Origin of the sequence: Candidatus Marithrix sp. Canyon 246 (genome assembly GCF_001723685.1) — a bacterium.
Classification (GTDB): domain Bacteria; phylum Pseudomonadota; class Gammaproteobacteria; order Beggiatoales; family Beggiatoaceae; genus Marithrix.
In genome coordinates, this window is sequence record NZ_MCBX01000039.1 from 1 (window position 1) to 54,994 (window position 54,994).

Annotated in this window: 50 protein-coding genes; 15 read left to right on the top strand and 35 right to left on the bottom strand. The window is 33.3% G+C overall.

Annotated features, from left to right (window positions below):
* From BHU68_RS16785 to BHU68_RS14320, 14 genes are all read right to left on the bottom strand, one after another.
* Positions 1–470: WD40 repeat domain-containing protein (locus tag BHU68_RS16785; RefSeq protein WP_253182189.1), on the bottom strand; the 470-nt coding region annotated here is incomplete at its 3' end.
* Between the two features lie 845 nt (positions 471–1,315).
* Positions 1,316–1,771, bottom strand: coding sequence for a type II toxin-antitoxin system VapC family toxin (locus BHU68_RS14265; protein WP_069471428.1), 456 nt, complete (start codon positions 1,769–1,771; stop codon positions 1,316–1,318).
* Positions 1,772–1,777: 6 nt separating this feature from the next.
* Complete coding sequence (locus tag BHU68_RS14270; RefSeq protein WP_069471429.1) at positions 1,778–2,017, bottom strand: hypothetical protein; 240 nt, start codon at positions 2,015–2,017, stop codon at positions 1,778–1,780.
* Positions 2,018–2,149: 132 nt separating this feature from the next.
* Entirely contained in the window at positions 2,150–2,827 is a 678-nt protein-coding gene (gene ccmB / locus BHU68_RS14275) for a heme exporter protein CcmB (protein WP_069471430.1), read from the bottom strand.
* Positions 2,821–4,182 (bottom strand): UbiA family prenyltransferase, encoded by a 1,362-nt coding sequence (locus tag BHU68_RS14280; RefSeq protein WP_069471431.1) that lies wholly within the window; start codon positions 4,180–4,182, stop codon positions 2,821–2,823. Before BHU68_RS14280 ends, ccmB begins: the two co-directional genes overlap by 7 nt.
* A gap of 4 nt (positions 4,183–4,186) precedes the next feature.
* Positions 4,187–5,014: a TraB/GumN family protein gene (locus BHU68_RS14285; protein WP_069471432.1), complete on the bottom strand. Its 828-nt coding sequence runs from the start codon at positions 5,012–5,014 to the stop codon at positions 4,187–4,189.
* A complete protein-coding gene (locus BHU68_RS14290) occupies positions 5,011–5,739 on the bottom strand; it encodes a hypothetical protein (RefSeq protein WP_069471433.1) in 729 nt (242 codons plus the stop codon). The genes BHU68_RS14285 and BHU68_RS14290 overlap by 4 nt, the downstream gene beginning before the upstream one ends.
* Positions 5,739–7,088 carry an AAA family ATPase gene (locus BHU68_RS14295; protein ID WP_069471434.1) on the bottom strand — a complete coding sequence of 450 codons (1,350 nt, stop codon included), beginning with the start codon at positions 7,086–7,088 and terminating at the stop codon, positions 5,739–5,741. Before BHU68_RS14295 ends, BHU68_RS14290 begins: the two co-directional genes overlap by 1 nt.
* Before the next feature lie 4 nt (positions 7,089–7,092).
* On the bottom strand, positions 7,093–9,111 hold the full coding sequence (locus tag BHU68_RS14300) for a vWA domain-containing protein (protein WP_069471435.1): 2,019 nt from the start codon (positions 9,109–9,111) through the stop codon (positions 7,093–7,095).
* A gap of 203 nt (positions 9,112–9,314) precedes the next feature.
* Positions 9,315–9,437 carry a hypothetical protein gene (locus BHU68_RS18120; RefSeq protein ID WP_256359164.1) on the bottom strand — a complete coding sequence of 41 codons (123 nt, stop codon included), beginning with the start codon at positions 9,435–9,437 and terminating at the stop codon, positions 9,315–9,317.
* 34 nt (positions 9,438–9,471) lie between these two features.
* Positions 9,472–10,221 carry a hypothetical protein gene (locus BHU68_RS14305; protein WP_141698844.1) on the bottom strand — a complete coding sequence of 250 codons (750 nt, stop codon included), beginning with the start codon at positions 10,219–10,221 and terminating at the stop codon, positions 9,472–9,474.
* 341 nt (positions 10,222–10,562) lie between these two features.
* A complete protein-coding gene (locus BHU68_RS14310; RefSeq protein ID WP_069471437.1) occupies positions 10,563–11,759 on the bottom strand; it encodes a hypothetical protein in 1,197 nt (398 codons plus the stop codon).
* 15 nt (positions 11,760–11,774) lie between these two features.
* Positions 11,775–12,251 carry a hypothetical protein gene (locus tag BHU68_RS14315; protein WP_141698916.1) on the bottom strand — a complete coding sequence of 159 codons (477 nt, stop codon included), beginning with the start codon at positions 12,249–12,251 and terminating at the stop codon, positions 11,775–11,777.
* Between the two features lie 4 nt (positions 12,252–12,255).
* Complete coding sequence (locus tag BHU68_RS14320) at positions 12,256–12,630, bottom strand: hypothetical protein (protein ID WP_069471439.1); 375 nt, start codon at positions 12,628–12,630, stop codon at positions 12,256–12,258.
* A 38-nt stretch (positions 12,631–12,668) separates the two neighbouring features.
* Here BHU68_RS14320 and BHU68_RS14325 point away from each other — a divergent pair, with 38 nt between their 5' ends.
* Together BHU68_RS14325 and BHU68_RS14330 are read left to right on the top strand one after the other, a co-directional pair.
* On the top strand, positions 12,669–13,625 hold the full coding sequence (locus BHU68_RS14325; protein WP_069471440.1) for an MDR/zinc-dependent alcohol dehydrogenase-like family protein: 957 nt from the start codon (positions 12,669–12,671) through the stop codon (positions 13,623–13,625).
* A 9-nt stretch (positions 13,626–13,634) separates the two neighbouring features.
* On the top strand, positions 13,635–14,069 hold the full coding sequence (locus BHU68_RS14330) for a tellurite resistance TerB family protein (RefSeq protein WP_069471441.1): 435 nt from the start codon (positions 13,635–13,637) through the stop codon (positions 14,067–14,069).
* A 188-nt stretch (positions 14,070–14,257) separates the two neighbouring features.
* On the opposite strand, the gene BHU68_RS14335 is transcribed toward BHU68_RS14330, so the two are convergent.
* Positions 14,258–16,501: an ATP-binding protein gene (locus tag BHU68_RS14335; RefSeq protein ID WP_069471442.1), complete on the bottom strand. Its 2,244-nt coding sequence runs from the start codon at positions 16,499–16,501 to the stop codon at positions 14,258–14,260.
* A gap of 28 nt (positions 16,502–16,529) precedes the next feature.
* Here BHU68_RS14335 and ampD point away from each other — a divergent pair, with 28 nt between their 5' ends.
* The 3 genes from ampD to BHU68_RS14350 are packed head-to-tail and all read left to right on the top strand — an operon-like array spanning position 16,530 to position 18,936.
* Complete coding sequence (ampD, locus tag BHU68_RS14340; RefSeq protein WP_069471443.1) at positions 16,530–17,075, top strand: 1,6-anhydro-N-acetylmuramyl-L-alanine amidase AmpD; 546 nt, start codon at positions 16,530–16,532, stop codon at positions 17,073–17,075.
* Positions 17,065–17,889: an NAD-dependent epimerase/dehydratase family protein gene (locus BHU68_RS14345; RefSeq protein WP_069471444.1), complete on the top strand. Its 825-nt coding sequence runs from the start codon at positions 17,065–17,067 to the stop codon at positions 17,887–17,889. The genes ampD and BHU68_RS14345 overlap by 11 nt, the downstream gene beginning before the upstream one ends.
* Positions 17,890–17,901: 12 nt before the next feature.
* Positions 17,902–18,936 carry an MraY family glycosyltransferase gene (locus tag BHU68_RS14350; protein ID WP_069471445.1) on the top strand — a complete coding sequence of 345 codons (1,035 nt, stop codon included), beginning with the start codon at positions 17,902–17,904 and terminating at the stop codon, positions 18,934–18,936.
* Between the two features lie 53 nt (positions 18,937–18,989).
* On the opposite strand, the gene rpoH is transcribed toward BHU68_RS14350, so the two are convergent.
* Positions 18,990–19,847: an RNA polymerase sigma factor RpoH gene (rpoH, locus tag BHU68_RS14355; RefSeq protein ID WP_069471446.1), complete on the bottom strand. Its 858-nt coding sequence runs from the start codon at positions 19,845–19,847 to the stop codon at positions 18,990–18,992.
* A gap of 154 nt (positions 19,848–20,001) precedes the next feature.
* On the bottom strand, positions 20,002–20,346 hold the full coding sequence (locus BHU68_RS14360) for a hypothetical protein (RefSeq protein ID WP_141698839.1): 345 nt from the start codon (positions 20,344–20,346) through the stop codon (positions 20,002–20,004).
* A gap of 88 nt (positions 20,347–20,434) precedes the next feature.
* Here BHU68_RS14360 and BHU68_RS14365 point away from each other — a divergent pair, with 88 nt between their 5' ends.
* Together BHU68_RS14365 and BHU68_RS17420 are read left to right on the top strand one after the other, a co-directional pair.
* The gene (locus BHU68_RS14365; protein WP_069471448.1) at positions 20,435–22,591 is read left to right on the top strand and encodes an HAD-IIB family hydrolase; all 2,157 of its coding nucleotides are present in this window, start codon (positions 20,435–20,437) and stop codon (positions 22,589–22,591) included.
* A gap of 90 nt (positions 22,592–22,681) precedes the next feature.
* Positions 22,682–23,227, top strand: coding sequence for a hypothetical protein (locus BHU68_RS17420; protein WP_069471449.1), 546 nt, complete (start codon positions 22,682–22,684; stop codon positions 23,225–23,227).
* 240 nt (positions 23,228–23,467) lie between these two features.
* Here the strand turns inward: BHU68_RS17420 and BHU68_RS14375 are convergent, their stop codons facing one another.
* A complete protein-coding gene (locus BHU68_RS14375; RefSeq protein WP_069471450.1) occupies positions 23,468–24,577 on the bottom strand; it encodes a pyridoxal-phosphate-dependent aminotransferase family protein in 1,110 nt (369 codons plus the stop codon).
* A gap of 46 nt (positions 24,578–24,623) precedes the next feature.
* Here BHU68_RS14375 and BHU68_RS14380 point away from each other — a divergent pair, with 46 nt between their 5' ends.
* Together BHU68_RS14380 and BHU68_RS14385 are read left to right on the top strand one after the other, a co-directional pair.
* A complete protein-coding gene (locus BHU68_RS14380; protein WP_069471451.1) occupies positions 24,624–26,063 on the top strand; it encodes an FAD-linked oxidase C-terminal domain-containing protein in 1,440 nt (479 codons plus the stop codon).
* Positions 26,063–26,998: an FAD-binding protein gene (locus tag BHU68_RS14385; protein ID WP_069471452.1), complete on the top strand. Its 936-nt coding sequence runs from the start codon at positions 26,063–26,065 to the stop codon at positions 26,996–26,998. Before BHU68_RS14380 ends, BHU68_RS14385 begins: the two co-directional genes overlap by 1 nt.
* Here BHU68_RS14385 and BHU68_RS14390 read toward each other — a convergent pair.
* Positions 26,983–27,825, bottom strand: a complete 843-nt coding sequence (locus BHU68_RS14390) for an Rpn family recombination-promoting nuclease/putative transposase (RefSeq protein WP_083234253.1) — start codon at positions 27,823–27,825, stop codon at positions 26,983–26,985. The two genes, BHU68_RS14385 and BHU68_RS14390, sit on opposite strands and share 16 nt — an antisense overlap.
* 186 nt (positions 27,826–28,011) lie before the next feature.
* Between BHU68_RS14390 and BHU68_RS14395 the strand changes: the two genes are divergently transcribed.
* Positions 28,012–32,409, top strand: coding sequence for a choice-of-anchor D domain-containing protein (locus tag BHU68_RS14395; protein WP_171899641.1), 4,398 nt, complete (start codon positions 28,012–28,014; stop codon positions 32,407–32,409).
* A 146-nt stretch (positions 32,410–32,555) separates the two neighbouring features.
* Here BHU68_RS14395 and BHU68_RS14400 read toward each other — a convergent pair whose 3' ends face one another.
* The 14 genes from BHU68_RS14400 to BHU68_RS14465 form a co-directional block, all read right to left on the bottom strand.
* On the bottom strand, positions 32,556–33,815 hold the full coding sequence (locus BHU68_RS14400) for an HlyC/CorC family transporter (protein ID WP_069471454.1): 1,260 nt from the start codon (positions 33,813–33,815) through the stop codon (positions 32,556–32,558).
* Positions 33,816–33,889: 74 nt separating this feature from the next.
* Positions 33,890–35,257: a bifunctional UDP-N-acetylglucosamine diphosphorylase/glucosamine-1-phosphate N-acetyltransferase GlmU gene (gene glmU, locus BHU68_RS14405; RefSeq protein ID WP_069471455.1), complete on the bottom strand. Its 1,368-nt coding sequence runs from the start codon at positions 35,255–35,257 to the stop codon at positions 33,890–33,892.
* A 10-nt stretch (positions 35,258–35,267) separates the two neighbouring features.
* Positions 35,268–35,687 carry a F0F1 ATP synthase subunit epsilon gene (locus BHU68_RS14410; protein WP_069471456.1) on the bottom strand — a complete coding sequence of 140 codons (420 nt, stop codon included), beginning with the start codon at positions 35,685–35,687 and terminating at the stop codon, positions 35,268–35,270.
* Between the two features lie 12 nt (positions 35,688–35,699).
* A complete protein-coding gene (gene atpD, locus BHU68_RS14415) occupies positions 35,700–37,085 on the bottom strand; it encodes a F0F1 ATP synthase subunit beta (protein WP_069471457.1) in 1,386 nt (461 codons plus the stop codon).
* Positions 37,086–37,123: 38 nt separating this feature from the next.
* Positions 37,124–37,987 carry a F0F1 ATP synthase subunit gamma gene (gene atpG / locus BHU68_RS14420; RefSeq protein ID WP_069471458.1) on the bottom strand — a complete coding sequence of 288 codons (864 nt, stop codon included), beginning with the start codon at positions 37,985–37,987 and terminating at the stop codon, positions 37,124–37,126.
* Between the two features lie 16 nt (positions 37,988–38,003).
* Positions 38,004–38,795: a hypothetical protein gene (locus BHU68_RS14425; protein WP_069471459.1), complete on the bottom strand. Its 792-nt coding sequence runs from the start codon at positions 38,793–38,795 to the stop codon at positions 38,004–38,006.
* Positions 38,796–38,847: 52 nt separating this feature from the next.
* Positions 38,848–40,389 (bottom strand): F0F1 ATP synthase subunit alpha, encoded by a 1,542-nt coding sequence (gene atpA / locus BHU68_RS14430; protein ID WP_069471460.1) that lies wholly within the window; start codon positions 40,387–40,389, stop codon positions 38,848–38,850.
* Between the two features lie 16 nt (positions 40,390–40,405).
* The gene (locus BHU68_RS14435) at positions 40,406–40,942 is read right to left on the bottom strand and encodes a F0F1 ATP synthase subunit delta (protein ID WP_069471461.1); all 537 of its coding nucleotides are present in this window, start codon (positions 40,940–40,942) and stop codon (positions 40,406–40,408) included.
* Between the two features lie 8 nt (positions 40,943–40,950).
* A complete protein-coding gene (locus tag BHU68_RS14440; protein ID WP_069471462.1) occupies positions 40,951–41,421 on the bottom strand; it encodes a F0F1 ATP synthase subunit B in 471 nt (156 codons plus the stop codon).
* A gap of 12 nt (positions 41,422–41,433) precedes the next feature.
* Positions 41,434–41,727, bottom strand: coding sequence for a F0F1 ATP synthase subunit C (gene atpE / locus BHU68_RS14445; protein WP_069471463.1), 294 nt, complete (start codon positions 41,725–41,727; stop codon positions 41,434–41,436).
* Between the two features lie 25 nt (positions 41,728–41,752).
* Positions 41,753–42,547 carry a F0F1 ATP synthase subunit A gene (atpB, locus tag BHU68_RS14450; RefSeq protein ID WP_069471464.1) on the bottom strand — a complete coding sequence of 265 codons (795 nt, stop codon included), beginning with the start codon at positions 42,545–42,547 and terminating at the stop codon, positions 41,753–41,755.
* Between the two features lie 4 nt (positions 42,548–42,551).
* A complete protein-coding gene (locus BHU68_RS14455; protein WP_069471465.1) occupies positions 42,552–42,890 on the bottom strand; it encodes an ATP synthase subunit I in 339 nt (112 codons plus the stop codon).
* Between the two features lie 3 nt (positions 42,891–42,893).
* Positions 42,894–44,792 (bottom strand): hypothetical protein, encoded by a 1,899-nt coding sequence (locus BHU68_RS14460; RefSeq protein ID WP_141698824.1) that lies wholly within the window; start codon positions 44,790–44,792, stop codon positions 42,894–42,896.
* A gap of 1 nt (position 44,793) precedes the next feature.
* Entirely contained in the window at positions 44,794–46,773 is a 1,980-nt protein-coding gene (locus tag BHU68_RS14465) for a CHAT domain-containing protein (protein WP_069471467.1), read from the bottom strand.
* A gap of 92 nt (positions 46,774–46,865) precedes the next feature.
* Between BHU68_RS14465 and acs the strand changes: the two genes are divergently transcribed.
* Together acs and BHU68_RS14475 are read left to right on the top strand one after the other, a co-directional pair.
* On the top strand, positions 46,866–48,728 hold the full coding sequence (gene acs, locus BHU68_RS14470; RefSeq protein ID WP_069471468.1) for an acetate--CoA ligase: 1,863 nt from the start codon (positions 46,866–46,868) through the stop codon (positions 48,726–48,728).
* A gap of 67 nt (positions 48,729–48,795) precedes the next feature.
* Positions 48,796–50,709 carry a RelA/SpoT family protein gene (locus tag BHU68_RS14475; RefSeq protein ID WP_069471469.1) on the top strand — a complete coding sequence of 638 codons (1,914 nt, stop codon included), beginning with the start codon at positions 48,796–48,798 and terminating at the stop codon, positions 50,707–50,709.
* 45 nt (positions 50,710–50,754) lie between these two features.
* Here BHU68_RS14475 and BHU68_RS14480 read toward each other — a convergent pair whose 3' ends face one another.
* Together BHU68_RS14480 and BHU68_RS14485 are read right to left on the bottom strand one after the other, a co-directional pair.
* On the bottom strand, positions 50,755–51,213 hold the full coding sequence (locus tag BHU68_RS14480; RefSeq protein WP_069471470.1) for a hypothetical protein: 459 nt from the start codon (positions 51,211–51,213) through the stop codon (positions 50,755–50,757).
* A 12-nt stretch (positions 51,214–51,225) separates the two neighbouring features.
* Entirely contained in the window at positions 51,226–51,744 is a 519-nt protein-coding gene (locus BHU68_RS14485) for a hypothetical protein (RefSeq protein ID WP_069471471.1), read from the bottom strand.
* 56 nt (positions 51,745–51,800) lie between these two features.
* Between BHU68_RS14485 and BHU68_RS14490 the strand changes: the two genes are divergently transcribed.
* The 3 genes from BHU68_RS14490 (at position 51,801) to BHU68_RS14500 (ending at position 54,865) form a co-directional block, all read left to right on the top strand.
* The gene (locus BHU68_RS14490; protein ID WP_069471472.1) at positions 51,801–52,493 is read left to right on the top strand and encodes an OmpA/MotB family protein; all 693 of its coding nucleotides are present in this window, start codon (positions 51,801–51,803) and stop codon (positions 52,491–52,493) included.
* The gene (locus BHU68_RS14495) at positions 52,484–53,296 is read left to right on the top strand and encodes an Lcl C-terminal domain-containing protein (RefSeq protein ID WP_069471473.1); all 813 of its coding nucleotides are present in this window, start codon (positions 52,484–52,486) and stop codon (positions 53,294–53,296) included. The genes BHU68_RS14490 and BHU68_RS14495 overlap by 10 nt, the downstream gene beginning before the upstream one ends.
* A 228-nt stretch (positions 53,297–53,524) precedes the next feature.
* Positions 53,525–54,865, top strand: a complete 1,341-nt coding sequence (locus BHU68_RS14500) for a hypothetical protein (protein ID WP_069473104.1) — start codon at positions 53,525–53,527, stop codon at positions 54,863–54,865.
* The last annotated feature ends 129 nt before the right edge of the window (positions 54,866–54,994 follow it).

Genomic DNA, 54,994 nt, shown 5'->3' on the forward strand with positions numbered 1-54,994 from the left:
TCTCCATCAATGTCTTGAAAGAAGTCTGGGTTCAAATAAATTATGTTTTTGTCGGTAAAACCGCGTTGTTTTAATGTGTGATACATTTTTTTTGCCAATTCGTCTGTATATGGAAATAATGTATTGGAACGGTGTGCGCCAGATGCTGCGATGACAATGGCTTTGCCGATGCTATTATCAATATTTGATGGCCAAACTTTGATGGTGCGATCATAACTAGCTGAGTAGATAAGATGACCCGAAGGAGAAAAGGCTACGCCTGATACACCTTCAGTATGCGCTTCTAAACTGGACAATAGTTTACCTGAATTAGCATCCCATATTTTTAGCGTCTCATCTGAACTGCCAGACACAATGCGACTGCCGTCTGGGGAGTAGGCTACCGCATTAACAGACCAAGTATGCCCCACCAATCGCTCAGCCGGTGGAAATGACAACAACGGCGTGGTAACTACTTCAACCTCTGCCATCGCCACAGAGGATAATCCGCACAACAACAAACTAACAAAATATTTGAACATTTGTTACACCTTTTTAATTCAAAATTGTCTGAATCATGATTTACAAGATTTTAGGATTGTCAGGATGTTTAATTCTGTAAATCCTGATTCAGACAAATGAGTTAAATATTAATACATAAACATATCATATTATACTATAATATAGCGATAAATTCAATTATAGTATTACAAGCAAATAAGCTCAATTTTCTTTGCTTGTTCTTCTATCCATTCTCGTTTTCCCACTGCATCCCAATTTTCAATTCCATTACGATTAAAAATTATCAACCAACCACTATCTTAAATTACATTTCACATCAGAATATTGCTACAGAAAGTAAAACATCCTTTGAAAGATACAAAACTGCAAATAATGAATTAAAAAAACCACAAAACACAATTAGTGACATTCAAGATATATTAAAAAAAGTCTCTCAAAATAATACACTATAGTGGACGTATTTTATTATCAGCAAGCAAGACAAGAAAATATGAATTAGAAATAACTCAATTTGATACTGATGATAATGAATTTACATCAATAGGAATTGTTTTAGAACAAAGACTGTTTAATTGGTTTAATATGTCAATTGGCACAATTAGATATTTTGATTATGGTGTAGAATCAGAAAATATAATCGGGCTAAGCTCAAATATAGGATGGGAACCAGATAATAACATACCATTTATAACATATTCAATAAGTATTGGATTTAATTTTTAAAATTAACTCAAACTAATCCGCAAAGCTGCCGCTGTTGCTAACGGTGCCAATGTTAAAGATAAACATAACAATGCCCCTAAAAAATATTCTCTTAATTTTTATCAAAAAAATTTTCCAAAAGCAAAGTAAAGCCAATAATATCCTTCGTTTTTTCATAATGTTTTTTATCAGCTGTCAAAAAAATACCTTTTTGAAGTATTGCCAACGCATGAAATGTAGCGTCATATGACGAAATATGCCCCTTTCCTTTAGTATCCATTGTGGCTATTTCTAAAGTTTTTAAAGCCAAGGTTTCAGAATAATCAACTAAATTCATAACTTTAGCTTCTGTATAATCTTTTAACATTTGAAGATGTTCTTGTATTTCATCATTTGGAATATTTTCTTTTACCAAGGTATTAAGCACCTCATACAAAGTGAGTGTTGGTGCAAATAGTAAAATATCTCCGTCTTTTGCCTGTTCAAAAATTTTATCAGCTAAATCAGAATCTTCTTCTTCCAAAAATAACTTAACTGTTACTGAAGTATCAACTATAATTTTTTTCATATATAGTTATTCCTCTTCACGGATTTGTCGTAAAGTTTGAACTGAATTACCAGTTCCTTTGCTTTTTTTATGTCCTCTATATTTTTCATAAACAACGATTTTTCCTAAAACTGTTCTTAGTTGATCTTCAGAAAATTGCGTTAATAATTGTGCAATTTCCAACGAAACTGATATAGTCACACGCTTAGATAAATTGTTTGCCGGAATAACATATTGATGAACGCTTGTTTCTACTTTTGGTATCATAGGTATTACCTCATCCTATCAAAAAACTTAACTAAATATTCTACTTTAACATTTTTTTATGAGCATTGGTTTTATATAGCCAAAAACCTGACAGGTCTGATCCCCAATGTTTTCCACACCCTTTCATAATTATTAACTCAAACTAATCCGCAAAGCTGCCGCTGTTGCTAAAGGTGCCAATGTTAAAGATAAGCATAACAATGCCCCTAAAAAATATAATTGCCCCGCTACAGGAAAACCCCTTGCAGCCTCATTCACAGCATTAGCGGCAAAAATTAACACCGGAATATATAACGGTAATACTAATAAAGATAATAATACCCCACCACGGCGTAAACCTACAGTTAATGCAACACCAATTGCACCGATTAAACTTAAAATTGGCGTTGCTAAAGCCAAAGTGGCTATTAAAGTAAACATAGCATTCTCAGGTAAAAATAGCAACACAGCTAATAAAGGTGCTAATATAATTAAAGGTAAACCAGTCATAATCCAATGCGCTAACACTTTAGCTAATACTAATATGGATAAAGAATGAGAAGATAAAGCCAATTGTTCTAAACTACCATCCTCAAAATCAGAACGGAATAAACTATCTAAAGATAGCATTGCTGCTAATAAAGCAGCAACCCAAATAACACCCGGAGCAATAACTTGTAAGTGTTTTGATTCAGGAGAAATAGCTAAAGGAAAAAGACTTACAACGATGACAAAAAATAACAAAGGATTAGCTATTTCAGCGCGATGACGAGCCGCTAAAGTTAAATCGCGCTTTAATAAAATATAAAAAGTAGATTGTTTGATTAACATAATTTAGCCAACATAACAAGAATCATAATACTAAAGATAACAAGCCAACTGATTTTATCGGTTAAAACAAATTTAACCGGATCATCTAATACCCTGTTTCGATTTGCTAAAAACCAAATACGAGTTATCCAATATAATAAAATTGGACAAATAAACCATAATATTTCTGGTGATGTATAAAGGCTAGTTATTTTATCATTATTAATATATAAAGCAAAAACTAATACCGCCAAATAACCACTGTTTGCCCCCATGTTACTCATCATTTCTATATCGCAAACATCATAGTCACGATGTTTGATTTTATTTCTATCACTCAAATTATATAATTCTATATAGCGTTTTAAAAATGCTAAACTCAAAAATATAAACATAGAAAATCCCAATAACCATGATGAAATTGGAACCATAATTACAATTCCACCAGCTAAAATTCTATGGGTATAGAAACTTGCTAAGATGAAAATATCTATAACTCGTTTGCGTTTTAGGTAAACTGAATAACTAATTGTTAGTAATAGATATATTACTACCATCATGGTAAAAGTTAAAGATAGCCACCATAATGAAATAAATAAACTACTGACAATTAAAATTCCAAATAACACTAAAGCAGATGGTATTGGTATCAAACCAGCGGCAAATGGACGATATTTTTTAGTTTTATGAATACGATCAGCGGCTAAATCTAATAAATCATTTAACACATAACCCGCTGAAGCGGCTAAACTAAAAGCAGCAAATGCTAACAACACATCAACTAGCTTACTAAAGTCTGTGAATTGATGAGAAAAAAGCAATGGTAAAAAAATTAGTACATTTTTACTCCATTGATGTGGGCGTAAAGCTTTTAACCAAATTGTCCAAGACTTTTTAGGAATCTCAAAATCTTTTCCAACTAAATATGACTTATTAGCGGCTTCAAAAATCGGTATATCCGCGCTAGAATCGCCAATATAATCATAAACACCAAAACGTTTTGTTAAAGCATCGCGCTTATTCACACCCTTCAAATTGGTATCAAGATCACTAGCAATTACTATATCAAATAAATTTAAATGTTTAGCCACAGCTTGTGCAATTGATTCATGAGCCGCTGTTGCTAATACTAAAACACGCCCCTTCTGCTTCTCATCTTGTAAAAATTTTAATACATTTTCATAATAAGGTAAAGTAGCAACATTTAAGCTAACATGTTGAGCAACCTTATATTTTAAATAAGCCCTGCCGCGGATGAGCCAGAATGGTAATAAAAAAATTTGCCAAGTTCTGAATAGCAATAAAATACTTTCCCACAGACTATCAGTGGCAATTAAAGTACCGTCTAAATCGACGCATAATGGTTTGTTATTCATTTTTTTAATGTATTGCTTTTACTATATAAGCTCGTTGCTTTAACAATTGCAATACTCCTTTTTTTCCGGGTAAATGCAAGGCACCAATTGCAATAAAAGCATTACCCTTTTGCAATAATTTTTCCATCCGTTTTAGCATTTTTAGATTACGATCATCTATCAGACGCTTATATAAGTCTTTCATTATAGCATCATCAGTATGACTTAATTTCAGCAGCGCGTTTAAGTCACCTTGTAAATATAATTTTAGCATTTGTTCTAAAATATCTGGTGATGTTTTTAAACTCTCTTTTAATAAAAATACTTGATCCTTAATAGACATTACTTCAAACACTGCCAATTGTTCATCTACTGTTTCTAAACCATGAGTTGGCAATTTCAAATCTTGTGCTTGTTTATATAACTGTAAATCTAAAAACTTACCAGTTTTAGATGGAGGCATATTTAGTATTAGCATAACAGCCCAAGGTTTGAAATATTTTACCATATGAGATGGTATCTTATATGGCTGTAAGGCTTTAACTATCTGAGCAAATAGTTCGGTATCAACTATTTTATCTAAAGTTTTATTTCCTAGGATAAACATTGCATTAGCGGATTTTGTCATAGTTGGCATATCCATAAGTACCTCAAATGCAACATTATCAGCCGTTTTAAAACGCTCAGAAATGCTAGGAATTAAATTAAGAACCCGTTGATCTTCAGAGTGCATAGTGCCAAAGATATAACTAGGTTTCAAAGAATCCTTATTAATTTGCCATAACAGACTTTCAGCAGATAAGGGTGTAGCTAAGAAAAATAGAATTAGCCAAATATAGCGATTAGGTTTCATAATTTATTAAACTTATCTAGCATTGCATCAAAGCTTTTGTCACCTAAACCTTTAACGCCTTTAATTAGTTCATTACTTGAAGTAAAAGGCTTAAAGGATGGATTCTGTCTGGCTTTGAGAATATTTGTTCTCACATTTTTCCCAGTTATATTTTCCAATTTTAAATTCAGCTCCATTATAGGTAATGTATTTATATCTTCTAATAATGTTTTTTCTTCTTCACTAGAGGCTATTTTAATTGGCGTGGTTTCTGGTACCGGTTTTTCTATTGTTGTAGATGTTACTGTTTTTAATGTTTTTATTTGTTCGCTCATATTAGCCACTTGATCACTCAAACGCTTTATGGCATCAATCATAACATGTAATTGTTCACTCATAGTATTTTCTTTAATTACAGGTTTGGATAGAGATTGTTGTCGAAATACTTCTACTTGTTTTTTATAAATGGCAACATCAGCTTCATCTTCAACCAAATAAGCATTGATAGTTTCACCTTGTAAGGGATCTATTTCCCCTGCTTTTAGAGCAGCATAATATTCAAAATCACCGTCAATAACCTTGTAGGAATCTACTCCAGTTTCCAATAAAATTAGCGGTGTTATCACACCTTTTATTTTTAATAATAACTGAGCTGCCTCATCTAAGTCTGCTTCTGAAAATTGACTACGAGGCAAAGATGAACGAATGTCTTCAACCAACACAATAGCATGTGAGATTTTTTTCATTAGGATAATCCAATTTTTTGCATAACTTCTTCAACTAATTGTTGAAATTCATTCGCCGATTTAGAATTTGATTTAAAATCAACTATTGATCTAGGAGCTGCTACTTCCACATCAGCGATTTCTAAGGTTTGTTCTGTACACTTGGCGATATCTTCTCTTTCATAAATGATACTGTCCATTATCTCAAATTTATAGCGTTGCTTAACTAAGGCTATACGTTTTTGCAAAGTGCCTTTGATAAATTTGGCATTTGTTGATATTTTGGTAGGCAAAACGCCCAAAACTTGAATCGGAGGACGATTTGTCATATCTCTAAATTCATTGCTTTCTTCAATGAATTCACGGACATTATCTAAACCTTCATTAGAAAAAGCTTTCAGATCAGAAGGAATCAGCAAATAATCTGCTGTTATCAGTGCCAGCCCTGCGTATAAATTTAACGAAGGAGGTGTATCTATCAGAACAATATCATATTTATCCTTAACTTCTTGCAATTTTTTAACCAAAATACCCTGAACATATTTATATTCATTGAGTTCTTTCTCATGTTTCATCAATAGAATATGAGAAGGTATCACATCAACTGGATGGCTACAAAAACTAGAAGTTCTTGCGACATCTGAGATAGAAAAAGCTTTTCGTGACTTCAACAGATGATAAATATAATTATCTTTTAAGTTATCTTTGTCTTCATCTCCGAAATTGACTAATCCAGTTGCAAAAGTGGTATTAGCTTGACTATCCAAATCAATAATCAAGACTTTTTTTCCAAGTTTGCTAAAAGTGGCTGCTAGGTTGACTACAGTTGTAGTTTTACCTACCCCGCCTTTGTTGTGATAAATAGCAATAATTTTCATATTTACGTTTGAACTATTTTTTCTAAAAGATTGAATTACATTAGTAATTTTCATCTTTATATTTGTGCTTGAACTATTGGCAAGTGTTTCTCTACCTATCAATCCCCTAATCTCATCAATTTTATTTTCAATGCCATAAGCAAATTCACTAAAAACCAAATCTATAGTATTTCGGGTTTGTTTATAAATCCTAATTTCTTTGCCATTGGTTAATAGCCCATAAGTCAAATCTAAATCTATCATATAGTTTTTTAATTGCTCCAGATGATCATTTAAATTTTGATCTGGATGCTTGGCTTCTATAACTACACCTTTTTTAGTTTGACTAGGCTCTGCAAAAAAGTCTAAGCGAAATCTGTTAAATTTTATCTCTTGCCGCCATGCGTCGATAGAATAACCTAATTCGGGCAAAAGATAACTTATAATCAGTTTGCTTTCAACTTCTCTTTCATTATGACAAAAGTCTGGATCAAAATGATATTTTTTGATCATGTGTTCAAGGCAACAAATCCAGACTTAAAGGATAAACATGTTCATCACTGCGATGTCTATCATCTAAGCTGATCCATAAGTCTGATTCATTGATTTCTCTATATAATTGTAATTTGGCATCTATGCTATCTTCTAATGCTCCGCGTTCATCTGGTGACAGTGCTTCAAAACTGTAATTATCCATTTCTAAAATCTCACTTTTATAAGGTAAGCTGGCTATCCAAGATGGTAATAATCCTGCATCTTTTAGCTGTTTAGCCTTTTTGACACTGATTTTTTCACCTTTACCTGCGCTTGTTACGACTCCTTGTAGTGCATCAAAAAATTGCATTGCTGTTAGTTCTGAACGTTTTATCGCCATTAAAATTTGTTCTAAGGCAGTAATTAAGTCATTTAGTTGGGATTTTTTAATCAAAAGTCGTACATCAAGAGAACGCTTAGTTGGATCAATCATATCTCTATCTAATACCCATACAGTTACATCTCTAGGTGGTTTAGCGGCACTACCAAGATATTCAACTAAGGCATTAGCGGCGATAATCTTAGCAAAACCAGCGGCTACTTTTTCAGCCTTCTCTACTGTATGAATGGTACCATTTACAACTGTTATTTCAACAGCAGTTTCAATTGCATCAATTTTATCACCGGCTTTAGCTGATCTAACATCTGCAACTATTTTAGATAATTCTTTTGATAAACTTTTTATTGCCCCTTCAAAAGCGTCAATATTAGTTGCATCCAAAGGTATGTAATTATCTGATTGATTACTTTGAGCTAGTGCAATAAATTGTTGTTTAGCAATAGGATGATCTTTTTTAGCTTTTTTAGCCTTTAAGTGAAGTGCCATAACAGCAATTTTATTCGCGCTTGCTAGTTGGTTTAATTCTTCGGCATTCATATTTGTAAGATTTTTAGGATGCCCTTTTTTATGTGAACTAGCGTCACCGATAATAACCATTACTTTAATGGTATTTTCATTCCAATGAGATTCAATTGCTTGTTTAACACCTGCAAAAACTTCTTCTTGATAATCACCACCACCTGATGCTTCAATAGTTGAAATAACTTTCACAAAGTAATCAGCATCTGCTAGTTTAGGTGTAAAATTTGTTGTATTATCAGTGTAACCTATTAAACCAAAATTAACGCGAGTATCAATTTTAGCAACTACTTGAGTTGCGAGTTTTTTAATAGCTTCTTTAGTTGCCTTTAGATAAGGAGACATACTGCCAGTAATATCCATTACAAACTTAATATCTACACCAAGATTCTGTGCTTGTGTTCCAGAAATAGTTTCAGTTTCTGTAGCTTGTTGCGCGTATTGTTGATTTTGCAGAGTATCAGTAGTTTCTGCTCTTTCACGAGGAATAGCAGCGGCTATTTGTAAATAACGAGTTGCATCATCAAAAATATCTAATTGTTGATATTTGAGAACAGGAAGTATATAAAAACTTTTTTTAGTTTCAATATCGACAAAACGCTTTGTTTCCATGCTAATCACACCTTTAGGCACTTCAATCGGTGTTTTATCTAAACCTTGATAAGCTTTTGTTGCTTGAGCGGCTAAATTAGATGACTGCATTAAGTTCTTCAGATCATCAAGATTTTCATACATCAATACTGGATTACGACGATTTTCACCTATACCGGGATGAGTATAAGATACAACCAAAGCCTGTTTCCATTCCATTACATCCTTAGCCTGCATCCAAGCTAATGGATCATTAACACTAGCACCAACTTTATACCATCCAGTTGGATTTGCAGGATTTGAATAATCAACATTTAGTCTATCAAACACATAGAGTGGATAAAATGATTTTATATTTGAGATAAATATATCTGTATTTTTGGGGCTATGGTAAAGATTTGAGAATGGTCTAGGTAATGCGCGTAAAGGTAAAAAAGTACCTTTTTGACGACAAACTTTATCAGGCTTACCACAAAGAATATCATCTTCGACGGCAATTGCTGATGAGGAAATGATGCTAATAGTTAAAAAGGGAAGATAAACCCACCTCATATTTTTACTCCAGATTTAATTTAAATGAATTTTCATTATAAAGTATATTACGTATTATTCTTGAATATTTAAAAAAATTGAACTGTGATTAATCACAGTTCAAAACGCAATTTTATCGTCTAGACAAAGAAACATAAGCAACTTTATTATCGCGCAAAACCATTTGCCCAACAAAATTTTCCATTTCAATAGTCACTAATTGATTATTGTTCTGTTGTTCTTCCATCTAAATCTTTGAGCTTATCTATTTCTAAAGTTTCAGCTTGCAAAGGCTCTATACCTTGGATACGATTAATTAATCTTAGCGGCGCATAACAATACATCACTAACGGAGTATGTAATTCTTGCCAAAATTCTGCATCAGGGGCTATTTCGATACCAATGATAAACTGTTTGTAACAATTCTGGCTGATAGGCGCGTTTTAATTCATCTAAATGCCCACGTTCCTTTAATCCAACTTGTTTATTAAAGTTAGTAATGTCACCCCATAACTTAGAATAATTTTCTTCGCCTCGTAAAGCTAAAGCTTTTGCTCGTAATGGTTGTGGCAAAATAATAAAACGCTCATCTTTTAATAAACCAATCGCTATAGCTAGATTATTATATTCTCTATGACCAAAACCTTGCATTGAAGCCGAAGTATCGACTATAAAATATATATTAGCGTTCCACTTAGGAAGTCGCGCTGCTTCTTGATCAATAGCTTGATTTACAATATTTAAATCAATACCAGACTTATAATAACTACGAATTTTGCCAATTAAGGAATCATCATTTGATGTGATGTCACGTTTAATTTTTTCTTTAGCGGCTAAACGGCGTAGGCGATGTTGAGCAACTTGAGGGTGAAATGTACCCCGCAAACCTTGTAAAACTTTAAGTGGCAAACCTTTACCAGCTTCAATATCTTTACGTGCGCTCAGATAAGCATTTAATAATGGAAACTGGCTAGTCGTTAATTTACCAAATAAAAATAAAAATACATCACGTACTAAAGCTTTATCCTCAGCATAACGTAATACATAACGCCTCAAATAAGCCGTATCATCTTGCAAAAATTTATGTAAACAAGTTAGCGTCACCTGTTGCCCGAGAGCATGACGAACCAATTTTCTTAAATCACGTCGATAATTAACAGCCCAGTTCTCTAATTGTGGAGAACCAATTAACAGGTAAATATGGCAAACATTGAAGAATTAAATTATCTTGTTGGAACATCAGAGAGTGGCAGATCATTATTGATTAGCCTATTAAGAATCGCATTTGTATCAATAGTCATATAGACACACGCATAGAAGGGAAAAAAAGACCAAGAAAGGCGGACAGGCTTAATCTCGTTATTTTACTTGAATTGTTTCAAGTTATCTTTTTGTAGGCAGACAAAATACGAGACCCATCCAGTTCTTAGTTGATGGGTATTATAATGATATGTTTATTGTTTGTCAATAATTTATTTAAATACTACTACTCGATCATATTCATCACCTGCTGCAATGGCATGAGTTTGTTTTACTTGATAACTATTAGCAATATTATTAAATTGATTTACATAAAAGTCTTCAGTTAATTCTGGTTTTTCACGTATATCCACCTTCCAAAGCAAATGAACTAAACCTAACATGCCTCCCATCACTAAAAATGACATATTTTTTTCATCTGTTTGTGAATACATACGTCTATATCCTACTCCTTCATAAGAATTATACACCCGCACTATAGTTTCACCTTTTGGATCAATCTTTTCAACGCGATACACACCCCAACCTAAAGCATTTACAACCGCAATCATTCCATGAAACCAATCCTCTTTAGAATCACATTGTGGAGCCACCAAACCATACCATTCAGGGCTTTTCATAATTCCACCAAAGGTATTAAAAGCGCAAATATGCCCAGCTTGAGTGAATATTTCTTCAGCGTCTTCTTTAGGTATGCCAGCATCCATAAGAGCAAAATAGGTTTCATAACTGATTTTATTATAATAATCAGCAAAATGATTAGTTAGCACCACACCAAACGCGCTAATCAAAGCCGTTTCATTAGCAACATAATGACCCTTTAAAGGCAAGGTTGCTACTGTAGCTGTAATAACATCTTCATCAACGCGAGTATCAAAATCAAAACGTTCTGGAATATTTGAAGTTAATTGAAACTCATTACACAGATAATTTTTTATCTGTAAAGTTTTATCAGATACGCTAAATTCATCATGTTCCTTAGTTTCTATTTGGCAAGCCGTTTCAGTGACAACTTTATTAAGCATTCCTTGAAGATAACCACTAGTAAAATAACAACTTTTTTGTGGACGACCATGCAGACAAAGACGTTGACCATAATGAGAAATCGGTGTTTCCCAAGTTTTTTCATCACGCTGTTCTAAATAGCCAAAACCACAAAAAGCAAATTCTTCTAATAAATCTTGTTCTGTATAACCACAATTTATTAAATTATTTACTAATGGTGTAACTGAATTTGTTAATAATTGCTTAGGATTATGATCACCCGAAGCTTGCGTTAAAAGAACCGCCATTTGTAAATATGAATTATAAAAATTACAATGAAACACACGACTTAAACCACCAATAATAGTCTGCCCACCGGCTGTCATAATTTGTGGTGAATAACCACTTTCTTCTGATGTACTCATACAATAATTGATTCCTTAACGAAATAACTTGATCAATTTTTTAAAAAAATTGCTATTAGATGATGGAACTTTGATCTTTTGATCCGATATTGTTTGTTTATTTTCTGGTTCATCTTTAGCATTAAGTTCTATATTAGTATAGAATTTCAGAATTTCTTCCAAGCTTATTAACTCACCTTGTTCTATTTTGACAAGTGTATTTTCTTGCTTTTCTAATTTAATAGTGAAACATTTCATAGTTGCAGCTTTCATTTCAACATTAAAATAGTAATCAATGATTTCTTCTAAGATGATTAGTTCATCTAACATCAAATTGACGTAATCATTTTTAAAATTTAAGTAAATATTTGTTTTAAATGTATATAAAATACCTAATTTACGAGCTATTAAAGCATCTTCTAGTTTTCCTAAACCCTTATTTTCTCGATTTAAATTTAATATTTTAATTAATAATTTAGTAGAAATATGATAAACTTCTTTGTTATTTTCCACATTATTATCCACGCGATTTAAACAGCTGATTGAATTTATCATAAATAATTTTTATATATGAGGGATTAGTTTTTACATCTATTATCTCTGGCTGATCTTTTGGTTTAATCGTGAGATTGCTAATACTATTAGCAGTCATTTTTATATTAAAATAATAATCAATAATTTCTTCTAAAATTAGTAATTGTTCTTTATTTAACTTGATCATTTCTTGTTTAAAAGAAATATAATGATTAGTTTTAAAAGTAAATAAAATGCTTAATTTTCTAGCAATTAAAATATCTTCAAGTTTAATAAGGTTATTATTAACCCTATTAATATTCAAAGTCTCAATTAATAATTGTGTAGAAATGCTATAAATAGCTTTATCAATTTCCACATTTAGCTCCAATACTGCTATTGAGAATTAATACTAATATGCAAGCAATTTGCCTACAGGATAAATCTCTAAAATTTATAGATAATTTTCCACAAATTCAACCGCAATATGATGAAGCACTGGTGCGTGTTCATTTGGCGGGGATTTGCGGAACCGATTTAGAACTAGTAAAAGGATATTATCCTTACAATGGTATCTTAGGTCATGAATTTGTTGGAGAAATTATAAAAGCCCCTACTGCTCCAGAACGAATTGGAGAACGAGTCGTTGGAGAAATCAACATAAGTTGTGGTATTTGTGACAGTTGCGTAACAGGTTTAACAACACATTGTCAGCGGCGTTCAGTATTAGGTATTTTAAATCGACATGGTGCTTTTGCTGAATACTTATGTTTACCATTAAAAAACCTTATTCCAGTTGCAGATACCATTTCTGATGAAGCCGCTGTTTTCACAGAACCATTAGCTGCCGCTTTAGCGATTCAACAACAAGTTCACATTTTAGCAACAGATAAAGTTTTAGTAATTGGAGCAGGGCGATTGGGGCAATTAATTGCTCAAACCTTAGCTTTAACTGGTTGTGATTTACAAGTCGTTGCACGTTATGATAAGCAACGGCGATTACTTGCAACACGAAACATTATATCAATTAAAGAAACCCAAATACAAACAGATTATGATATTGTCATTGAAGCAACAGGTTCAACAGAGGGTTTGACGCTAGCATCTCAAATAGTGCGCCCACGTGGCACTATTGTATTAAAAAGTACTTATAAAGGAAAAACGCTATTAGATTTTTCTAAAATAGTCGTTAATGAAATTAAATTAGTAGGATCACGCTGTGGTAGCTTCAAACCTGCATTACAACTACTTGAAAAAAAATTAGTTGACCCTACTATCTTGATAGAATTTTCTTATCATTTGAATCAGGCTTTAGAAGCATTTGATTTTGCTAGACAAAGTGGAAAATTTAAGGTTTTATTTAAAATAATTTAGGAGCAACACATGGGTTTTTTTTCATTCGGTTCAAAACCAACAGAAACTTTTACTGAACAAGAAGCATTTTTAGCAATTGGATTAGCAAGTGCTGCTGCCAATGGTGATATTGATGAGTCAGACAAGAAAGCTATACTTGCTAACGTAATGCAAACAAGCATATTTGATGATTCATCAGAAGATGATTTAAATGAAATTTTTGAAAAATTAATGGGTAAATTAGAAAGTGATGGTGTTGGTGGTTTAGTCGCTATTGCTAAAAGCAGTATGCCTGAAGATTTACGTGAAAGTGCATTTGTATGTGCTGTTGATATCACTCTTGCTGATGGTGAAATTGATGAAGATGAACAATCTTTATTAGAAGAATTACAACAAGTGTTAGATATATCAGATGAGCTTGGTGGTAAAATCTTAGAAGTTATGATGATAAAAAATCGCGCTTAAAAAAAAAGCCGCTCAACCCCGAAGGGTGGAGTGGCTTTAAGACATTAAGGAGGATCGCTAACTAATATAGCAATACCAATGCCATATAACACAAAACATATAAAATCAAACAGTTAAGTTTAATTCAATTGATTTATTAATTGCTAAAAACGGCTTAATTGTGACATGTGATGATAAAATGACAGGCATTATGATCCACCATTATATTCAAAAGGCAATACGCGCTGATTACGAAATGGATCACGTCTAATAAAAGCACCTTTAATAGATTCTAATTTCAGTAATTTTTTCCTTAATCTTCTCGCCGCTTTATAAGAATAAAATCCACTTATCAAAACTTCCCAAGATCTACCTCGTTTATAAATATTATTTTCAGCTGACGTAGGTAATAAATCAGTTTGAGAATAAAATAGTTCTGGATATTGATCTTGTATTGTCAGTATATATTCATCTGCATCCTTTCGATCACGAAAAGTTCCAATAATTACTACTTGATGACCCTTTTGTCTTTGTAATAAAAATTGACCTAAATCTGTATTTTTAAATAACTTTAAAATAGAGGCTTTTAATACAATTATATTTGCTTGTGCTTTTTTTATTTTTTGTTCCAGAGCATCAGCTTTGGCGTGAGCAGTTGCTAATTCTTGTTCAAGCAATCCATTATTATGAGCAGCTTGTTCTAATTCTGTTTCAAGTAAATTATTTTCAATTGATACATCTTTATTAATAGTTTTTATAATTGTTTTTTGTTGTGGTACTAAATAATAACTAGCTATACTAATTACAACTAATACAAGCCCAAACGCAAAAATTTGATAACGTTTTTGTTGCTGAAATTTCTCAAAATCTTTTTTTAATTCAAAATAACGGCTTCTTATTTTTAGTTCAATTTCTGTCAGTTTTCTCTTAAAGCCTAACTTTTGATAAACTCTAATTGCGGTATTAAAATCTTCTGTTTCTAAAGCGCTATTACCATGTTGTTCTAGTATAGCTTTACGTTTATTGGCAGCCTCTGTTTGTGTGGGTTCCAAACTTAATACTTGTTCATACAATTGAACTTGTTCATCTTCATCATTAGTTGATTCAGCTAATTTTAATAAAACTTGTATTAATCTTGAACGAGCTGCAAGTGGTTTATAGTAATATAAGCTTTCTAAATGTTGTCTAGCTTGTTTAAATTGCCCTTGAGCTAATAAAATATCAGCTAGTAATTGTTGTGCTTTTAAATGATTAGGATTTGAATTCAGAGCTTCATTTAATCTATTAATAGATGTACTGAATTTTTCATCTTTATATGAATTGACAGCGCGTTTATATAAACTGTCTGCAATAGGATCAATAAGATCTAAATCGTCTTGTATTCGACGTAGAGCTTTATTTTCTTTTACCCATCTACGTATTAATTCAACCTTAAAATGATAGCCATCCTCACGATATTCTAATAAATCCCAATCTTGTAACACACGAGGAGCATTTTGTAACTGGCTAATAAATACTCGTATGCCATTATCATATAAGTATTTTTCTAAGTTTGAATCTGTAATGGTTTGTTTATCGGCTTCAGCTATAGCTGCTGCTATTACCCGTTCTGCTGGTGGCAAAGCATCCCATAAATATTCTAAATATTTATGACTAACATCTAAGACATCAAAAATGACATTTTCTACATCAGCAATTTTGGCTATTGGCACATCTTTAGACTGATTTTTATGTAATTGTTGCCAAACTTGAGAACAAATTTGTTGAGTCAATAAAGGATGCCCTTGTGAATATCGCCAAACACAATCGACAACTTGTGTTGACCATATCAAAGTTTTATTTGTTTCTGAAATACTTACTAGTTTAACTGTATTTTTTTTATCTAATAATGGAACTAGTTTTGTAGGTGGAACACCTTTAAATAAAGCAACTCCTAAATTATCTAAATCATCCAGATTATAACCACTAGCAACAATAAAATTTAAATTTGGTAATTCTAAATTTAATACCTTACGTAAATAATCAAAAAAAGTCTTATTAGTATTCTTAAATTCATCAAACAATAGTATTACTGTACTATTTTTTGGTAATATACTTGGTAGCCAAGTATTAATAAAACAGGTTTCAGGATGCTCACCTAAATTTGGTGCTTTTTGATTGAATGTATGAGTAATAATTAATGCTAATTCATCAATAAGTTCAACTACAGATAAAGCGGCTTTATCACTTAAATCAAAATAAATTGGATAGTAATCTTTATTAGTGAGGGATAATTCGCTAGTTAAGTATTGTAATAAGGAGGTTTTACCTATACCCCTTTGACCATGCAAAACTATAGCATTATCCTTGTTGCTATTTAACATTTGTACGACTTCACGTACAATATTAGCGCGTCCAACAAAACTATCACTAACAGGATCAGTAGTTATATATGGATTTGTAATTTGAGACATCAATATTTACTCATAGGATTGAAATTATATGAAAATAGATCAAAATAATGCTTGGATAGAAAATATCTATCATCATCCTTCTCCAAATTATGATCAGCGTCCAACTGGAACTGAAATTGAATTATTAGTTATTCATGCTATTAGTTTACCGCCTAATGAATTTGGTGGTCAATTCATTGATCAATTATTTACTAATAGCTTAGATGCAAATGCTCATCCTGATTTTGCTGAAATAGCTCAGTTACGTGTTTCTAGTCATTTATTAATTAGACGTAATGGCGATATTATTCAATATGTATCTTTGCTGCAACGAGCATGGCACGCTGGAGTATCAAGTTTTGCTGGGCGCGAACGTTGTAATGATTTTTCAATTGGCATTGAACTTGAGGGCTGTGATAGTATTGCTTACACAGATATACAATATCAACAACTAATTAATACCATAAAATTAATGCAAAAAATATGGCCGATATTGACCCCTGATCGTATTGTTGGTCATTGTGATATTGCGCCCGGGCGTAAAACTGATCCCGGACCTTTTTTTGATTGGGAACGTTTAAAAAATGGACTTTAAACATGCGATAGTTACTGGTGCTAGTAATCAAATAGGTAGATTTTTATTACCACGTCTTGAAGCGGATGGATTTGAAATTACAGCCATAAGTCGGCAAGCAGCAATTAATAAAACTTGGTTGCAAATTGATATTACTAAAAATATTTTACCTCTTAATAGTAAAATTCTATTTCATATCGCGCCATTGTCATTATTACCACAATTATTAGCTAATTCTAATATTAAAAGAGTAATTACTTTTAGTTCAACTAGTCGCTTTAGTAAAACTAGTTCATCTGATACTAAAGAACAACAAATAGCAGCTCAATTAACTGAGGCTGAAACACAAGTCATAGACTTATGTAAAACACAACAAATTGCATGGACAATATTTCGCCCTACCTTAATTTATGGTTGTGGTATTGATAAAAATGTAAGCTTTATCGCTAAATTCATTCGCCGTTTTGGTTTTTTTCCTATAGTTGGAAATGGAATGGGATTACGACAACCTGTACATGCAGACGATTTAGCCACCGCCTGCATTCAAGCTTATAATTGCTCTGTCACAATAAATAAAGCATATAATTTAAGTGGTGGGCAAACACTTATTTATCATGAGATGGTTGAAGCAATTTTTCATAGCCTCGGTAAAAAACCGCGCATCATATCTATTCCATTATTTGTATTTAAAATATTGATACGTAGCATTGCTTGCTTACCAAAATTTTCTCATTTATCAACAGCGATGATTACAAGGATAAATCAAAACCTATGTTTTGACCATACAGCGGCGTATAATGATTTTGGTTATCAACCTAGAACATTTCATCCTTAACCGAGAAATAACATGATTTCCAATTTAATTCTGGTGGCTTTTTTAGTCTCCGCATTTTTAACATTATACTTTAGTTATCCAGAAACGCGCTTACGCTTTCTTGATAAACCTAACAAACGCTCATTACATAAAGCTCCAACTCCTGCCACTGGAGGAATTGCAATTTTAAGCGCATTAAGTATTTCCACCTTGCTTGCTAGTCAATATTATAGCCCAATGCCAGATTTTTTTTGGATTTGGATAGGAACATTTGTAATTGCAGGTGTTTCTTTTGTTGATGATTGTAAACCTATATCCGCTTCATCGCGTTTAATAGTACATTTTTTTGCTGCTTTCCTATTATTATCGCAAGGTAAATTGGGATTAACATATGAGCTATTACCCGGTATAATTTGGACATGGGAATCAATTTTACAGCTAACTTTTTCATTCTTATTTGTAGTATGGATGTTAAACTTATACAACTTTATGGATGGTATGGATGGCTTGGCAGGGGGTATGACAATATTTGGTTTTGCTACTTTTGCCTTCTTGGGTTATTTAGCAGATCATCAATTTTTTATGGTAATGAGTTTAATTATTGCCACAGCAACCAGCGGTTTTTTAGTATTAAATTTTCCACCAGCTAGAATTTTTATGGGTGATGTTGGTTCATCTAGCTTAGGTTTTTTAGCGGCAGCTTTTAGCTTATGGGGAAGTCGAGAAGGAATTTTCCCGTTATGGATTGCGATACTGTTATTTTCGCCATTTATTGTAGATGCTACGATTACCTTAATACGGCGTTTATTAAAGAAAGAAAAAATTTGGCTACCACATAAAACGCATTATTATCAACGCTTAGTTCAATTAGGTTGGGGGCATAAACGTACTGTTGTATGGGAATATATATTAATGGCAGCTTGTAGTCTTTCAGCCTTATTTGCACTTAATTTAAGTTCACATGCACAATGGCTCTTATTAATATTGTGGGCGATAATTTATATGTTATTAATCTATTTTATAAATTATTTAGAACAACAAAAAAAATATTTAGAAAGTTTTAAATAAAACCCGAAATTAAACCTGACAGGTTTTTAAAACCTGTCAGGTTTGGCAATAAATTAATTCATATATTTTTTTAACTTATTAATCGCATTATTTTCTATTTGACGTATTCTCTCTGCTGATATATTATATTTATTGGCTAATGTTTGTAAGGTGACTTTATCTTCACTTAACCAACGTTTCTCTACAATATATTGACTACGCTCATCTAGTTTTTTAAAAGCTGTTTGTAATAATATATGATTATGATTTTCCCAATCCTTTTTTTCCACTAAAACGGCAGGATCATAACGTTTATCTACTAAATAAGTAGCAGGTGTAAAGTTTTCATCATCATCATTATCATTTGGTGCATCAAATGCTATATCATAAGCACTTAGACGCTTTTCCATTTCTAATACATCTTTCTGAGTTACACCTAAGTCTTTAGCTACATTATCAATTTCTTTGGCTGAAAACCACCCTAAGCGTTTTTTCATACTACGTAAATTGAAAAATAATTTACGTTGAGCCTTAGTAGTTACGATTTTAACAATCCGCCAATTACGTAAAATAAATTCATGAATCTCAGCCCGTATCCAATGTACAGCAAATGATACTAAGCGTACACCAACGCTAGGATCAAAACGTTTTACGGCTTTCATTAAACCGATATTACCCTCTTGAATTAAGTCTGCTTCAGGTAAACCATATCCACGATAACTTTTTGCAATATATAGTACAAACCGTAAATGCGATACTACTAATTGTCGAGCAGCTTCAAGATCATTATCATTTTTCAGACGCTTAGCTAATTCCTGTTCTTCTTCAAAGTTTAAAATTGGAATTAATTTAACTGTTTTAGTATAACTATCAGCGTCTTGACTTAAAACAGCAGGTAAGCTATTAACTTTTAAAGTTAATGCTGTTGACATGTTGTATCCCCAATTAAATTTTAATATACAATATATATATTACCAGAAATAATTCAAGTCATTAAATATTGAAATTCACATTTTTTCATTTCAATATCTCGATTTACCCATTGGATTCTTTTTACATTTTTCAATGGTTTGACAAATTCTTCAATTAAACCCCAGCCCAACCAACAAATTGCATGTTCTGTTGCTTGTAATTGTCCCATTGATCTTGCGGATATTGTTGCATCAATTTTTTGGCTAAATTACGACCTACTTGTTTTAAGGTTATGTAACCGCCTTTTTGTCCTAAAATATTTTGAGCTTCTTCAGCAAAAGCATAAGCAAATGCCTTGCCAGAGCTGGTTTCAGTTTGAAAACAGCGTTTTAATAAAACATCTACACTTTTTTTACCTATAACATATTGCATTAATTCTGCAATGGTATTTATGACTTCTTGATTAATTCCTACCTTAAAAATGAAAGATATATTGAAGCTACTGGTTAATAACTTCAAAAATAATGATTTTGTTAATTTCTTTGTATTTCAAATAAAAAATTGTTATTATTATTATTTAAATAGCAATGCTATAAAGGAGTACAATATGAACAAGACCAAACGTTATATTGCTCTCTTCAGTCTTCATGGCTTAGTACGTGGAGAAAATATAGAATTAGGGAGAGACGCGGATACTGGAGGGCAAATTAAATACGTCGTAGAGCTTGCAAGAGAATTGGGTAAGCATAAGCAAGTTAGTCGTGTTGATTTGTTCACTCGTCAAGTAATTGACGCTAAGGTAAGTGATGATTACGCTAAACCGATTGAACAGATCGGTGAAAATGCTAATATCATTCGATTACCCTGTGGTCCAAAACGTTATTTAAGAAAAGAAGTATTATGGAATTATTTAGAAAGTTTTATTGATCAAACTTTACCATATTTTCGGCAATTAGGACAAACACCAGATGTTATTCATGGACATTATGCTGATGCAGCTTACATTGGTTCAATATTAGCTCATTTATTAGGGATACCCTTTATTTTCACGGGTCATTCTTTAGGTTTAGTCAAAAAAGCCCGGATGCTTGACAAGGGTATGAGCCTGAATCAACTGAAAGAAAAATATAATATTAGTTATCGGATTGAAGCTGAAGAACGAGCATTAAATGTTGCTTCAATGGTTGTTACTAGTACACACCAAGAAATTCAGGATCAATATGAACCCTATCAGCATTATGAACCAGATAAAATGGTTGTGATTCCACCGGGTGTTGATCTGGAACGCTTTTATTACGTTAAAAATTATCAAGCTGATACACATATTATAGAAAAATTATCAGGTTTTCTAAGAAACCCTAATAAACCTATGATTCTCGCATTATCGCGGGCTGATGATAGAAAAAATATCCCTGCCTTAATTCAGGCTTATGGTCTTAGCCCCGAATTACAACAACTTGCAAATCTAGTTATTATTGCTGGCAATCGCGATGATTTAACCAAATTAAATAAAAGCAGTCTCAAAATTTGGAAACAAATTTTATATCAGATTGATTTTTATAATCTCTATGGGCGTGTGGCTTATCCTAAACAACATGAATCTAATGATGTGCCAGAATTTTTTCGTTTAGCCGCGTCATTAAAAGGTGTTTTTGTGAATCCAGCATTAACTGAACCATTTGGATTAACATTAATTGAAGCCGCTGCAACTGGATTACCTATAATTGCTACTAATGACGGTGGTCCAATAGATATTATTGATAACTGTAATAATGGATTATTAATTGACCCTTTAGATACTGAGTCTATAGGAGAAACTTTAGTGACGGCTTTATCAGATAATACACAATGGCAACTATGGTCAAAACAAGGAATTGCCGGAGTTAAAAAATATTATTCATGGTCTAATCACGTAAATCAATATCTAACCAGTTTAGATAAACTTATTGCTAAATCACCTACTACAAATAATAAAAAAAGACATTTAGCTTTACAAAAGCTACCACTAACTCAAAAATTTATCATTACAGATATTGATGAAACATTAATTGGTGATGCAGATGCAGTCGAAGAATTTCTGGAATTTTTAGAAAATGCAGGTGATAGTTTTAGTTTTGGTATTGCCACTGCTCATAAATTAGAACAGGCATTACAGTTATTAGAACAATGGAATGTGCCACTACCAGAAGTTTTAATTACCTCAGTAGGTACTGAAATTCATTATGGTTCTGATTTAAAAGATACTGGTTGGGAAAAACATATTAATTATAGGTGGGAACCTGAAGCTTTAAAACAAGTCTTATCAACTATTGATGGTATAGAATTACAAGAAGATAAATATCAAGATAAATTTAAAATTAGTTATATATTAGATAAAGAAATGATGGATAAAAAAATTCTTCGTCGCAGTAAATTTGTCAAATGTTTACGAGAAAAGCATTTATTAGCAAATGTCATTATGACTTATAATCAATATCTGGATTTATTACCCATTCGAGCTTCTAAGGGCTTAGCGGTACGTTATCTAGCAAATCGTTGGGGATTGCCGATGACGCAATTTCTGGTAGCAGGTGATTCAGGTAATGATGAAGATATGTTAAAAGGCGATGCACTTGGTGTCATTGTAGGTAATTACTGTCGTAACTTAGATAAATTAAAAGGTAAACCTCGTATTTATTTTGCAAAAGCACATTATGCCAAGGGTATTTTAGAAGGTATCAACCATTTTGGCTTTTTAAATAATACCTTAAATATAGAATATTAGAAATTTCTAATATTCGACTTGATACTGGAATTCTTTGCCCTTATATTAGCGACTGACTTATTTTTATTATAATCTACAAGGAAAAATTTAATGAAAAAATATTTATTGCCAACCATATTATCATTTGCACTAACTAGTGCTGTATTTGCAGAAACACCAACAGCTCCAGAAGCACCTAAAGCTCCTGAAATGCCAGCAGCTCCAGAAGCTCCTAAAATGCCAGCAATGCCAGAAGCACCTAAAGCTCCTGATTTTAAAAAAATGATGGAACAAGATAAAGCAGAAAGTGAAAAACAAATGGCTGCTATGCGTGCTGAAATTAAGAAGAATGAAGAAAAATGGAATGAGATTCAAAAGAAAATCGAAGAACGTGAAAAGAAAATAGCAGCACATCATAAAAAAATGCGTGAAAAAATGATGAAAAAGCGTGAAGAAATGATGAAAAATGCTCCAAAAGCACCAGTTCAAAACGCTTATCCTCGTCCAGTTCCTCCAATGTGGGGAATGCCTCCTTATTATGGTCCAAGATATCCTGTTGCACCAAGACCACAATATAGACATGGACAACGTTGTATGGAACGTTTTGAAAAAATTGAAAAAAGACTTGACGCTTTAGAAGCAGCAGCTGCTAAATAGAACTTATTTAAACCTGACAGGTTTGACTAGAGTGTGACCGTTATTTGATGTAACTATCATATCTGTAGGGTGGGTAGAGCGAAGCGACACGAAGTTAGCGCAAGCGAAACCCACCGAAATGGTGGCCGAAATGGTGGCCGAAATGGTGGCCGAAATGGTGGGTTTCGCTTCGCTCTACCCACCCTACATAAACTACATAAACTACATAAACTAAATAAAAATTCAACCTGTCAGGTTTGACTATATCACAGCCTTTAAAGCTGACAAGCAAAATACTATATTTTCAGCACGAGAAGAATGACCCATCAGACCAATACGCCATACTTTTCCTGCCAAAACTCCTAAACCAGCACCTATTTCTAAATTATATTCGTTTAACAAACGTTTACGTACAGTTAAATCATCAATTCCTTCAGGAATCCAAACAGTATTTAATTGCGGTAATCTATCACCATCTTTCACTACAAACTTAATGCCCATAGCTTCTAAACCAGCTTTTAAAGCTTCATGGTTCTTTTGGTGTCTATCCCAAGCATTACTTAAACCTTCTTCTTTTAACATTACTAAAGATTCATGCAAAGCATATAAAGAATTGACTGGAGCAGTATGATGATAAGTTCTTTTCCCAGAATCACCCCAATAACCCATGACCAAATTTAAATCTAAAAACCAACTAGAAACCTTAGTTTTTCTATTTTTAATTTTGGCAATTGCCTTATCATTAAAACTAACTGGAGATATTCCCGGAGTACAAGAAAGGCATTTTTGTGTACCAGAATAAATAGCATCAATATTCCATTCATCAACTTTTAACGGGCTACCAGCTAAAGAAGTAACTGCATCTACTATAGTCAAACAATCATATTTATGAGCAATCTCACATAAAGTAGCAACATCAGAACTAGCACCAGTCGAAGTTTCTGCATGTACAAAAGCTACGATCTTAGCATCAGAATTAGCTTTAAGAGCATCTTCTAACTTCTGTGGTGAAACCACTTCGCCCCAATTATCTTCTACAACAACCGCTATACCGCCTAAACGTTCTACGTTCTCCTTCATGCGCATACCAAATACGCCATTAATACAGACTATAACCTTATCATTAGGTTCGACTAAATTAACAAAGCAAGTTTCCATACCCGCAGAACCGGGGGCTGATACTGGCATAGTTAATTCATTTTCAGTTTGAAAAGCGTATTTTAATAAGGTTTTAACTTCATCCATCATACCGATAAAGGCAGGGTCTAAATGTCCAATAGTTGGTCTAGCCATTGCTGATAAAATGCGCGGATGTACATCAGATGGTCCCGGACCCATTAAAGTTCTAATTGGTGGATTAAATGATTGCATGATATTTATAGTTGAGTAAAATAGTAAAATATAATACTATATTAATATGCTTAAAGTCATAAATGATTTATTACACAATTTACCTACAGGTATTTTAATTACTGATAAAGAACAATCAGTAGTTTTTGAATGCGATGGTTTATCAGCTTATCGGCAACTTCCATTAGCAGTAGCTTTGCCAACCAATATTGAACAGATAAAAACGATATTAACAATATGTCGTAAATATAATACTCCTATAGTAACTCGTGGTGCAGGAACAGGTTTATCTGGTGGGGCTTTACCCTTAGAAAAAGGCATTTTATTGGTATTGTCAAAACTCAATAAAATATTAACCATAGATCCTCTACAACGGATTGCAGAAGTAGAAGTTGGAGTACGTAATATTCAAATTAGTCAAGCAGCAGATTGTTATAATTTATATTATGCCCCTGATCCTTCTTCACAAATAGCCTGCACAATAGGCGGTAATGTCGCCGAAAATTCAGGTGGGGTGCATTGCTTAAAATATGGTTTAACAGTAAATAATGTGTTAGCAGTGAAAATTCTGACAATAGAAGGTGAATTATTAGAGTTTAACCAATCTCAGCAAGGGATAGATTTATTAGCTTTAATAAATGGTTCCGAAGGATTGTTAGGAATAATTATCGAAGTTACGGTTAAATTATTGCCTAAACCACCTAAAGCACAATTAATAATGGCAGGATTTGCTGATATTGTTGAATGTGCTAATGCAGTTACCAATATTATTGAACAAGGTATTATTCCTGCCGGCTTAGAAATGATGGATAAATTTGCTATTGAAGCCGCTGAAGCCTTTGTTAAAATAGGTTATCCATTGGATGCAGAAGCATTATTACTATGTGAATTAGATGGTGATGAAACACAAGTAAGAGTTGATATTGAAAAAGTATCGCAAATATTAAAAGCCGCTCAAGCGACTAGCATTACCGTATCAACCAATGAGAAGCATAGATTAGATTTATGGCAAGGGCGTAAATCGGCTTTTCCTGCCATAGGGCGTTTATCACCTGATTATTATTGTATGGATGGCACGATTCCACGTAATAAATTAGCAGAAGTTTTGGCTAAAATGGCAGAATTATCAGAAATTTATAATTTAAGAGTAGCCAATGTTTTTCATGCTGGTGATGGTAACTTACATCCTTTAATTTTATATGATGCAAATAAAGAAGGCGAATTAGAAAAAACCGAAGAATTTGGTCAGAAAATTCTTGAACTTTGTATAGAAGTTGGCGGTACAATTACAGGTGAACATGGAGTTGGGGTAGAAAAACTAGATTCTATGTGTAGTCAATTTACTGCTCCAGAACTTGAGACTTTTCATGGAATTAAAAAAGTTTTTGATCAACAAGAATTACTAAATCCCGGTAAAGCAGTTCCTACTTTAAATCGTTGCGCAGAATTAGGAAAAATGCACGTGCATAATAATCAATTGCCATTTCCAGAATTGGAGCGTTTTTAATGCTTAATTTACTTAGCGAACAAATTAAAGATAGTAAAGAACCTTTACAAATTGTTGGCAGAGAAAGTAAACTCAAAACCAGCACTAATAAAAAATTATCTATAGCTGATTATCAAGGCATAGTTTCTTACCAAGCAAGTGAACTAGTAATTACAGTAAAAGCTGGAACCAGCTTACAAGAATTACAACAAGTTTTAGCCAGTAAAAACCAAATGTTAAGCTTTGAACCGCCAGATTATGGCAACTCTAGTATTGGTGGCACTTATGCTTGTGCTTTATCAGGCTCAGCCCAAGCCTTTAGAGGAAGTTTACGAGATTTTGTATTAGGAATTAAAATAATAAACGGCGAAGGTAAGATTTTATCATTTGGCGGGCAAATGATGAAAAATGTAGCTGGATATGACGTTGCACGCTTATTAGTTGGTTCTAAAGGCAGTTTAGCTGTGATAGCAGAAATGAGCTTCAAAGTTTTACCTAAAGTAACTGAAGCCACTTATAGCATAGAAATGTTAGAAGATGATGCCATCATATTAATGAATAAATGGGCAGCAACAGCTTTACCATTATCAGCTTGTGCATATTACCAAGGTAAATTTTATTATCGCCTATTTGGCAAACATGACAAACAACAAGCAGAAGAAGTAGATAATAAAATTTGGCAAACCCTGAATCCCTTTCAAACAACAGAAAAAGAATTTTTATGGCGTGCAAGCGTGCCAAGCACCACCAAAAAAATAGCGAATACAGTGGCTATAGATTGCTGTGGTAATAGACGCTGGATAGTTTCAGAACATAAACCTGATTTAGCTTATGTAGAGAAATGGGAAAAAGGCTTAGCAATATCAAAAAGTGTAAAACACCCAGCGCAAATTAAAATTGAACAGGGATTAAAAAAAGTATTTGATCCGCATGGGGTTTATCATAATAAGCTTTGAATTTCTTCAGCGGTTAAACCGGTAGATTTTATAATGACGTTAATATCAATACCTTGTTGCAATAAATTTTTAGCTACTTTTTTAATGCCCATTTCTTCAGCATAATCTATTGCATTTTTATTATCTAATCTGGTTTTCAAGTCCATTTGATAAACAAATTGTTCATCTTTGCTCATTGCTAAAAATTCAGCTAAGTCAAAGGCTTCTCTTATTAAGTCATCTGTTTTTAAGACTTTAGGAATTTCTGCCAGTTGTTCTAAATGAGTTAAATAGTACAACCACATTTCTAAGTGATTGGATAAGTCTTTGTCTTGCTTTTTAAATTTGGGTATTTCTAAAAAATAATAACTTAATTTGTCATAAAAAACTTCATTGTTATCATCTTTTAGTTCAACTTTTGTTAAGTATTTTGTGTCATTTTGATTTTGTTTTAATCTAGCATCTTTGAATGTAAAATCTAGTATTCCTACAAAATAAACTTGCTTTAATTTATAATCCCAATCACCATGTTTAGATTGTTCTTGAATGGGGAATGTGGTGTAATAAATACTTCTATCCTTGAAATATTTTTGCTTTGCTCTTTGTAATTCAACTATAAAGTTGTTATTTTTTTCATCTGTACAATATATGTCATAGATGGTTTTTCTATCGGATGACAGACAACCTAATTTTTCTAAGTTTTTGTATTCAATTGAGACTATTTTATCTTCAATATCCAATAAGTCATTCAGAAAACTTATAAGGAACTTTCTATTTTCATAGGTTCCAAATATTCGCTTAAAACCAAAATCGGTTAATGGATCTATGTATTTATTTTTGATCATCATACACACAATATTATTTCCTATAATTCTTCATGTTCAAATTCATTTTAATTATAACATAAGACTAAATATTGAGTTTGTTGACTTATCTATATGATTTTGCAAAAAAACAACAGCTTGACATGTGAGAATAATATGATTTATAATAATCACTGTAAAATTATTTATTTGATAATCGAGATAAAAAATATGAAACATAAATACCCCCCCCATTTAGAGTGGATATCCTATAAACTACGACTACGAACTTTTCTCAAAGGTTTGTGCTTTAATTTGTTATTAGTTTGTTCTTTTAATGCCACCGCGGCATGGAATGTAACCAATGGTCAAGATGCTGATGGTGTTTTGGGACAGCCAGATTTTACTTCTAATACTGTCAATAATGGTGGAATTAGTGCATCTTCTATGGACAATACAAGAGGAGTTGCAGTTGATCTTAACACTGGTAAGGTGTTTGTTGCGGATGATGATAACAATCGCGTGTTGCGGTTTTCTGCAACTGATGCGTTTACTAATGGATCCCCTGCTGAAGCCGTATTAGGACAGTCTGATTTTACTAGTAACAGTTCGGCAACAACGCAATCCGGTATGAATGGTCCAAGAGGTTTGCTTGTAGATAATAATGGGAATTTATGGGTAGCTGATGGTGGCAATAATCGTGTATTACGTTTTGATAATGCCGCTACCAAAACCAATGGTTCTAATGCTGATGGCGTACTTGGTCAAACAGATTTTAGTAGTAATACTGCTAATACCACACAAACTGGTATAGATAATCCTAAAAGTTTAGCAATAGATAATAATGGTACTCTGTGGGTTGTAGATAATGATAATCATCGTGTTCTGCGTTTTGATAATGCCGTTACCAAAGCTAATGGTGCTAATGCGGACGGAGTACTTGGACAAGCAGATTTTACTAGTTCCGGATCTGCTACTACGCAAGCTAGTATGAATGCGCCTTATGGAGTGACTGTAGAGACTAACGGGACTTTATGGGTGGCAGATAATGATAATCATCGGGTCTTGCGCTTTGACAATGCCGCTGCTAAACCCAATGGAGCCAATGCTGACGGAGTTCTGGGACAAACAGATTTTACCAGTAGTAATTCAGCCACTTTACAAGATGGTATGGATAATCCCAAAGGGGTGACAGTAGATGCTGCTGGTCGTCTGTATGTATTGGATGATGACAATTACCGTATCCTAATCTTTGAAAATGCTGCTAGCAAGGCGAATAGTGCCAATGCCGATTTTGTACTTGGTCAAGCAGACTTTACTGAAGGTTCTGTAAACCGTGGTGCTAGTGTTGCCGCCAATACTCTGGATTTTGGAAGCAATCCGGGTATTTTCTTTGATAATTTAAAAGGAAGTTTATGGGTAGCTGATGAAGATAATAATCGGGTATTGCGTTTTAATTTAGCTACTCCAGAAATGAATGTGAAGGGTAATAACACTGATATTGCTGATGGAGACACAACTGCCAGCACCAGTGATCATACTGACTTTGGCAGCATTGATATTAGCTCAGGAACGCTGTCACGTATTTTTACCATTGAAAATTTTGAGGCTGTCGCTGGGTTAAATTTGACTGGTTCACCTAACAAAGTAGTTTTAAGTGGTACTCATGCTAGTGACTTCACAGTAACAGAAGATGCTTTAGCAAATCCCATTACAATTAACAATCCACAAAGCTTTACAATCACATTTGACCCTTCAGTAGTAGGAATTCGTACTGCTACTGTTAGTATTGCCAATAATGATTCGGATGAAAATCCTTATGATTTTGCAATTCAAGGAACGGGTACAGCGGCTCCAGAAATGGATGTAGAAGGCAATAGTACAAACATTGCTGATGCTGATACTACTCCTAGCACCGATGATGACACTGATTTTGGTAGTGTAACAGTTGGTAACAATACCACAAAAACTTTCACAATCAAAAATATTGGTAATGCTGAATTAAATTTGACTGGTTCACCAATAGTAAGTGTAACTGGCAGCGGTTTTTCTGTTACTACGCAGCCAAGCTCACCAGTTGCTGTTACAAATGGTGAAACTACTTTTGTGGTAGAATTTACTCCTACAACTACAGGTGAAATAACAGGTGAAATCAGTATTGCCAATGATGATAGTGATGAAAATCCATACAACTTTAACATTACTGCTAATGCACTTAATGAGACACCAGTAATTTCAGACATAGCTGATCAGACAACTAATGAAGATACAGCCACCGCTGCAATTTATTTTACGATAAGTGATGTTGCAACAGCGGTTGGTGATTTGACACTAACTGGTAGTTCAAGTAACACCGCCTTGGTATCAGATGCTAATATTATATTTGGTGGTAGTGATGGTAATCGTACTGTTACTGTGACTCCGCTTGCCAATCAATCTGGTAGTGCAACAATTACTGTTACTGTATCAGATGGAAGCCTTACAGCAACAGATACTTTTGAATTAACCGTTACTGCTGTTAATGATACACCAACATCGGCTGATAAGACAGTAACAGTAAATGAAGATGCGACTTATACATTTACTGAAGCAGATTTTGAATTTAGTGATATAGATACCAGCAACAGTTTGAATAAAATAAAAATAACTCAATTGCCAACTGTTGGAAGTTTACAACTTGACGGTGTTGATGTCACACAAGATCAAATTATTGCTGTAGCCGACATTAGTAATTTGACATTTACCCCAGCAGCAAATGCTAATGGTAGTAATTATGCCACTTTCCAATTTAAGGTGTTTGATGGTACATCATATAGTGCTGCCGATTTTACTATGACAATTGATGTTACTGCTGTTAATGATGCACCTTCATTTACCAAAGGTGATGATCAAACAGTTTTTGTAAATGCAGAACAAAACATTACTGCTTGGGCAACTAACATTGATGTCGGATCAGAAAATGAATCATCACAAACCCTAAGCTTTACAGTGACTAATAACAATGAAAGCCTATTTTCAGCACAACCTGTAATTGACGCTTCAGGTAACTTGACATTTACAGCAAGTGCTGTTGGCAGCGCGGAAGTGACAGTGATATTAAGCGATGGCATAGATACATCAGTAGCTCAAAGCTTTAATATTACAGTTAATCCACTTCCAGTTTCAACACCAGTAGAACAAACAACACCAGAACCAACAGGTTGCACTCTATCCTCAAACATCAACTGCACCATAAAAAATGAAGGCACTATAACTGATGTCAAAATAGAACCAGAAGGTTCAATTGAAGGCGGAACTCTTGAAGGAGAAATCAAGAATGAAGGCACTATAAAAAACGTAACTTTAGCAGAAGCTACTAAAATAGAAGGTGGACAAATTGAAGGTAAAATTACTGGTAATCCACAATCTCCAGCAGTATTAATCAATGTGAAAATAACTGCTAAAACTGAGTTAAGCCATGTAATACTTGAGAAAAATGTTGAGATACCTAATGATGTTACCTTAAAAGATCTGGAATTACGAGGATCATCAGTAAATGGTGGCAAATTAGAAGGAACTATTAGAACTACTAGTTCTGCAACAGTAATTAAAAATGTCTCTTTAGGAGAAAATGCAAAAATTATTGGCGGCAAACTAGCAGGAACAATTAGCGGCAATTCTAAAAATCCAGCAATATTGCAACACTTAAAAGTTGAACCACAAACACTATTAACTAATGTTACCATTGCAAATGGTGTAGAAATGTCAACTGATGTTAATTTAGCTATTGGCGTGCGTTTCACCAAAACCGAAAATATTCCTGACGGTGTAGATTTAACACAAACTTTACCAAGCATAAATTCTAATATTTCTGAAGTTGAACAACCATCACCAGTAGATTTATCAAATGATCCAATTGTTAATGGAATAGGGCTATTAGCCCAGATCAATAGATTACAACAAATTATTGCAACAAACAATCAAATTGAGCAGAGCAGTAATACTGGTTTTCTAACACTCAAAATAGAAACAACATTTTTTGCAGTAATTCCTATGAAAGTGCAATCTGTTAAAAGCAAAACTCGTGCAGCTACTGAACAAGCAGTTAAATTAGGTGTTGGGCAAAGAGTGTATTTTATTACTAAAGATGGAATCGAAGTAATGGCTAATCCAGCAGTGCAAGATTTGAAGCAATTCAAAGCTGCCTTAGCTAAAGTAAATTTACTAACATTCCAGATTACTGAAGAAGGTAATATTAAAATTCCAGTTAGCGAAACAATTTGGTACAGTGCTAGACCAGATTTAGCATCCACAATAGTTGACAAAGACACAGATTCTGGTTTTATTACCAAAGAAGATGGCAATGTAGCTCTAATCTTTGAAGATGAAAAAGGAGAAAAACGAGAACAAATTCTCTATCCATCTCCAGCAGATATGTCAGCTCTAGGAAAATTTGATCTAACCCCAAAAGGAATATTGGAATTTGAAATTGATGGTCAAAAATATAAAGGTCGATTAGATTATCAGGTGAAACAAGGAACAACAACATCTGAAGGAATAAAAGTAACAGAAATTCCAGATAGTAATGGAGATTTTCTGATTACTTATCCTGATGGAACAGAACAACGATTGTTTGCTTTGCCTGAATAATTAGTAACCGTAGGGTGTATAAGCGATAGCGTCATACACCAAAAATAGGTGCATGACGCTATCGCTTATGCACCCTACAAACAAACCAACTATTTATTACTTAGTTTCTGTTAATTCTGATTATGACAAAAAACTCTATATAATCATTAAGTTCTTTTGTAAATATATACTCTGTTAACTGCATTATTAGATAGTTGCATAATTTCAATTATATAATCACCTAAACGTAAACTGGTACCTGCTTCTGGAATATCTTCTAAATAATCTAGAATTAAACCATTTATAGTTTTAGGACCTTTTGTAGGTAATTGCCAATTCATTTTACGATTTAATTCGCGTATAGTGCTACTACCATCAATAAACACGGAGCCATCTTTTTGTGGATCAATTTCTAAATTTAAAGCATCTGAATTCTTGGTAAATTCTCCAACTATTTCTTCCAGAATATGTTCCAGTGTCACTAAGCCTTGAATGTCACCATATTCATTTACCACTAATCCTATACGTCGTTTATGTTGTTGAAAATTTAGAAGTTGTTTGTTTAAAACCGTACCTGTTGGAATAAAATAAGCAGGCATTGCTGTTTTTTCTAATATGTCTTTATTAAATTCTGGGTTTTTCATAACACCCAATAATTTTCTCAAATGTAGCACGCCTATTACATTATTTATATCACTCTTATACAATGGAAGACGAGTATGTCGAGCATTAACTATCTCTTCCATAATAATATCCAAAGGATCATCAAGATCAATACCGATAATTTCATGACTGGGTATCATAACATCTTCAACAGTAACCTTTTCTAAATCCAAAATGCTCAATAACATTTGTTGATGACTTTGTGGGATCATCCCTTTTGCTTCATTTACAACTGTACGTAATTCTTCACTATTTAAACTTTGATTATTTGTTCCATCACTTTCAGAAAAGCCTAAAATTTTTAGTAAATTATTCGCAATATAATTAACTAACCATACTAATGGATATAAAATTTTTAGTAATGGTTGAATTATATATGAAACTGGAAATGCAATTTTTTCAGGATTACGCGCTGCAATAGTTTTAGGAGCAACTTCACTAATAATTAGAATTACCACTGTTAATAACAGTGCAGCAACTGCAATACCTGCTTGCCCCATTAATTCAATAGCAATCACGGTAGCAATTGAAGAAGCTAAAATATTAACAAAATTATTACCTAATAATATCACACCAATTAAACGATCTGGGCGTTTTAATAATTGACTTACACGCAATGCGCCATTATGTTTTTTTGATGCTAGATGACGTAATTTATAACGATTAATCGCCATCATGCTTGTTTCAGAAGCAGAAAAAAATCCAGATAATAATATAAGAAAGACTAGTATGCCAAATAATATACTTAAAGGAATATGACTCAAGAAAAATAAACCAACATAGATGTTGTTAAAAGGTAGGAAATGTCTTGATTGTTAAAAATCAAGACATAAAAGAACTATTTTTTAATTGGGCGTTGCCAACCGGGTACAGAATTTTGAGGAGAACGACTCAAAGTTAAAGTATCATCTGGTGTATCTCGTGATATAGTAGAACCAGCACCAATGGTTGCGCCAGCACCAACTGTAACAGGTGCTATTAATTGGGTATCAGAACCTATAAATGCTTTATCACCAATGATGGTTTTATGTTTATTTGTGCCATCATAATTACAAGTAATGGTTCCTGCACCAATATTCACTTCGCTTCCAATTTCAGTATCACCAATATAACTTAAATGATTAATTTTAGAACCTTTTGCTACAGTGGTTTTTTTCATTTCAACAAAATTGCCAATTTTGACATTTTCTGCTAAAACGGTACCGGGGCGTAAACGCGCTAATGGTCCAATTGTACAATTATCACCAATTACAACGTTTTCTTCAATCACGCAGTTAGTTAAAATCTCTACACCATCACCAATAGTTGCGTTGCGTATAACACAATTAGAACCTATTTTAACCTTATTACCTAGCTTAATATCGCCTTCAAATATAACATTGACATCAATTACTACATCATGCCCAGCCTCAACACTACCACGTATATCTATACGTGATGGATCATGTAATGTGACACCATAATCCAGCATTAACTTATGAGCTTGTTGTTTTTGATATTGACGTTCTAATGTTGCTAATTGTACGCGATTATTAATCCCCATAACTTCATATACATTATGCGCGGAACTAGTAAAAATAGGCATATTTTCCGCAACCGCTAATGAGACTATATCAGTCAGATAATATTCACCTTGAGCATTATCATTATTTAATGATGATAACCAGCGACGTAAGTGATTAGCTGGAATTAGAAAAATACCACTATTAACTTCTTTAATTTGTTTAATAGTAGCATCAGCATCCTTTTCTTCAACAATACGTTCAACTTCGCCCGCTGCATTTCTGACAATACGTCCATAACCCTGTGGATTATCTAACTCCACAGTTAATATACCTAGACTATCCTTATCAGCTTTTGAACATAAATCTTCAAGTGTAGCAGCAGTAATTAAAGGAACATCTCCACAAAGTACCAATACCATTGAATCATCAATAATATCAGGCATAGCTTGAGCAACAGCATGTCCAGTACCAAGTTGTTCCGCTTGATGTACCCAATTAATTGAAAATTCACTCAATGTTGCACGTACTTGATCACCTCCATGACCATAAACAACATGCAAACTATGAGGTTGTAGAGCTAAAGCTCCATCAACTACATGACGAATTAAAGGTTTATTGGCGAGCGGATGCAATACTTTTGGTAATTCAGAACGCATACGGCTACCAAGCCCAGCAGCTAATATTATTATAGATAAATTCATGAAACTATTATTATTTTATGTGACGTAATTTCTCAATAGCTCGTAATTCTAACATTGCTCTTGCTAATTCTGCTTGAGCAGTTGCCTGATCAAAACCTGATACTTTGGAATCTGCTAATATGCTTTCAGCATTGTCTTTTGCTTTTACAGCAGCAGCTTCATCCAGTTCTTTAGTACGTAAAGCAGTATCAGATAATATTGTTACCTTATCTGGTTGAACCTCTAACATACCGCCAGATATATAAAAAGATTCCTCTGTATCATCTTTTTTAAGTCGGATAGAACCTTCTTTCAGCGGAGTCAACAAAGGTGTATGAAAAGGCATAATCCCTACTTCACCTTGTACCGCCGGTGCAATTACCATTTCTGCAAGTCCAGAAAAAATTGCAGCTTCTGCGCTGACTATATCAACATGAATTGTCATTGCCATGATATTGGCTCCTTACATCCGTTTAGCTCTTTCAACAGCTTCTTCTATATTACCGACCATATAAAAAGCTTGTTCAGGTAAATCATCATATTCACCATCAACAATTGCCTTGAAAGCACTGATAGTATCTTTAAGAGGCACATATTTTCCAGCAGAACCAGTAAACACTTCAGCTACAAAGAATGGTTGTGATAAGAAACGTTGAATCTTACGAGCGCGAGCAACGATAAGCTTATCTTCTTCTGATAATTCATCCATGCCTAAAATGGCAATGATGTCTTTCAATTCTTTATAACGTTGTAAAGTACCTTGCACTGCTCGTGCCACGTCATAATGTTCTTGCCCTACAACTAAAGGATCAAGTTGACGACTGGTTGAATCTAAAGGATCAACTGCTGGATAAATACCTAATTCAGCAACTTGACGTGATAATACAACTGTTGCATCTAAGTGAGCAAATGTAGTAGCAGGTGATGGATCAGTTAAATCATCAGCTGGTACATATACAGCTTGAATTGAAGTAATAGAACCTTTTTTAGTAGAAGTAATACGTTCTTGTAACGCACCCATTTCTTCAGCCAGTGTAGGTTGATAACCCACTGCTGATGGCATACGACCCAACAATGCAGAAACTTCAGTACCTGCTAAGGTATAACGATAAATATTGTCGATAAACAATAAAACATCACGACCCTCGTCACGGAAATGTTCTGCCATAGTCAAACCAGATAAAGCAACGCGCAATCTGTTACCCGGAGGTTCATTCATTTGACCATAAACCAATGAAACTTTATCCAAAACCTTACTTTCGGTCATTTCATGATAAAAATCATTACCTTCACGAGTACGTTCACCTACACCCGCAAATACAGAAAAACCACTATGTTCGATAGCAATGTTACGAATTAGTTCCATCATATTGACGGTTTTACCAACACCAGCACCGCCAAATAATCCAACCTTACCACCTTTTGCAAAGGGGCAAATTAAATCAATAACTTTAATTCCAGTTTCTAAAAGTTCATTACTAGTAGAAAGTTCATCAAAAGCAGGTGCTTTACGATGAATAGAAGCTGTGTTTTCTTCACCTTCTTGAAAAATAGGACCTTTTTCATCTATAGGATTACCTAAAACATCCATAATCCTACCCAAGGTATTTTGACCCACAGGCATTTGAATCGGTTTACCAGTATTAGTAACTGATAACTCACGTTTCATTCCATCAGTAGTACCCATAGCAATGGTACGAACAATACCGTCTCCCAATTGCTGTTGTACTTCTAGGGTTAAACCTTTTTCATCTACTAATAAAGCATCATAAATTTGTGGTATCGCATCACGCGGAAATTCCACATCAACTACTGCACCAATAATCTGTACAATTTTGCCAGAACTCATGTTCTCACATTCCTCTTAATATTCTTGTAATGTATGTTTTAGACTGCCGCAGCCCCACTAACTATTTCAGATAACTCTTGTGTAATTGCTGCTTGACGCGCCTTATTATAGGCTAATTCCAAGTCACCAATTAAATCACCAGCATTATCTGAGGCACTTTTCATAGCAACCATACGGGCTGATTGTTCGCAAGCGATATTTTCAACTATAGCTTGATAAACTAGTGATTCAACATAACGTATTAATAATGCTTCCAATACATCTTCAGCTGTAGGCTCATAAATATAATCCCAATGATGAACCAGCTTCTCATCTTTTTCATCTGCTGTAATTGGTACTATTTGTTGCACAGTTTGTTGCTGTGTCATAGTATTGATAAATTTATTATAAATAATGAAGAGTTTATCAATTTTACCTTCATTATATTTATCTAACATGACTTTAACTGTACCAATAATATCCTCAAGCTTGGGGCGATCACCTAAATCACTAGCTTGTCCAATTATATTACTACTTAGTCTTCTAAAAAATCCTGCCGCTTTATTTCCAATGGTACATAAATCAACTTCAAAACCTTGGTCATTCCATTCTTTCATTGATGAAAGTGTAGTTTTGAATAAATTTGTATTTAAGCCGCCACATAAACCACGATCTGAAGAAACAATAATCACACCAACACGTTTAACTTCACGCGCTTCCATATAAGCATGTTTATATTCAGAATGAGCATATGCTAGATGATTAATAACTTGATGCATTTTGTTTGCATATGGACGTGAATGCTCCATTCTTTCTTGTGCGCGACGCATCTTACTGGCAGCAACCATTTCCATTGCACGGGTAATTTTTTGAGTATTTTTAACGCTAACTATTTTAGTGCGTATTTCTTTGCCACTTGCCATAATCTATTGTTTATAACTAGGTTTCTTTGATGTCATTGACTTTAAATTCCATTTGTTTGATTTCTGCAGCAAATTCATCTAATGATGATCCATGCACTTTCTCACCAAAAAAATTATTAATTTTTGATACATCACCCATTTCAATCATTAGTTTTAATAGCCCAAAACGTTCATTAACTAATACATGTTCTCGTTTTGCAGAATTTAATGTTTGATTATAAAGTTGTTCTGATATAGAAGATAAACGCCTGCATACTTCAGCACTACGAAGTTTAGTGGCGATCATTCTTTCATTTTCAATTTCTTCCAAAACTAAGCGCCATCTTTCTTGATGCCTAACTCTAGTTTCTGTTTTGGTATTTGAATCAGTATAAATTGCATCTAAATGCATCCATGTCCAATCTAAATAATTACTGGGTAAACTCTGTTTTTTCTTTATATATTTTATTGTTTTTTGACAGGATTTAATGACAACTTTAACTTTGCTTTTTTGAATTTTAATTTCTTCTTCAAGCCGCATAACATCACCAATACATAGTTTATTTTCTTGATCGGAATTTTGTTGTTGCTTTGAACTAAATTCTATTACTTCTTGTAAAATTTCTGAGGCTTGTTCCTGCTTTTGTTCCATCTCAGTGAGATGTTTTTTTATCCTATCAATTCTACGTTGATTAGCAACATTTGCTAAGTTAATTATTCCCAGCAATTTCTCTAAGAATGTTGGATTAGCTCCTGCAATAATAGTTTGGTATAGATTGATATAATTTTTCGGTTGCTCTAACCTAGAAATTAATGTTTGTTTGGACATCACAAATGATCCTTTTCTTAATCCCATATGGGATTAAGAATTAGGGCATAAATTACCAATTATAATTAGCTTTAAAATCTTCTAAAGCTTTTTTAAAGCCTTTAGTTATATCATCAGTATAATCGCCAGTGTCATTTACTTTTTGCAGCAATTCAGCATGTTGATTTGCCATATAACTATGTAATGCTTCTTCAAAAGCAACTACTTTTTTGACTTCAACATCATCTAAATAACCTTCATTAGCCGCATATAAAGATACTGCCACTTCTGCTACTGTTAATGGTGAATATTGCTTTTGTTTCATTAACTCAGTGACTCTTTGACCACGTTCAATTTGTTGACGGGTTTTTTCATCTAAGTCAGAAGCAAATTGTGCAAAAGCTGCTAATTCACGATATTGCGCTAAATCTAAGCGAATACCGCCACCTAATTTTTTAATGATTTTGGTCTGAGCAGCTCCACCAACACGAGACACTGATAAACCAGCATTAATAGCTGGACGAATACCAGCATTAAATAAATCAGTTTCTAAGAAAATTTGCCCGTCAGTAATCGAAATCACATTAGTAGGCACAAAGGCTGATACGTCACCAGCTTGTGTTTCAATTATTGGCAATGCTGTTAAGGATCCAGTTTTACCTTTTACTTCCCCATTGGTCATTTTCTCAACATAGTCAGCATTAACACGTGCTGCCCGTTCAAGTAAACGAGAATGTAGATAAAATACATCACCGGGATATGCTTCACGCCCGGGTGGACGACGTAATAACAATGATACTTGACGATAAGCCCAAGCTTGCTTGGTTAAATCATCATAAATAATCAAAGCATCTTCGCCGCGATCACGGAAATATTCACCCATTGCACAACCAGCATAAGGTGCAATAAATTGCATAGATGCAGGATCAGAAGCATTAGCAGCAACTATAATGGTGTGTGCCATTGCATCATGTTCTTCTAACTTTTGAACTACATTAGCTACTGATGATGCTTTTTGACCTACAGCCACATAGATACATTTTATGCCTGTGCCTTTTTGGTTGATTATAGTATCAATCGCTAAAGCAGTTTTACCAGTTTGACGATCACCAATGATTAATTCACGTTGTCCACGTCCAACAGGTACCATTGCGTCGATAGCTTTAATACCAGTTTGTACCGGTTCATTAACTGATTTACGACTAATAACCCCCGGTGCAATTCGTTCTAAAGGCAGACTATCATTAGTGTCAACAGCCCCTTTACCATCTATAGGATTACCTAAAGAATTAACAACACGACCCAATAAGGCTTCACCTACAGGAACTTCTAAAATACGACCAGTTGACTGAACTTTATCACCTTCAGTCAAGTGTTCATAAGAACCTAATACAACAGCACCAACTGAATCTCGTTCTAAGTTAAGTGCCATTCCAAAAGAACCACCGGGAAATTCAAGCATTTCTCCCTGTAGTGCATCAGCAAGTCCGTGAATACGGACAATACCATCACTGATACTGACAATGGAACCTTCACTGCGTGATTCCGTGTCTAATTCATAATTTTGAATTTTCCTTTTAATTAATTCGCTAATTTCAGAGGAATTCAATTGCATTGTATATTTTCTCGCTTTAACGGCTTAATTCGGTGGTTAATTGTTGAAAACGTCCTTTAATCGACATATCGATAATTTGATCACCTGTACGAATTAACCAACCTCCTAAAAGGCTTTCATCAATTGTCTGGTCAATTTCAACGGTTTTACCGAAACGTTGTTGTAAAACGTCTTTTATATTTTCTATTTGTGCGTCATGAAGCGGATATGGTGACGCTATTTCCACTGTGATATATCCTTGATGTTCAGCTTTTAAATGTTGATATTGAGTAAATAATGACGGTATAATAGCTAACCGCTTATTTTCAATAATCATTTTAAGCAAATTTTTGCCAGCTTCACTTAATTGACCTTCACAAATATCTAACCAGATATTGGTCAAGGTCATTTTATCTACATGTGGATTACTAATTACTTCAACCATCATTGGATCTTTAACAACAGCAGCTAATAAATTTAAATTAGCTGACCATTGATCAATATTATCCGCTTCCACTGCTAATTCAAAAACAGCTTCAGCATATGGACGCGCTAAACTTGTAAGTTCTGCCATAAGTGAACCTATAGAGCTTTAACCATTTTATTGAGGAATTCATCATGAGCTGCTGAATCAATTTCACGCTCTAAAATTTTTTCCGCACCTGCTAATGCTAAATGTACAACTTGTGTACGCAAATTTTCCTTTGCACGATGACTTTCTTGTTCAATTTCAGTACGAGCAATTTCTAATTGATGCTCACCTTCAACACGTGCTTTTTGTTTTGAGTCTTCAATAATTTGACTAGCTTGTTTATGAGCATTAGCTACAATTTCCATTGCATCTTGTTTAGCTTCACGTAAGCGTTCAGACGCTCCTTTTGCTGCTAATTCTAAATCATGTTGACCCCGTTCAGCCGCTGCTAAACCATCAGCAATCCGGTTAGAACGTTCTTCCATCATCTGAATGATGGGGTACCATAAAAATTTACTTATGAACCAGACTAACACAATAAATGTGAGAATCTGTCCAAACAGAGTGATCGTGATACTCACATTAAACCCCGTTTAACCGCCGATAGCAGATTTTACTGCACCAATAAATGGATTGGCAAAAACAAACCACATAGCCATACCTAATACAATCATAGGAAATGCTTCAACTAAACCGCCACTAAATAACATTTGTACCATTAATTGTGGTCTCATTTCAGGTTGTCTAGCAATACCTTCTAAGTATTTTGCACAAATTAAAGCCCAGCCAACTGCTGAACCAAAACCAGCAGCGGCTAACATAATACCAACAGTAATAGCGGTAGAACTATAAAGTTCTGTAATCATCTGAGGGGTTACTTCTGTCATTCAATAGTCTCCTTGTAATTTTGAATTAATGTTCATCAAGTGATTGATGAGCCATGCTTAAATATACTACGGTTAATAGCATGAAAATAAAAGCTTGTAAAGTAATGATGAGAATATGGAAAATTGCCCATATACCACCGGGTAAAAATTGAATCCACCAAGGTAATAAGGCTATTAATACAAAAATCAATTCGCCAGCAAACATATTACCAAATAAACGCAAGCCCATACTAACAGGTTTTGCTAATTCTTCAATGGTAGTCATCAATATATTAAAAGGTATTAATATGATCTTAACTACTAAATTACTAGATGGGAATGGATGAAATAAAAACATTTTTATATATCCAAGTCCACCTTTAATTTTTATGTTATAAAAAACTATTAGTACAAACACGCTACCAGCAAGTGCTAAGGGAGTATCTAAATTAGCTGTAGGAACAACTTTTAAATAATGAATTCCCATCCAACTAGCTATTAAAGGTAATAAATCTACTGGAATTAAATCCATTGCATTCATTAAAAACACCCATGCGAATATGGTAAAAGCTAAAGGCGCAATTAGTGGGTTATAACCTACAAAAGCATCTTTTACTTGCTTATCAATAAACTCTATGACCGTTTCTAATAAATTTTGTAACCCAGTTGGTTTGTCAGGATCTAAATTACTACCAACTTTTTTGGCAGTCCATGCTAATACTCCTGCTAACATAAGACCGACTAAAAAGCTATCTATATGAAATGTTAAAAAACCTTCACCAACAGATAGATTAGTTAAATGATGTTGAATATATTCAACGGGACCCGGACCTTGTTCCACGTTTCTACTCCTTAGATATTATGAGATAAGTTAAATAGACAATAGTAAACGTGGTTATCATAGGTACGGGAGGTAGTTTAAGCAAGCCCCCCATACCTAATATAAAGAATCCTAATGTATAAATAAACCGTTGAATCGCGGCAACATAAAATACGGTAACTTCTTTACCCGGTGCTATTTTAGCAATTTCGTCGGCAGCTCGCATTCTACGATTTGTAAACCACACATTAAATATTACAATACAACCACCATATAAAGCAGCTTGTGTCGCTAATGATCCTTGATAAAAATAAAAAGCTAAACCACTAGCTAGAGTTACAATAGATAATTTCAATTTTAACATAAATTAGATTTTTTTACTAGTTTTAATATTGAATTCAATTTCTTGGCGTACTGATTGGTTTTTACCCCAACAGATTTCAATCCATGCTTTAATTGGACGTTCTGAATTGAAATCATTAATTTCACTAATGACATTAGTATCAAAATATACATAAATTGAACGATTGTGTGTAATTTTTTGTTTTATATCACGTACTAATCTTAAACTTTGTGAACGTGTTTCTTGAGCAAAGCCTAAAGCAATAACTCCTTTATTAACAATTATTCCATAATCAGATAATTTTTTATATAAAAGTGATATTGTGGCTTTATGATGGGGTTGTCTGACCATGATTAAAGAAAGAGGCCATATAAATTTACCTGTATTTTCTAAAGTTATTTTACCTAAACAAGTAGGTGCTATTGGTTTTTGGTCAAGTTCTACATCGTCTTTTTGATTCCATTTTAATATAGGTTGAAATGGATATTGGGTATAATATATTAATACATATATAATTGTAATTATAAAGATTATTATTATTAATATATATATAGATTGTATCCAAAAGACTCTAGTCGCTTCTATACGTTTTTTTGCAACAGTTTGAGTTAATCCATTTACATCACTTTTTATCCATTGATTTACTAATTGTTGATTATTCAATGTCATGGCAGGAAAAATATTATTTGCAGCAATTGTGAATACAGGAGCATCGCTAATTTTAATTTTCTGCCATGCAGTTTTTATGATGTTTGATTTAGTAATATCGCGTGTTTCATGAAATGAAATTTGAAACAACATCGAATTTAGTTTGATTGAAGATTCAACAGGAATAGTTAGAAGTTCAGGGCGAATTTCTTTAAATACAGGTAGCTGAATACCTGTGCTTTGTTTTATGCAAGACTTACATTTATCAAAGTAGATTATTGTTTTTAATGAAGATTGTTCAGGTGGAAATAATTTTCCTTTATCATCAATGAATTTAATTTCCATTTTGTAATGATCTAATGCTTTGGATTTTTTTACTGTAATTATTGATTCTGTTACAGGAATCATACGTAATTTTTCAGAAGAAATTGCTAAAGGTTCTAATTGAACTTGTTTAGGCATATCAATATAAGAATTAAGTTCTGCTTGAAATGGAGAATCAAATTCTGTGATTCTAAATGTTAAGGGAAACGCCTTTCCAAGTATATGTTCATTTTCCTTACGCCCTCCTCGTAAAAAACGATTACGTACACTATTACGCAATGTAAAAATATCATTTTTAGATTTTCTTAAATTAAAAGTTTTTCTGATTGGTTTTATTAATTTTAGTACTTTTTGTTTGTCTTTCATTCTTTTATATAGAAAAGAAGATAATTCTTTTCTAGGGCTTTTTTCCGTTTTATAACGTTCATTACTTAATAATAATACGAAGGTTCTGGAGGCAGAAAAAGCTAAATCAGCTTGATTTTGCACAGAGGAAATAATTAGAGATTCTGCGGTAAAAACTGGGGCAGTAAAACTTTTAAAACGGCATGGTTTTTTTAAGGTTTTTTTCAAAAATTGGCGAAATCTGGATTTGGTAAAATTTCTATTAGCAACTTTTTGCCAATAAAACAGATCTTCAGGTAAGACTGAGAATGAATGTTGAGCTTGACATTGTTTAGATGATTTTTTATTTATTCCAAAGAAAACTAAGGATATATAATCAATTTTAGGTTTATATGTAGGTAGTCTGCTACCTACGCCTTGTTTTTTGTGAACACCATCAAATAAAATTGCTGGCAGACTTTGAATCATTCTATTGGTATGAGTTTTAAGTGTCTTAGAATCATCAATGAGTATAATAAAGTGTGTACTTTCTGATGCTTCTGTTTCAGTATTAGCGAGTGATATAGTAGTTATAGTTAATAATATTATGGCAATAAAAATACGCATTTTAATTCCAATTTCCAATTAATAAAAAACCAGCCCAGTAATATGGATGTTTGTATTGAGTCATTAAAGTTGTTTGTGCTTTAGCAAAGGATAATGCTTTAGAAATATAAGTATTATTACAAATTTGTTTATAAAAAGCTGTCATTAATTTACTAGTTGATGTTTCACTAACTTGCCATAAACTTGCGATAGCACTTCTGGCACCGGCTTTGATCGCAATTCCTGCTAAACCTAAAGCGGCTTGTGTATCACCGACTGCTGTTTCACAGGCACTAAGAATTAGTAATTCTATTGGTTGATCATTGTTTAATTTAATTAATTGCTCCAATTCATTTAAGTTCAGTTTTTGATCATATGTTAATAAAAAACTTCGATTTGAATTGGGTTCAAATTTTCCATGTGTTGCAAAATAGACAATTTTATAATCTTTTTTGTTAAGTTGGTTGTTAATATTTTTTGTGGTAAATATTTGATTGGTTAGAGAAGTGTATGGAATATTAGGGCAAAGTTGTTGTTTTTCTATGGCTTTAATTGTATTTAAAGCATTGGGTAATGGTGCAAAGCCTTGTACTGATTTAGATAATCCTGCCATTAGCATGTTGATATTTTTTAGTTTTAGTTTTTTAGGAGTATCTGTTAGAGTTAATCCCGGTGTTATTGCAAGGGCGTATTTAGATATTAAGAAATTATTGCCATCATGTAAGGCGGCAAATGGAATGGTACGTAATAACATGTCTGGAATTATAATTAAAGTTGTAATGTGGTGTTTTTTTAGTTCTGCTACTGTTTTTTTAATCAGTATGTCATATAGTGTTTGAGCATTAATTAGTAATCGACGATAGTTACTATTAGGGTTTCTTAATTGTTCTTGAAAGTTATTAACTAATTGACGCAGATGCTTTTGGTTTGCTTGGGGAGTTGTGATTGTAAATTGTTGTATTTTGTTATCTGAAAAATTTAGTAATAATTCTACGCGATCTCTAAATATCATTGGATATAATACTGCTGTATTGTTATCTATGCTGATGGGTTTTAGTGTGGTAACACAGTCATCTTTAAAATAATTTTCTAATTCTACGGTTTTTAATAGTTCTAATATTTGTCTGGCTTTTTCTAGTGCCGCTTGACGCTTATTAGGATTTGTACGCGCATATTGTAACCATAAATCAGCTAAGTCAAAATAAACAGCATCGGTATTTTCATACCGTGGTTGTGGTGGATTTCGATAGCCTCCTAATATTGCTTGACGTATATTTTGTAAGTGTTTTACTGCTTGTTGGTATGCTTTAATCGCGCCCATTAAGTCATGTTGTTTATTACGTAATCTCCCTAGTTGCGATTGCCATAGATACAACATCTCTGGTGCTGAGTCGCTTAAAAATATTGCTTGTCTGGTTAGATATTCTGCTTCTTGGTATCTGTGATTTTTTTCATATAATTTTCCTAAGTATCCTTTCATATAAGCGTTATCTGGTGCTATTTTTTTTACTGTTTGTAATATCTTGTAGGCTTGTTCGCTTGAGGTTTCTATAGCTATATAAGCTAGTTTTAGTAGTCCAAATATTTTTTCCTTACTATTTGGCAAGGCTTGCATATGTGATAATACTTGATTGAATGTAACTTCTGTAGTTGTTTGTATTTGTAAAATATTAGCTAGGATTGTAGCATAAAGTACAGGTGAATTAGTGGCTAATGTTAAACTTTGTTGATATATTTTAATAGCGTCTGTATAATACCCTTCAATAGCAAGGATATTGGCTTGATTATTTAATGCAGTTGCGCAGGCAAGTGGTTGTGAAACCTTACAGGCTAAGTCAATACTTTGCTTTGAGTAATATTTGGCTTTATCTAGTTGACGATGTAATAAATGCCAATCACTAAGACTTGTTAATTCTAATGATTTTTTGATTTCTGTTGAATTATCAGCATTTACTGTTAAACTTATAAAGCAGATGTGCAGTATAAAAAGTTTTTGATACATGTAAAAAAATACTATATAATGTTATTATTAGAATAATTATTGCATATCCTGATTGCTTTGTGTGAGCTTTTAATTAAAAGGAGAAAAGTAAAGTGTCAAATATTTCTTATGAAAAATATCAGGAAATGTATGATCAGTCAATATCTGATCCAGAAACATTTTGGGCAGAACAAGCTAAAACATTTTTGACTTGGTTTAAAGAATGGGATCAAGTTCAAGATTGTAATTTCGATGAAGGAAAAATTCGTTGGTTTGAAGGAGCGAAATTAAATGTTTCTTATAATTGCTTAGATCGTCATCTGGAAACGCGCGGTGATCAAGTAGCTATTATATGGGAAGGTGATGATCCTGCTGTAGATCAAAAAATTACTTATCGTGATTTATATGAAAAAGTTTGCAGATTAGCTAATGTCCTGAAACAACAAGGAGTTAAGAAAGGCGATCGAGTTTGTATTTATTTGCCGATGATTCCTGAAGCCGCTGTAGCAATGTTGGCTTGTAGTCGTATTGGTGCGGTTCATTCTGTGGTATTTGGTGGTTTTTCTCCAGAGGCTTTGAAGGATCGTATTTTAGATTCTGGTTGTGAAGTTGTTATAACTGCTGATGAAGGTAAACGCGGTGGGCGTGCTGTTCCTTTAAAAGCTAATGTTGATAAAGCTTTAAATGATTGCCCAGATGTAAGTTCTGTTATTGTAGTTCAAAATACTGGATCTCATGATGCTTGGAAAGATGGTCGTGATATTTGGTATCATCAAGAAATAGAAGCAGTTTCTGCTGATTGTCCTCCTGAAGAAATGGATGCTGAAGATCCATTATTTATTCTTTATACTTCCGGTTCTACTGGTAAACCTAAAGGTGTTTTACATACAACCGGCGGTTATCTCCTCTACGCTGCTATTACTCATAAATATATTTTTGATTATCAGGATAATGATGTCTATTGGTGTACTGCTGATGTAGGTTGGATTACTGGTCATTCCTATATTATTTATGGTCCACTTGCTAATGCTGCTACCACTTTAATGTTTGAAGGTGTTCCTACTTATCCTGACGCTAGTCGTTTTTGGCAGGTTGTAGATAAGCATCAAGTGAGTATTTTCTATACAGCTCCTACTGCAATTCGTGCTTTGATGAGTAAGGGTAATGATCCTGTTACAGCTACTAGTCGTAAGAGTTTGCGTGTATTAGGTAGTGTCGGAGAACCTATTAATCCTGAAGCTTGGGAGTGGTATTATAATGTAGTTGGTAATGGGCGTTGTCCAATTGTTGATACTTGGTGGCAAACTGAAACTGGTGGTATTTTAATATCTCCTTTACCGGGAGCTATGAAATTAAAACCGGGTTCTGCTACTCTACCATTTTTTGGAATTCAACCGGAGATTGTAGATGGTAATTTAATTATTACTGATTCTTGGCCGGGTCAAATGCGTACTATTTTTGGTGATCATCAACGTTTTATAGATACTTATTTTTCAACTTATCCGGGTAATTATTTTACTGGCGATGGGGCGCGTCGTGATGAAGATGGTTATTATTGGATTACTGGGCGTGTAGATGATGTGATTAATGTTTCTGGGCATCGTATGGGAACTGCTGAAGTAGAAAGTGCTTTAGTGTTACATGAAGCGGTGGCAGAAGCAGCAGTTGTAGGTTATCCTCATGATATTAAAGGTCAAGGTATTTATGCTTATGTGACTTTAATGGCTGATCAGGAACCAAGTGATGAATTACGTAAATCTTTAGTTAAACAGGTACGTAAAGAAATTGGACCAATAGCGGCTCCAGATGTAATTCAATGGGCACCCGGTTTACCTAAAACTCGTTCAGGTAAAATTATGCGTCGTATTTTGCGTAAAATTGCTGCTAATGAAATTGAGAATTTAGGTGATACCTCTACTTTAGCTGATCCTAGTGTAGTTGACGATTTAATTGCTAATCGCGCTGCTAATAATTAATATAATATTTACAAAACCTGACAGGTTTTAAAAACCTGTCAGGTTTATACATGTTGGTAAACTTTCTATGGTTGATACAACAAATCCCATCTTAAAAGACTGCAAAAATGATAATTCAAAACTTAAAATATGGGTGAAAAGTCTTACTGATGATCTCCTCAAACAACGACTAATTTTAACTGCTTGTAATTTTGCTAAAAAATTTCATAAATCTGATATTGATCACCTAATTAAAGTTACAGATATTTTAGCTCAATTAGGTATGAATACTGATGTGTTAATTGCTGGCATTTTACATGACATTGTAGAAACACAACCAACATTACTTGATGAAATTGAGCAACGTTTTGGTAGTAAGGTTAGTCAGTTAGTTGATGGCGTTGATAAAATGAAATTTATTGAGGAGCTAAACGATAATAAACATAAGGTTATTCATAATAAAGTTGATACTGAACGTTTGCGCAATATGCTGTTAGCTATGGCTGAAGATGTGCGAGTCATTTTAATTAAATTAGCTGATCGTTTAGATAATATGCGTGCTTTACGTGATCACAATGTAGAAAAACAGCGGCGTATAGCACGTGAAACTTTAGACTTATTTGCACCACTTGCCAATCGACTAGGTATGTGGCAAATAAAATGGGAATTAGAAGATTGGTCTTTACGTTATTTAGAGCCTGAAAATTATAAAGAAATTGCACAATTTTTGGATGAAAGGCGAGTTGATAGAGAAAAATATATTCAACAAGTTCTGGATAAATTATTATTAGCATTGGATAATGCAGGTATTAAGGCAGAACTATCTGGTCGTCCGAAACATATTTATAGTATATGGCGTAAAATGAAGAAAAAAGGACTTGATTTTCAAGAAGTTTTTGATGTTCGCGCTGTACGTGTGATTGTGAATACAATACCAGAATGTTATGCCACATTAAGAATAGTTCATCAACAATGGCAACCATTGCCAACTGAATTTGATGATTATATAAGTAATCCGAAACCCAATAATTATCAATCATTACATACAGCAGTCATTGGTCCTGATAAAAAAATTTTTGAAGTACAAATTCGTACAGATGAAATGCACAATCATGCAGAATTTGGAGTAGCTTCACATTGGCGTTATAAAGAGGGTGATAGTGAATATAATGATAATTTTGAACAAAGGTTAGCAGGATTACGACACATTTTACAATGGAATGATGAAGATGGTGATGTTAATGATTTTCTTGAACAGTTTAAATCAGATATGTTTGATGAAAATGTTTATGTTTTATCACCGCAAGGTCAAGTTATTGATTTGCCGCAAGGTTCAAAGCCATTAGATTTTGCTTATGCCTTACATAGTAAATTAGGTCATCGTTGTAATGGTGTGAAAGTTAATAATAAAAAGGTACCACTTAATTATAGTTTAAAAAGTGGAGATGTAGTTAATATTTTGACTATAAAAGAAGAAAGTCCTAAACGTTATTGGTTGACACAACCCGACCATTTGAAAACTAAAGAAGCGCGTGATAGTATAAGGAATTGGTTTAAAAAACAAGATAATAAGCAACATATTTTAGATGGGCGACAATTATTGGATTGTTTATTGCAATGCTTAAATATTCAAAATTATAAAATTGATAATTTAGCAGAACAATTGAATATTGATTCTGTTAATGAGTTATTAGCTGCTATCGGTAGAGGAGAAATTGCAATGAAACGGATTGCTGATACATTTAAACAAGAAATTAATTTAACACCTTATGTAGATATTGAAGTTATTGCTGATGATAAAATCGGTTTGTTAGGTGAGATTAGTGAGATGTTTTCCCAAGAAAACATTAATATTTTGGCTACTAATACTAAAACTAATAAAACTGAGAATCGCGCATATCTAAAATATGAATTAGAAGTGAATAATATTACAGAACTAACTGGTATTTTATTGAAAATTGATAATTTAGATTGTGTTGTAAAGGTATGGCGTAATAAATAGCTTTAGACCTGACAGGTTTTAAAAACCTGTCAGGTCTGTTAATTATTATTTACATTTTTTAGCATCTCTTTTCATTGTTATGTTGAGAGTAAAGCCATTTGAAGGATTATTAGGATGCCATGCTCTTATATGCCCTGCCCCTTCGTCTCTGGTATATATTTCCCATTGCATATCAAAATTAAAACCAAATAATTTACCATTAGTTACTATTTGATCACCTTCCTGAGTGCTAGTTCCTGATCCTAAGTTTGCAGGTAAAGCTTCCCATTTATATGCTTCTTGTTCATCATCTGCTCCAAGATCTTTAAAGCAAAGGTATGGTTGCACAAAGGGTATTTGATCATGGGTAGCTGATCTATCCCAATATAAAGTTAATTTCCAGCGATCACTTGGTGTTACCAAGTCTGGGCTATATGGTGGTGAGGCATAGCTTTGTGATGAAAGTGCTAAGCCGCTTAACATTACTAGTGATGTTGTGATTGATACTATTTTTTGCTTTAACATGGTAATTGTTTCCTATTGTACTGAAGTTGTGAGAGCTTCTGGAGTTTTTTCGCTTGTTTCAATACCCATTGGATCAGATTTTTCTAATGGCAAAGCAGATGATTCTTCAAATTTCTTATTACAATTACCAATTCTTTGTAACTTTGCATTGGCAAATACAATAGTGACTCCAAACTTACCGTTTTCGCGCCATTCAGTCCAATGTCCATAACCCATAGCTTTGGTATTTGGACGATCTTCTGTTACAATTTCCCAGTTTATGCCATCATGTCCAACATCTTTAGCATAATCACCGTACATTTTTATTTGATCGCCTTCTTGGCTTGCCCAGCCATTCCAATCTGGAAATGTATCAGAATACCAAGTATAACGTTGATGGCTGCCTACATTGCTGACAAATTTAAAGCACAAACCTTGTGTTGCCATTTGTCTATGCACTAGAGAAGCATCATTATAGGCAGTGATTGTCCAACGGTTGCCATTATCAACTAGGTTGGGTTTATGAGGTGGTTTGGCATAAGCAGAAGACATTAGTATTATACTAATGCCGCCAACTACTATTTTTTTAATTTATTTATGGTGACAATATGAGTAAACAATATTTAAGTATTGCTGATTTAATGTCAGGTTTGATGATGATATTTTTATTTATTGCTATTGCTTTTATGATTAATGTGCAGCGTCAAAATGACGCTATGACTAAAATAGCTTTAATCTCGGAGCAGGCTCGTAAAAATTTGCATCATGATTTATCCATCGAATTTAAACCAGACTTAAAGAATTGGAATGCTGAAATTTTAAAAGATAATACTATACGTTTTAAATCGCCTAATGTTTTATTTCAAACTGGTAAAAGTGAATTAGGTGTTAAATTTAAAGCTATATTAAATATATTTTTTCCGCGTTATATAAAAATTATACAAACTTATAGTAATGAAATTAAAGCGATTCAAATAGAAGGGCATACTTCAAGTGACTGGTTGAATAGTACCAATATTAATATTCGTTATATAAAAAATGTCGAATTATCACAACAACGCGCTTTATCTACATTAAAATATTGTTATTCCTTATTTGCCAATCAAACTCAGCAACGAAATTGGTTACAACAAGTATTAAAAGCTAATGGTTTATCCTTTTCTAAACGCATATTTAATGCCGATGGATCAGAAAATGCTGATAAATCGCGCCGGGTTGAATTTAAAATTGTGACAAAAGCTGAAGAAAAATTACATCAAATTTTAAAACAATCTCAAAAGGAGTTTGCAGAATGGCAATAGATAATCAAATAATTATTTCTATTTTTGGTGGTTTCATGTTATGGCTAGCAATTAGGGATCATTGGACATTTTTGACTGGAGAACATATTGATTATCAATCAATAATTGTTAGTATAGGTATTTTTGGAACTTTTATAGGTATTGTTGTAGGTTTAGTGAATTTTAATACTAGTAATATTGTGGCTAGTGTACCTTTTTTATTGGAAGGTTTAAAATTCGCTTTTATCACTTCTATTATTGGTATGGGTTTATCTATATTGTTATCAGTATTGCAGGCGCAACCAGAAGTGAAAGATAATCAGTTAGAACAAGTTAATCAAACTTTAGCGGCAATATTAGAAGATCTAAAACATTTAAGAGCTGATATTTATCAACGCCGCTATCGGTTTACTAAGTTAGACGCTGATGGGCAAATATTAGCTGAAGATGCAAGGCAATGGGTGGCGATTATAGATCATGAAACTGGTTTTATGTGGGAAATGAAAACCAATGATAGTGGCTTACAAGATGGCAAAAATACTTATACTGATACAACTGAACATGTTGAAACTATTAATCAAATACAATTAGCTGCTTATAACGATTGGTGTTTACCCACGATAACCGAATTAGAAACTTTAATTAACGATCAAGGCATAATAAATAAACGTTATTTTCCTAATATTCATTCTGGTTGGTATTGTTCAGCTACGCCTAATGATGAAGGAGAAGAAGGTGGGTGGCTGGTTTTAAGTTTTGAAACTGGTAATCGGGGTTATAATAATGGTTATGGGCATATATTATTGATGCGCAAATTAAGTTAAATATAGTTTCATTCTAATATGAGTACAGCGAATTACGTGGATAAACGAATTAAAATCTTTTCGCCTTATTAGTTTATCCACGTAATTCGCTGTACTTAATATTATGTAAATATGTTAAAAGATTTATACTATAATCTCTTGAATTCCAATGAATGGCCCATACTATCACAAACAGGCCATTTCAAATATTGTTTCTTATGTTTTTCCATATTAACATCATAAAATTTTATGACCAAAAATAAACTAATAAATATTATACTGGTATTTGCTGCATTAAGCGGCAATGCTGTGGCTGATGAGGTTTCTTCAAAAGCCATTTATGATTCCAAAACCAAAACACTAGCTTTGGAAGGTGTTTTGGTTCCTTTTATAGATGAATTCACTGGTAAAGAAACTGATAATAAAGGAATCTTTGACGTTCAATTACAGGAAAAAACCAAGCTAATATTTGAGTTAATCCCTTGGAGTATCAATTTCAAGAACACATTTAATGGAGATGATGCTAGCGGCTATATTTTGTATGATCATAAAACCAGATCAGTCAAGATTCCTTGCTTTGAAGTTACTACTATTGCTAAGTTTGGTGATGGAATTCAAGGAGAATCCATATATTATAAAGATGTCAGCATGAAGCAGCGGCATGTAGCTTATCCAATCTTTCATGTTGATAATATGACAAAAACTGATAGTTGTGAAAGTTCAGTAGAACCAATTCAAAAACCAACCTTAACAACAATCCCAACAACAACTAAAGATGACACTGTAGAAATTGAAGTTAATGGCAAAGTTGGAACAACTGTTTTTGTAAATGGAAAAAATAGTGGTAAAACTATTGATTCAACTGGGAAAGTTAAGGTTACACTTGATACAAGTGGAAAATCTGGGGATAAGAGTTTTTCTATTAGTTTGAAAGATGATAGGGGTAATGAGAGTGAGACATTAATTGTTGTAATTCAAAAAACCAATATCATTTATAGCGAAAATTTTACAAGCAATCCAAATTATACTTCCTTATCAACAACAGGAAAAGCAACTTGGAATGAAACTGATGGATACTATAGAGTTGAAACTAGAGATAACTTAAATGATAAATATTGGGCATATTCTCCAAAATTTACAACATTTGATAGCAATAAAGCATTATCAATAGAATTAGATATTCTATTTGAAAATCAAGATTGGGGAACATATCCCGGTGTTAGATTTTATGCAAATGAACCAACAGAGTTAGGTGCTGAAAATAATAAAGCAATATTTAGCATAGATAATGCTTATAGAAATAATTATGTAAAACAAATCGGAATTTATGATAATAGCGGCAAACAATATTATTCACCACGAATTGATAACAATGTTTGGTACACTATTAAACTTAAAATAGATGATAATAGTAAAGCAGATATTGAAATTGTAAACTTATCAACAAAAAATTCAATATATTCAAAAACAAATGTTGATTTTGTTTTAGCTAATTTTAGTTATTTAGGAATTGGATATTATGGTAAGCCTGATTATGGAGATGATAAATCTCCTATTAGAATTGATAATATTTTAATAGAATATCAATAATTTTGTAGCTATACACCATACTGTAGGTTGGGCTGACGGAAGGAAGCCCAACATTTCACAATTATTCCACGAATCGTTGGGCTTCCTTTCGTCAGCCCAACCTACAATATCTGTCTCTTATACACATCT

Excerpts from the sequence above, each read along its gene's own strand:
- BHU68_RS14265 (WP_069471428.1), bottom strand. The coding sequence starts at position 1,771 with ATGAAAAAAATTATAGTTGATACTTCAGTAACAGTTAAGTTATTTTTG.
- BHU68_RS14270 (WP_069471429.1), bottom strand. The coding sequence starts at position 2,017 with ATGATACCAAAAGTAGAAACAAGCGTTCATCAATATGTTATTCCGGCA.
- ccmB (WP_069471430.1), bottom strand. The coding sequence starts at position 2,827 with ATGTTAATCAAACAATCTACTTTTTATATTTTATTAAAGCGCGATTTA.
- BHU68_RS14280 (WP_069471431.1), bottom strand. The coding sequence starts at position 4,182 with ATGAATAACAAACCATTATGCGTCGATTTAGACGGTACTTTAATTGCC.
- BHU68_RS14285 (WP_069471432.1), bottom strand. The coding sequence starts at position 5,014 with ATGAAACCTAATCGCTATATTTGGCTAATTCTATTTTTCTTAGCTACA.
- BHU68_RS14290 (WP_069471433.1), bottom strand. The coding sequence starts at position 5,739 with ATGAAAAAAATCTCACATGCTATTGTGTTGGTTGAAGACATTCGTTCA.
- BHU68_RS14295 (WP_069471434.1), bottom strand. The coding sequence starts at position 7,088 with ATGATCAAAAAATATCATTTTGATCCAGACTTTTGTCATAATGAAAGA.
- BHU68_RS14300 (WP_069471435.1), bottom strand. The coding sequence starts at position 9,111 with ATGAGGTGGGTTTATCTTCCCTTTTTAACTATTAGCATCATTTCCTCA.
- BHU68_RS14310 (WP_069471437.1), bottom strand. The coding sequence starts at position 11,759 with ATGAGTACATCAGAAGAAAGTGGTTATTCACCACAAATTATGACAGCC.
- BHU68_RS14325 (WP_069471440.1), top strand. The coding sequence starts at position 12,669 with ATGCAAGCAATTTGCCTACAGGATAAATCTCTAAAATTTATAGATAAT.
- BHU68_RS14330 (WP_069471441.1), top strand. The coding sequence starts at position 13,635 with ATGGGTTTTTTTTCATTCGGTTCAAAACCAACAGAAACTTTTACTGAA.
- BHU68_RS14335 (WP_069471442.1), bottom strand. The coding sequence starts at position 16,501 with ATGTCTCAAATTACAAATCCATATATAACTACTGATCCTGTTAGTGAT.
- ampD (WP_069471443.1), top strand. The coding sequence starts at position 16,530 with ATGAAAATAGATCAAAATAATGCTTGGATAGAAAATATCTATCATCAT.
- BHU68_RS14345 (WP_069471444.1), top strand. The coding sequence starts at position 17,065 with ATGGACTTTAAACATGCGATAGTTACTGGTGCTAGTAATCAAATAGGT.
- BHU68_RS14350 (WP_069471445.1), top strand. The coding sequence starts at position 17,902 with ATGATTTCCAATTTAATTCTGGTGGCTTTTTTAGTCTCCGCATTTTTA.
- rpoH (WP_069471446.1), bottom strand. The coding sequence starts at position 19,847 with ATGTCAACAGCATTAACTTTAAAAGTTAATAGCTTACCTGCTGTTTTA.
- BHU68_RS14365 (WP_069471448.1), top strand. The coding sequence starts at position 20,435 with ATGAACAAGACCAAACGTTATATTGCTCTCTTCAGTCTTCATGGCTTA.
- BHU68_RS17420 (WP_069471449.1), top strand. The coding sequence starts at position 22,682 with ATGAAAAAATATTTATTGCCAACCATATTATCATTTGCACTAACTAGT.
- BHU68_RS14375 (WP_069471450.1), bottom strand. The coding sequence starts at position 24,577 with ATGCAATCATTTAATCCACCAATTAGAACTTTAATGGGTCCGGGACCA.
- BHU68_RS14380 (WP_069471451.1), top strand. The coding sequence starts at position 24,624 with ATGCTTAAAGTCATAAATGATTTATTACACAATTTACCTACAGGTATT.
- BHU68_RS14385 (WP_069471452.1), top strand. The coding sequence starts at position 26,063 with ATGCTTAATTTACTTAGCGAACAAATTAAAGATAGTAAAGAACCTTTA.
- BHU68_RS14390 (WP_083234253.1), bottom strand. The coding sequence starts at position 27,825 with ATGATGATCAAAAATAAATACATAGATCCATTAACCGATTTTGGTTTT.
- BHU68_RS14395 (WP_171899641.1), top strand. The coding sequence starts at position 28,012 with ATGAAACATAAATACCCCCCCCATTTAGAGTGGATATCCTATAAACTA.
- glmU (WP_069471455.1), bottom strand. The coding sequence starts at position 35,257 with ATGAATTTATCTATAATAATATTAGCTGCTGGGCTTGGTAGCCGTATG.
- BHU68_RS14410 (WP_069471456.1), bottom strand. The coding sequence starts at position 35,687 with ATGGCAATGACAATTCATGTTGATATAGTCAGCGCAGAAGCTGCAATT.
- atpD (WP_069471457.1), bottom strand. The coding sequence starts at position 37,085 with ATGAGTTCTGGCAAAATTGTACAGATTATTGGTGCAGTAGTTGATGTG.
- atpG (WP_069471458.1), bottom strand. The coding sequence starts at position 37,987 with ATGGCAAGTGGCAAAGAAATACGCACTAAAATAGTTAGCGTTAAAAAT.
- BHU68_RS14425 (WP_069471459.1), bottom strand. The coding sequence starts at position 38,795 with ATGTCCAAACAAACATTAATTTCTAGGTTAGAGCAACCGAAAAATTAT.
- atpA (WP_069471460.1), bottom strand. The coding sequence starts at position 40,389 with ATGCAATTGAATTCCTCTGAAATTAGCGAATTAATTAAAAGGAAAATT.
- BHU68_RS14435 (WP_069471461.1), bottom strand. The coding sequence starts at position 40,942 with ATGGCAGAACTTACAAGTTTAGCGCGTCCATATGCTGAAGCTGTTTTT.
- atpE (WP_069471463.1), bottom strand. The coding sequence starts at position 41,727 with ATGACAGAAGTAACCCCTCAGATGATTACAGAACTTTATAGTTCTACC.
- BHU68_RS14455 (WP_069471465.1), bottom strand. The coding sequence starts at position 42,890 with ATGTTAAAATTGAAATTATCTATTGTAACTCTAGCTAGTGGTTTAGCT.
- BHU68_RS14460 (WP_141698824.1), bottom strand. The coding sequence starts at position 44,792 with ATGCGTATTTTTATTGCCATAATATTATTAACTATAACTACTATATCA.
- BHU68_RS14465 (WP_069471467.1), bottom strand. The coding sequence starts at position 46,773 with ATGTATCAAAAACTTTTTATACTGCACATCTGCTTTATAAGTTTAACA.
- BHU68_RS14475 (WP_069471469.1), top strand. The coding sequence starts at position 48,796 with ATGGTTGATACAACAAATCCCATCTTAAAAGACTGCAAAAATGATAAT.
- BHU68_RS14480 (WP_069471470.1), bottom strand. The coding sequence starts at position 51,213 with ATGTTAAAGCAAAAAATAGTATCAATCACAACATCACTAGTAATGTTA.
- BHU68_RS14485 (WP_069471471.1), bottom strand. The coding sequence starts at position 51,744 with ATGTCTTCTGCTTATGCCAAACCACCTCATAAACCCAACCTAGTTGAT.
- BHU68_RS14490 (WP_069471472.1), top strand. The coding sequence starts at position 51,801 with ATGAGTAAACAATATTTAAGTATTGCTGATTTAATGTCAGGTTTGATG.
- BHU68_RS14495 (WP_069471473.1), top strand. The coding sequence starts at position 52,484 with ATGGCAATAGATAATCAAATAATTATTTCTATTTTTGGTGGTTTCATG.
- BHU68_RS14500 (WP_069473104.1), top strand. The coding sequence starts at position 53,525 with ATGACCAAAAATAAACTAATAAATATTATACTGGTATTTGCTGCATTA.